Source organism: Streptomyces sp. NPDC007983, from assembly GCF_042958345.1.
In the GTDB taxonomy this organism is placed as follows: Bacteria; Actinomycetota; Actinomycetes; order Streptomycetales; family Streptomycetaceae; genus Streptomyces.
Genome location: NZ_JBIBJI010000004.1, coordinates 665,232 through 720,007, shown reverse-complemented (window position 1 = coordinate 720,007; position 54,776 = coordinate 665,232). Strand labels below are relative to the sequence as shown.

The 54,776-nt window shown below is 71.6% G+C and carries 56 protein-coding genes (1 of these 56 only partly in view); 23 read left to right on the top strand and 33 right to left on the bottom strand.

Annotated features, from left to right (window positions below):
- A protein-coding gene (locus ACFZCY_RS16800) for an AAA family ATPase (RefSeq protein WP_391173532.1) crosses the window boundary here: on the top strand, positions 1-3,246 show its 3' portion. Its footprint begins 468 nt before the window's first position; only the last 3,246 of its 3,714 coding nucleotides appear in the window; its start codon lies off the left edge, out of view; its stop codon occupies positions 3,244-3,246.
- An 8-nt stretch (positions 3,247-3,254) separates the two neighbouring features.
- Here ACFZCY_RS16800 and ACFZCY_RS16795 read toward each other — a convergent pair whose 3' ends face one another.
- The 6 genes from ACFZCY_RS16795 to ACFZCY_RS16770 form a co-directional block, all read right to left on the bottom strand.
- On the bottom strand, positions 3,255-3,782 hold the full coding sequence (locus ACFZCY_RS16795; RefSeq protein WP_391173528.1) for a GNAT family N-acetyltransferase: 528 nt from the start codon (positions 3,780-3,782) through the stop codon (positions 3,255-3,257).
- 199 nt (positions 3,783-3,981) lie between these two features.
- Positions 3,982-5,664, bottom strand: a complete 1,683-nt coding sequence (locus tag ACFZCY_RS16790; RefSeq protein WP_391173525.1) for a DUF885 family protein — start codon at positions 5,662-5,664, stop codon at positions 3,982-3,984.
- 78 nt (positions 5,665-5,742) lie between these two features.
- Complete coding sequence (locus tag ACFZCY_RS16785; RefSeq protein ID WP_391173524.1) at positions 5,743-7,023, bottom strand: GNAT family N-acetyltransferase; 1,281 nt, start codon at positions 7,021-7,023, stop codon at positions 5,743-5,745.
- Positions 7,024-7,138: 115 nt separating this feature from the next.
- Entirely contained in the window at positions 7,139-7,672 is a 534-nt protein-coding gene (locus ACFZCY_RS16780; protein ID WP_391173521.1) for a DUF1990 family protein, read from the bottom strand.
- Positions 7,673-7,732: 60 nt separating this feature from the next.
- Complete coding sequence (locus tag ACFZCY_RS16775) at positions 7,733-9,319, bottom strand: alkaline phosphatase D family protein (protein ID WP_391173518.1); 1,587 nt, start codon at positions 9,317-9,319, stop codon at positions 7,733-7,735.
- 132 nt (positions 9,320-9,451) lie between these two features.
- Positions 9,452-10,198, bottom strand: a complete 747-nt coding sequence (locus tag ACFZCY_RS16770) for an SDR family oxidoreductase (RefSeq protein ID WP_391173515.1) — start codon at positions 10,196-10,198, stop codon at positions 9,452-9,454.
- Positions 10,199-10,359: 161 nt separating this feature from the next.
- Between ACFZCY_RS16770 and ACFZCY_RS16765 the strand changes: the two genes are divergently transcribed.
- Positions 10,360-11,103, top strand: coding sequence for a GntR family transcriptional regulator (locus ACFZCY_RS16765; RefSeq protein WP_391173512.1), 744 nt, complete (start codon positions 10,360-10,362; stop codon positions 11,101-11,103).
- A 42-nt stretch (positions 11,104-11,145) separates the two neighbouring features.
- Here the strand turns inward: ACFZCY_RS16765 and ACFZCY_RS16760 are convergent, their stop codons facing one another.
- The 3 genes from ACFZCY_RS16760 to ACFZCY_RS16750 all read right to left on the bottom strand — a co-directional run bounded on the left by ACFZCY_RS16760 (position 11,146) and on the right by ACFZCY_RS16750 (position 14,271).
- Entirely contained in the window at positions 11,146-12,336 is a 1,191-nt protein-coding gene (locus ACFZCY_RS16760) for an ROK family protein (protein ID WP_391173508.1), read from the bottom strand.
- A 68-nt stretch (positions 12,337-12,404) separates the two neighbouring features.
- Complete coding sequence (locus tag ACFZCY_RS16755; protein WP_391173505.1) at positions 12,405-13,058, bottom strand: response regulator; 654 nt, start codon at positions 13,056-13,058, stop codon at positions 12,405-12,407.
- Positions 13,059-13,062: 4 nt separating this feature from the next.
- Positions 13,063-14,271, bottom strand: a complete 1,209-nt coding sequence (locus tag ACFZCY_RS16750; RefSeq protein WP_391173501.1) for a histidine kinase — start codon at positions 14,269-14,271, stop codon at positions 13,063-13,065.
- 208 nt (positions 14,272-14,479) lie between these two features.
- Here ACFZCY_RS16750 and ACFZCY_RS16745 point away from each other — a divergent pair, with 208 nt between their 5' ends.
- Positions 14,480-15,619: an abortive phage infection protein gene (locus ACFZCY_RS16745; protein WP_391173498.1), complete on the top strand. Its 1,140-nt coding sequence runs from the start codon at positions 14,480-14,482 to the stop codon at positions 15,617-15,619.
- Positions 15,620-15,713: 94 nt separating this feature from the next.
- A complete protein-coding gene (locus tag ACFZCY_RS16740) occupies positions 15,714-16,166 on the top strand; it encodes a hypothetical protein (RefSeq protein WP_391173495.1) in 453 nt (150 codons plus the stop codon).
- Here the strand turns inward: ACFZCY_RS16740 and mug are convergent.
- Positions 16,163-16,717: a G/U mismatch-specific DNA glycosylase gene (mug, locus tag ACFZCY_RS16735; protein ID WP_391173493.1), complete on the bottom strand. Its 555-nt coding sequence runs from the start codon at positions 16,715-16,717 to the stop codon at positions 16,163-16,165. The genes ACFZCY_RS16740 and mug overlap by 4 nt on opposite strands.
- An 8-nt stretch (positions 16,718-16,725) precedes the next feature.
- Positions 16,726-18,159: an adenylosuccinate lyase gene (gene purB / locus ACFZCY_RS16730; protein WP_391173490.1), complete on the bottom strand. Its 1,434-nt coding sequence runs from the start codon at positions 18,157-18,159 to the stop codon at positions 16,726-16,728.
- Positions 18,160-18,312: 153 nt separating this feature from the next.
- Between purB and ACFZCY_RS16725 the strand changes: the two genes are divergently transcribed.
- From ACFZCY_RS16725 to ACFZCY_RS16710, 4 genes are all read left to right on the top strand, one after another.
- Positions 18,313-19,857, top strand: coding sequence for a recombinase family protein (locus ACFZCY_RS16725; RefSeq protein ID WP_391173486.1), 1,545 nt, complete (start codon positions 18,313-18,315; stop codon positions 19,855-19,857).
- Between the two features lie 311 nt (positions 19,858-20,168).
- Positions 20,169-20,375, top strand: coding sequence for a hypothetical protein (locus tag ACFZCY_RS16720; protein WP_391173484.1), 207 nt, complete (start codon positions 20,169-20,171; stop codon positions 20,373-20,375).
- 391 nt (positions 20,376-20,766) lie between these two features.
- Complete coding sequence (locus ACFZCY_RS16715; protein ID WP_391173481.1) at positions 20,767-22,068, top strand: AAA family ATPase; 1,302 nt, start codon at positions 20,767-20,769, stop codon at positions 22,066-22,068.
- A gap of 972 nt (positions 22,069-23,040) precedes the next feature.
- Positions 23,041-24,303: a phage major capsid protein gene (locus ACFZCY_RS16710; protein WP_391173478.1), complete on the top strand. Its 1,263-nt coding sequence runs from the start codon at positions 23,041-23,043 to the stop codon at positions 24,301-24,303.
- A gap of 82 nt (positions 24,304-24,385) precedes the next feature.
- On the opposite strand, the gene ACFZCY_RS16705 is transcribed toward ACFZCY_RS16710, so the two are convergent.
- A complete protein-coding gene (locus ACFZCY_RS16705; protein WP_391173475.1) occupies positions 24,386-25,114 on the bottom strand; it encodes a DUF5919 domain-containing protein in 729 nt (242 codons plus the stop codon).
- A gap of 1,109 nt (positions 25,115-26,223) precedes the next feature.
- Positions 26,224-27,135, bottom strand: a complete 912-nt coding sequence (locus ACFZCY_RS16700; RefSeq protein ID WP_391173472.1) for a GDSL-type esterase/lipase family protein — start codon at positions 27,133-27,135, stop codon at positions 26,224-26,226.
- 66 nt (positions 27,136-27,201) lie between these two features.
- On the opposite strand from ACFZCY_RS16700, the gene ACFZCY_RS16695 reads away from it, so the two are divergent.
- Entirely contained in the window at positions 27,202-27,414 is a 213-nt protein-coding gene (locus ACFZCY_RS16695) for a hypothetical protein (RefSeq protein ID WP_391173469.1), read from the top strand.
- 148 nt (positions 27,415-27,562) lie between these two features.
- Positions 27,563-27,784, top strand: coding sequence for a hypothetical protein (locus tag ACFZCY_RS16690; protein WP_039936516.1), 222 nt, complete (start codon positions 27,563-27,565; stop codon positions 27,782-27,784).
- 44 nt (positions 27,785-27,828) lie between these two features.
- On the opposite strand, the gene ACFZCY_RS16685 is transcribed toward ACFZCY_RS16690, so the two are convergent.
- From ACFZCY_RS16685 to ACFZCY_RS16665, 5 genes are all read right to left on the bottom strand, one after another.
- Positions 27,829-28,833: a CNNM domain-containing protein gene (locus ACFZCY_RS16685; RefSeq protein WP_391173466.1), complete on the bottom strand. Its 1,005-nt coding sequence runs from the start codon at positions 28,831-28,833 to the stop codon at positions 27,829-27,831.
- Positions 28,830-30,179, bottom strand: coding sequence for a CNNM domain-containing protein (locus tag ACFZCY_RS16680; protein ID WP_391173463.1), 1,350 nt, complete (start codon positions 30,177-30,179; stop codon positions 28,830-28,832). Before ACFZCY_RS16680 ends, ACFZCY_RS16685 begins: the two co-directional genes overlap by 4 nt.
- A gap of 96 nt (positions 30,180-30,275) precedes the next feature.
- On the bottom strand, positions 30,276-30,704 hold the full coding sequence (locus ACFZCY_RS16675) for a GNAT family N-acetyltransferase (RefSeq protein ID WP_391173460.1): 429 nt from the start codon (positions 30,702-30,704) through the stop codon (positions 30,276-30,278).
- A gap of 43 nt (positions 30,705-30,747) precedes the next feature.
- Positions 30,748-31,653: a TIGR03621 family F420-dependent LLM class oxidoreductase gene (locus ACFZCY_RS16670; protein ID WP_391173458.1), complete on the bottom strand. Its 906-nt coding sequence runs from the start codon at positions 31,651-31,653 to the stop codon at positions 30,748-30,750.
- 82 nt (positions 31,654-31,735) lie between these two features.
- A complete protein-coding gene (locus ACFZCY_RS16665; RefSeq protein ID WP_391173455.1) occupies positions 31,736-32,554 on the bottom strand; it encodes an ATP-binding cassette domain-containing protein in 819 nt (272 codons plus the stop codon).
- Positions 32,555-32,655: 101 nt separating this feature from the next.
- Here ACFZCY_RS16665 and ACFZCY_RS16660 point away from each other — a divergent pair, with 101 nt between their 5' ends.
- Together ACFZCY_RS16660 and ACFZCY_RS16655 are read left to right on the top strand one after the other, a co-directional pair.
- The gene (locus ACFZCY_RS16660; protein ID WP_055551448.1) at positions 32,656-32,889 is read left to right on the top strand and encodes an antitoxin; all 234 of its coding nucleotides are present in this window, start codon (positions 32,656-32,658) and stop codon (positions 32,887-32,889) included.
- On the top strand, positions 32,886-33,257 hold the full coding sequence (locus ACFZCY_RS16655; protein ID WP_055551449.1) for a hypothetical protein: 372 nt from the start codon (positions 32,886-32,888) through the stop codon (positions 33,255-33,257). The genes ACFZCY_RS16660 and ACFZCY_RS16655 overlap by 4 nt, the downstream gene beginning before the upstream one ends.
- Before the next feature lie 19 nt (positions 33,258-33,276).
- Here the strand turns inward: ACFZCY_RS16655 and ACFZCY_RS16650 are convergent, their stop codons facing one another.
- The 4 genes from ACFZCY_RS16650 to bioB all read right to left on the bottom strand — a co-directional run bounded on the left by ACFZCY_RS16650 (position 33,277) and on the right by bioB (position 37,312).
- Positions 33,277-33,948, bottom strand: a complete 672-nt coding sequence (locus ACFZCY_RS16650; protein ID WP_391173449.1) for a methyltransferase domain-containing protein — start codon at positions 33,946-33,948, stop codon at positions 33,277-33,279.
- A gap of 70 nt (positions 33,949-34,018) precedes the next feature.
- A complete protein-coding gene (bioD, locus tag ACFZCY_RS16645; RefSeq protein WP_391173445.1) occupies positions 34,019-34,738 on the bottom strand; it encodes a dethiobiotin synthase in 720 nt (239 codons plus the stop codon).
- 53 nt (positions 34,739-34,791) lie between these two features.
- Positions 34,792-36,105 carry an adenosylmethionine--8-amino-7-oxononanoate transaminase gene (locus ACFZCY_RS16640; RefSeq protein ID WP_391173443.1) on the bottom strand — a complete coding sequence of 438 codons (1,314 nt, stop codon included), beginning with the start codon at positions 36,103-36,105 and terminating at the stop codon, positions 34,792-34,794.
- A complete protein-coding gene (gene bioB / locus ACFZCY_RS16635; RefSeq protein WP_391173440.1) occupies positions 36,098-37,312 on the bottom strand; it encodes a biotin synthase BioB in 1,215 nt (404 codons plus the stop codon). Before bioB ends, ACFZCY_RS16640 begins: the two co-directional genes overlap by 8 nt.
- A gap of 191 nt (positions 37,313-37,503) precedes the next feature.
- On the opposite strand from bioB, the gene ACFZCY_RS16630 reads away from it, so the two are divergent.
- A complete protein-coding gene (locus ACFZCY_RS16630; RefSeq protein ID WP_391173437.1) occupies positions 37,504-38,688 on the top strand; it encodes an aminotransferase class I/II-fold pyridoxal phosphate-dependent enzyme in 1,185 nt (394 codons plus the stop codon).
- A 47-nt stretch (positions 38,689-38,735) separates the two neighbouring features.
- Here ACFZCY_RS16630 and ACFZCY_RS16625 read toward each other — a convergent pair whose 3' ends face one another.
- The gene (locus ACFZCY_RS16625; protein WP_391173434.1) at positions 38,736-38,969 is read right to left on the bottom strand and encodes a DUF397 domain-containing protein; all 234 of its coding nucleotides are present in this window, start codon (positions 38,967-38,969) and stop codon (positions 38,736-38,738) included.
- Between the two features lie 10 nt (positions 38,970-38,979).
- Positions 38,980-39,849, bottom strand: coding sequence for a Scr1 family TA system antitoxin-like transcriptional regulator (locus ACFZCY_RS16620; RefSeq protein WP_391173431.1), 870 nt, complete (start codon positions 39,847-39,849; stop codon positions 38,980-38,982).
- 265 nt (positions 39,850-40,114) lie between these two features.
- Between ACFZCY_RS16620 and ACFZCY_RS16615 the strand changes: the two genes are divergently transcribed.
- A complete protein-coding gene (locus ACFZCY_RS16615) occupies positions 40,115-40,543 on the top strand; it encodes an ATP-binding protein (protein ID WP_391173428.1) in 429 nt (142 codons plus the stop codon).
- On the opposite strand, the gene ACFZCY_RS16610 is transcribed toward ACFZCY_RS16615, so the two are convergent.
- From ACFZCY_RS16610 to ACFZCY_RS16585, 6 genes are all read right to left on the bottom strand, one after another.
- A complete protein-coding gene (locus ACFZCY_RS16610) occupies positions 40,540-41,055 on the bottom strand; it encodes a DUF6328 family protein (protein WP_391173425.1) in 516 nt (171 codons plus the stop codon). The two genes, ACFZCY_RS16615 and ACFZCY_RS16610, sit on opposite strands and share 4 nt — an antisense overlap.
- 24 nt (positions 41,056-41,079) lie before the next feature.
- On the bottom strand, positions 41,080-42,285 hold the full coding sequence (locus ACFZCY_RS16605) for a hypothetical protein (protein ID WP_391173423.1): 1,206 nt from the start codon (positions 42,283-42,285) through the stop codon (positions 41,080-41,082).
- Positions 42,286-42,355: 70 nt separating this feature from the next.
- A complete protein-coding gene (locus ACFZCY_RS16600) occupies positions 42,356-42,748 on the bottom strand; it encodes a VOC family protein (protein WP_391173421.1) in 393 nt (130 codons plus the stop codon).
- 89 nt (positions 42,749-42,837) lie between these two features.
- Positions 42,838-43,311 (bottom strand): NlpC/P60 family protein, encoded by a 474-nt coding sequence (locus ACFZCY_RS16595; RefSeq protein WP_391173419.1) that lies wholly within the window; start codon positions 43,309-43,311, stop codon positions 42,838-42,840.
- Positions 43,312-43,557: 246 nt separating this feature from the next.
- Positions 43,558-43,866, bottom strand: a complete 309-nt coding sequence (locus ACFZCY_RS16590; RefSeq protein WP_391173416.1) for a hypothetical protein — start codon at positions 43,864-43,866, stop codon at positions 43,558-43,560.
- A 7-nt stretch (positions 43,867-43,873) separates the two neighbouring features.
- Complete coding sequence (locus tag ACFZCY_RS16585) at positions 43,874-44,509, bottom strand: ATP-dependent Clp protease proteolytic subunit (protein ID WP_391173413.1); 636 nt, start codon at positions 44,507-44,509, stop codon at positions 43,874-43,876.
- A 79-nt stretch (positions 44,510-44,588) separates the two neighbouring features.
- On the opposite strand from ACFZCY_RS16585, the gene ACFZCY_RS16580 reads away from it, so the two are divergent.
- Entirely contained in the window at positions 44,589-44,891 is a 303-nt protein-coding gene (locus ACFZCY_RS16580; RefSeq protein ID WP_361488496.1) for a type II toxin-antitoxin system Phd/YefM family antitoxin, read from the top strand.
- Between the two features lie 21 nt (positions 44,892-44,912).
- Here ACFZCY_RS16580 and ACFZCY_RS16575 read toward each other — a convergent pair whose 3' ends face one another.
- Entirely contained in the window at positions 44,913-45,866 is a 954-nt protein-coding gene (locus tag ACFZCY_RS16575) for a M20/M25/M40 family metallo-hydrolase (RefSeq protein ID WP_391173411.1), read from the bottom strand.
- A 182-nt stretch (positions 45,867-46,048) separates the two neighbouring features.
- Here ACFZCY_RS16575 and ACFZCY_RS16570 point away from each other — a divergent pair, with 182 nt between their 5' ends.
- From ACFZCY_RS16570 to ACFZCY_RS16545, 6 genes are read left to right on the top strand one after another with little or no spacing between them, the layout of a single operon-like run.
- Positions 46,049-46,351: an urease subunit gamma gene (locus ACFZCY_RS16570; protein WP_361488491.1), complete on the top strand. Its 303-nt coding sequence runs from the start codon at positions 46,049-46,051 to the stop codon at positions 46,349-46,351.
- Positions 46,352-46,366: 15 nt separating this feature from the next.
- Positions 46,367-46,672, top strand: a complete 306-nt coding sequence (locus ACFZCY_RS16565) for an urease subunit beta (protein WP_391173406.1) — start codon at positions 46,367-46,369, stop codon at positions 46,670-46,672.
- A complete protein-coding gene (locus tag ACFZCY_RS16560; protein WP_391173404.1) occupies positions 46,669-48,390 on the top strand; it encodes an urease subunit alpha in 1,722 nt (573 codons plus the stop codon). Before ACFZCY_RS16565 ends, ACFZCY_RS16560 begins: the two co-directional genes overlap by 4 nt.
- 5 nt (positions 48,391-48,395) lie before the next feature.
- Positions 48,396-49,106 (top strand): urease accessory UreF family protein, encoded by a 711-nt coding sequence (locus ACFZCY_RS16555; protein ID WP_391173402.1) that lies wholly within the window; start codon positions 48,396-48,398, stop codon positions 49,104-49,106.
- A 20-nt stretch (positions 49,107-49,126) separates the two neighbouring features.
- The gene (ureG, locus tag ACFZCY_RS16550) at positions 49,127-49,831 is read left to right on the top strand and encodes an urease accessory protein UreG (RefSeq protein WP_391173398.1); all 705 of its coding nucleotides are present in this window, start codon (positions 49,127-49,129) and stop codon (positions 49,829-49,831) included.
- Positions 49,832-49,875: 44 nt separating this feature from the next.
- Positions 49,876-50,706, top strand: coding sequence for an urease accessory protein UreD (locus ACFZCY_RS16545; protein ID WP_391173688.1), 831 nt, complete (start codon positions 49,876-49,878; stop codon positions 50,704-50,706).
- Here ACFZCY_RS16545 and ACFZCY_RS16540 read toward each other — a convergent pair.
- Both ACFZCY_RS16540 and ACFZCY_RS16535 read right to left on the bottom strand, forming a co-directional pair.
- Positions 50,663-51,685: an alcohol dehydrogenase catalytic domain-containing protein gene (locus tag ACFZCY_RS16540; protein WP_391173395.1), complete on the bottom strand. Its 1,023-nt coding sequence runs from the start codon at positions 51,683-51,685 to the stop codon at positions 50,663-50,665. The genes ACFZCY_RS16545 and ACFZCY_RS16540 overlap by 44 nt on opposite strands.
- On the bottom strand, positions 51,678-52,148 hold the full coding sequence (locus tag ACFZCY_RS16535) for a tautomerase family protein (protein ID WP_391173392.1): 471 nt from the start codon (positions 52,146-52,148) through the stop codon (positions 51,678-51,680). The genes ACFZCY_RS16540 and ACFZCY_RS16535 overlap by 8 nt, the downstream gene beginning before the upstream one ends.
- A gap of 111 nt (positions 52,149-52,259) precedes the next feature.
- Between ACFZCY_RS16535 and ACFZCY_RS16530 the strand changes: the two genes are divergently transcribed.
- The gene (locus ACFZCY_RS16530; protein WP_391173389.1) at positions 52,260-52,844 is read left to right on the top strand and encodes a TetR family transcriptional regulator C-terminal domain-containing protein; all 585 of its coding nucleotides are present in this window, start codon (positions 52,260-52,262) and stop codon (positions 52,842-52,844) included.
- Between the two features lie 179 nt (positions 52,845-53,023).
- Positions 53,024-54,613, top strand: a complete 1,590-nt coding sequence (locus tag ACFZCY_RS16525; RefSeq protein WP_391173685.1) for an alpha/beta fold hydrolase — start codon at positions 53,024-53,026, stop codon at positions 54,611-54,613.
- Positions 54,614-54,776: the final 163 nt, after the last annotated feature.

The following is a 54,776-nucleotide window of genomic DNA, read 5'->3' as shown; positions in this document are numbered from 1 at the left end:
GTGCTGTTGCCGCAGGGCGACTTCGCCCGCTTCCTCCGCGCCGACGAACCGGCCCGGGCCAAGCTGCTGGGCAGACTCTTCGACACCAGCCGCTTCGCCGCCGTCGAAGAGCGGCTCGCCGAGCTGCGGCGGGCCGCCGAGAAGCGCGTCATCGGCGGCGACGAACGGCTCCTCGCGCTCGCCCACCGCATGGCCCAGGCCGCGGGCCGCTCCGCCGAACTGGACGCACACCCGCTGCCGGAGACCGCCGCCGGGGCGCCGGGCCTCGCCGACGCCGTCCTGGAGTGGGCCGCTGTCGCCCGCGCGGGCGCGCGCGAACGGCGCGACATCACGGCGTCCGCGCTGCGCCGCGCCGAAGCCGTGCACGAGGCCGCCCGCCGGGCGGCCGACGCGGAGAGCGAGCGCGCCGAACTCCAGCGCCGCCACGCCGAGGCACGGCGCCGCGCGGACGACCTGGAGCTGCACCGGGCCGAACGCGAGCGCCTGCACGCCCTGTTGGAGCGCGCCCGCGCCGCCGACGCCGTGGCACCCGCCCTGGACCTCCGCACCGCCGCCGCCCACGCCCACCACCGAGCCACCGCCACCGAACGCCAGGCCCGCACCCACCTGGCCGCCGACCCGGCGTCGGACGCCCTGGCCCACGTCCCGGCCCCGCGGCCGCGTGGCACCGATGAGGCCGACGAGCCCGCCGCGGGTGGCGTGCCGCCCGCGCGCGGTGCCGCGTTGTCCGGTGACGCCATGGCCGACGAGCGGGCCGGGCGAGGAGCCGAGGGGGCGGTGCCGCCCGCGCGCGGGGCCGGCGCGGAGGGTCGTACGGCGGTTGCCGGGGAGGGCCCGGCCGGGGGGCTCGGTTCGCCTGCGGACTCTGCCGTGCGGGAGCAGCGCAGCGAGCCGGAGGGCGGTGCCGTTGGCGCGGCTCGTTCGGGTGGGGTGCCGCCTGCGCGCGGTGCCGGGTCGTCGGGCGCGGCCGGCGCGGAGGGCCGTACGGCGGGTGCCGGGGAAGGCCAGGGTTCGGCTGCGGGTGCCGCCGGGCAGGAGCAGCGCGGTGGGCCGGAGGCCGGGGCCGTGGACACGGCTGGGGCGAGTGGCGTGCCGCACGCGCGCGGCGCGGCTCCGTCTGGTGACACCGCGCACCCCGAGCCGCTCGCCGCGGACCGATCGTCGGTCGGGTCCGCCGTGCGCGGGGTCGACGCCGGGCAGCCGGGGGCCGGGGGCGCCGCGGCGGGCGGTGGCGTGCCGCGTGCGCGCGGGGGCCTTGCGGCTGGAGCGTCGCAGGAGGGCGACCGCGGGACGTGCGGCGACGCGGGGCCGCTGGCCGAGGCGGGGGCCGAGCGGTTGGCGCGGGTGGAACGGTGGGTGCGGGGGGAACTGGGGGCGTTGGCGGCGGCTCGGCGGGGGGAGGCCCGGGCCCGGGCCGTGGCGGCGGAGATCGCGGAGCTGGACCGTGAGGCACGGGCCGATGACGAGGCCGTCGAGGAGGCCGCCGAATGGCTCGCGGGCTGGGAGTCGACGCGGCTCGCGCACCAGGCGCGCATCGAGGCCGCGCAGGAGGCCGCCACCCGGGCCGAGCAGCTCGGTGCGCGCATCGAGCCCGCCGAGCGGCGGCTCGAGGCGGCCCGCGAGCGCGACCGGCTCGCCGCGCTGGCGGAGCGGGGGCGGGAGGAGCTGTTGCGGTGCCGGGAGCGGGCGGCCGGTGCCCAGGAGAGCTGGCTGGACCTCAAGGACCGGCGGCTGCGCGGGATCGCCGCCGAGCTGGCGGCCGGGCTGCGCCCGGGGGAGCCGTGCGCGGTGTGCGGGGGCTGTGAGCACCCGAGCCCGGCGCGCCCGGGGGCGGGGCATGTGGACCGTACGGCGGAGGAGGCCGCGCTGGAGGAGTACCAGCGGGCCGAGGCGGGCCGCGAGGAGGCCGAGAGCCGGTCGCAGCGGCTGAAGGAGGCGCTGGCGGGCGCGGAGGCCGGGGCGGACGGCGGCGCGGTGGAGGCGCTGGACCGCGCCCTGGCCGAGCTGCGCACCGCGTACGCCGAGGCCCGCGCCGCGGCCGCGGACGGGCTCGACGCCCGAGCGGCCCTCGACCGGGCCGAGGGCGAGCACGCCCGGCGGCTGGCCCAGCGGCAGGAGGCCGAGCGGCGCTCGGCGGCCCGTACGTCGCACCGCGAGGCGCTGGCCCGGGAGCGGGCCGCGCTGCTGGCCGAGCTGGAGGAGGCCCGCGGCGGGGACGCCTCGGTGGCCGAGCGCGTGGCGCGGCTGGAGCGGCAGGCCGGGCTGCTGGCGCGGACGGCCGAGGCGGTGCGCGACGCCGAGGCCGCCGCACGGCGGCTGAAGGAGGCCGACGCGCACCTCGCCGACGCCGCTTACCGCGCGGGCTTCGACACGCCGGAGGCGGCGGCCGACGCCGTGCTGTCCGCGGACCGGCGGCGCGAGGCGCAGCGCCGCCTGGAGGGGTGGCGGACGGAGGAGGCGGCCGTCGCGGCGGAGCTGGCCGACGCGCGGCTCGCCGCCTCGGCGCAGGAGCCGCCCGCCGACCTCGCCGCGGCCCGGGCCGCCGCGGACGCGGCCACCCGTGCCCTGCGCGACGCCTCGGCGGCCGACGCGGCGGCCCGCACCCGCTGCCAGGACCTGGACGGGCTCTCCGCGCAAGGCCTCGAGGACGCGCGCCGGCTCGCCCCGCTGCGCGAGGAGTACGACCGCGTCGCCCGCCTCGCCACGCTCGCCGCCGGCACCTCGGCCGACAACGAGCGGCGGATGCGGCTGGAGGCGTATGTGCTGGCCGCGCGGCTGGAGCAGGTCGCGGCCGCGGCCAGTGCGCGGCTGGGGCACATGTCCTCCGGGCGCTACACCCTGGTGCACTCCGACGCGAGGGCGGGTGGCCGCGGCCGCTCCGGGCTCGGGCTGCACGTCATCGACGCCTGGACCGGCCGCGAGCGCGACACCGCGACCCTCTCCGGCGGCGAGACGTTCTTCGCCTCGCTCGCCCTCGCGCTCGGGCTCGCCGATGTCGTCACGGACGAGGCGGGCGGGGTCCGGCTCGACACCCTCTTCATCGACGAGGGGTTCGGCAGCCTGGACGAACAGACCCTGGACGAGGTGCTGGACGTCCTGGACTCGCTGCGCGAACGGGACCGTACGGTCGGCATCGTCAGCCATGTCGCGGATCTGCGGCAGCGGATCCCGGCGCGGCTGGAGGTGGTGAAGGGGCGCGAGGGTTCGGCGCTGCGCCACCGCACCGCGACCGCCGCGCTGGGGTGAGACCGGGGTCAGGGCCTCGCGGTGTGCTGGTAGACGTACAGGTCGCCGCGGTCCGCCGTGCGCGTGAAGTCCGCGCGGAGCAGCACCCGCTGGGAGGGGATGTTCCACGGCTCGGTGGTCGCGATGACGGTGTGGACCTCCGGCCGCTCCACGGTCCACTCCATCAGCAGCCGCAGCGCACCGGTGGCCCAGCCCGCGCCGCGCGCCGAGTGGGACAGGTCGTAGCCGACCTCCACCTCGCCCTCGCCGGGGGCGGGCGCGCCGTGGAAGCCGATGCTGCCGAGGGCGACGCCGTCCTCGGCGCGCAGGATCGCGTAGGTGCCCCAGGGGGAGCGGTGGTACCCCGCCGCCGCGGCGCGCGCGGTCATTCCGGCGGCGCCGATCGACGCGTCGCCGGGGACGCCGTCGATCCAGTCCAGATCGCCGGGCTTGCCGTCGGCGACCACGGCCGCGTCGCCGGGTGTGTGCTCGCGCAGCGTCACCCGGTCGTTCCGCAGCACGAACCGGCCGTTCTCGTGCGTCTTCTGGTACGCCACGTAGGGCCCTTCCTCACCGGGACGCGGCGCGGATTCGCGCGGCCCAGCGTGAGACTGTACTCGGCCGGGGCGGCACACAGGTGTCGTTACGGGGGTGTCCGCGAAGTCCCGCCGGGCCCCGGCCGGGCCGGCTCGTCCGGCGATCAGGGGCGGGGTGGCCGGGACACAACGCCGTCCCGGCCACCCCCGGCTCGTCACCTCAGAGCGCGGACAGCTCCGCCACCAGGTCGTCCAGCCCGAGCGACCCCTGCGACAGCGCCGCCATGTGCCACTTCTTGGCGTCGAAGGCGTCGCCGTGCGCCTTGCGGGCCGCCTCCCGCCCGGTCAGCCAGGCCCGCTCGCCCAGCTTGTAGCCGATGGCCTGGCCCGGCATGCCCAGGTAGCGCACCAGCTCGCTGTCGAGGAAGTCCGCGGGGCGGCCGCAGTGCAGCCCGAAGAACTCCCGCGCCAGCTCCGGCGTCCAGCGCTCACCGGGGTGGAACGGCGAGTGGCCGGGGATCTCCAGCTCCAGGTGCATGCCGATGTCGACGATCACCCGCAGCGCCCGCATCATCTGCGCGTCGAGGTAGCCCAGCCGCCGCTCCGGGTCGGTCAGATAGCCCAGCTCGTCCATCAGCCGTTCCGCGTACAGCGCCCAGCCCTCGGCGTTGGCGCTGACCATGCCGACCGTGGCCTGGTAGCGGGAGAGCCGGTCGGCGACGTGCGCCCACTGGGCGAGCTGCAGATGGTGGCCGGGGACACCCTCGTGGTACCAGGTCGAGACCAGGTCGTAGACGGGGAAGCGGGTCTCGCCCATGGTGGGCAGCCAGGTGCGGCCGGGGCGGGAGAAGTCCACCGACGGCTGGGTGTAGTACGGTGCGGCCGCGCTCCCCGGCGGGGCGATCATCGACTCGACCCGCTTGACCCGCTCGGCCAGGTCGAAGTGGGTGCCGTCCAGCTGCTCGATGGCCTCGTCCATCAGCTCCTGCAGCCAGACCCGGGTCTCCTCGACGCCCTCGATGTGCACGCCGTGCTCATCGAGGTGGCGCAGCGCCTCCCACGGGGTGGCACCGGGCAGGATCTTCTCCGCCTCGGCGCGCATCTCGGCGTGGATACGGTGGTATTCGGCCCAGCCGTACGCGTACGCCTCGTCCAGGTCCAGGTCGGTGCCGTTCCACATCCGCGACCAGCGCTGGTAGCGCTCGCGCCCCACCACCTCGGGGGCGCCCTCGATGCCCGGGCCGTATACGTCGCGCAGCCAGTCGCGCAGGGCGGCCAGCGCCCCGGTGGCCGCGGCCGCGGCCTCGTCCAGCTCGGCGCGCAGCGCGTCCGGCCCCTCGGCGGTGAAGTCGGCGAACCAGCCGCGGTCGGTGCCGATCCACTCCTCCAGCTGGCCGAGAACCGTGGCCACCTGCCGGGGCCCGGCGGGCAGCTCGCGCCGCAGCCCCTCGGCGAGCGAGGCGCGGTAGCCCTCCAGCGCGCCGGGGACGGCGCGCAGCCGGGCCGCGATCGCCGACCAGTCCTCCTCGGTGGCGGTCGGCATCACGGTGAAGACGCTGCGGACCGAGTGCAGCGGGGAGTGCAGATTGCTGACCGCGCGCAGCGACTCATGGGCCTCGTGCACGGCCAGCTCGGCGGTCAGCCGCTCCCGCAGCAGCCGCCCGCAGCGCCGCTCGGCGTCGCTGTCCGCACCGGGCCGCGCCTCGGCCTCGGTCAGCCGGTCCAGGGTGGTGCGCGCCAGCTCGGCGGCGGCCTCGGCGCCCGCGGGGGAGAAGTCGGGCAGATGGCGTGCGCTCTCGGGAACGCCCAGGTAGGTGCCGGTGATCGGGTCGAGTGCGATGAGGTCGTCGACGTAGGCGTCGGCGACCTGCCGGGGCAGCGGAGCGTTCTTGGAATCGGACATGGGGCCATCCTCGTACGCCCGGGGGCGCGGCGTCATCCGCGCAGGGGTGCTCCGCGCCCGCGTGGCCCCCGGCGCCACTCAGCGGCCGCCCCGCGGGGCCGGGGCGGGCACCTGCGACACGGGGGCGAGCTGGGCGGTGATCACGAGCGTGCCCTGCTCGATCTGGTAGTCCAGCGGCAGCCCGAGCGCGCGCATCGCCGCGACCATGCCGGTGTTGGCCGACTGGGTGACCGCGTAGACGCATGCGCCGCCCGTCTCGGCGGCCATCGCGACCAGCCGCCGCAGCAGCTCCCCGCCGATGCCGCGGCCCTGCCATGCGTCCTCGACGATCAGCGCGACCTCGGTCTCGTCCCCGTCCCACAGCAGATGGCCGAGGGCGACCAGCCGGCCGGAGGCGGTGTACGCGGCGAGGGTGCGGCCGAAGCGCGGGCTGAGCAGATGGTCCAGATAGCGGTCGGCGTCGCCGACCGGGCCGTGGTAGCGCAGCCCGAGCGTGGTGGCCGAGCACCGCTGATGCATCGCGCGGGCCGCGTCCAGGTCCCGGGTGTCGGCCCGGCGCACGGTGACCTCGTTGCCCTCGGGCAGCGTCAGCACATCGCGGCGGTGCGGCAGCCGAGGGCCGAGCCGGGCGTCCAGCTCGACCAGCGCGCGGGCGCGCGCGAACTCGGTCGGGGTGAACGGCAGATGCGGCCGCTCGATGACGAGCGCCCCGCCGGACGGGTCCCGCAGCCGCATCACGGTCTCCTCCAGCACCCCTTCGACCGGCGGCGCGTCCGCCGGCGGGCGGCCCCCGAGCGAGGTGGCCGGAAGCGAGTGGAGGGTGCAGCGGCCGAGCAACTGGCGCAGCGCGAGCGGCAGTTCGGCGCCGTCCAGGGCGGTACGGGTCGCCAGCGTCAGCACCCGGGTCGGGCCGTCCACCAGATCGTGGGCGTCGGCGCGCTCTATCCAGGTGTCGCTGCCGCCGCCCGCGGCGATCGCGCGCTTCAGCTCGTCGGCCGGTACGACGGCGGGGGCGCGCAGCAGGAACTCGTCCACGGTGCCCTCGGCCAGCGGATGGGTCTGCAGCGACAGGATGTCGACCCGGTGACCGGCCAACGCCCCGCACAGCGCGGCCAGGGTGCCCGGTTCGTCCCGTACGGTCGTCCGGATCCGCCACAGCGTGGTGGCGGTGTCTTCCTGCGGGGAGTTCTCCGGGGCGCCCGCGGCCTCGGCCGCGCCGGTCCGTGACGGGTCCGCGGGCTCCGGTGAGAATTCCGCCACCGGCGGGGCGTGGCCGTGTAGTCGGCGCCACCAGACGGGCAGCCGCCAGCGGTCACGGGGCCGGGTGGGGTGGTGGTCGTGTGTCGCTCGAGGAGTCATGGAAAACAGCCTCGCGCAAGGGTGTTGCGTGATCACAAACGCTCTGTGACCTATGGGTTAAGTGTGCATCTGCTCGGAGAAGCTCGTTTTGTCCGAGATTAAATGGGTGAGGGATTCACCTGTCCCGGCTCCCGGCAGCCAGCCGCCGCAGCACCCGACCGCAGCGCCGCGCGTACGCCCGCTGGAAGAACGGCACCAGCGGCGCCACCGCCCGGGTCAACCTTACCGCCGGGCGGCTGAACGCCGTGACCGTCAGCCACACCGAGCCGTCCGGCTCCAGGCTCACCACGAACGACTCCTCGCCGCGCTCCGGATGGCCCGGCAGCGTCCCGTACCCGAAGCCGGCCGCCGTCGCGTCCGCCACCGTCCACACCACCTCGCACGGCGCGCGCAGCCGCAGCGGCCCGGCCCCCAGCCCCACCACGACCGTCCGCCCCTCGGCGGCGGGCCCTCCGGCGCGGATCGTGACCCCGACCGCCCGGTGCATCCGCCAGTCCAGCACCGCGCGACCCGCGGCCTCGAACACCTCCGGGCCCGCCCCGATCCGGGTCCGCACCCGCAGATGGTGGTATCCGGCGGGCAGCGGCCGGTGCCGGGTGGCGCCCACCTCCGGGTAGGTGAGGCGGGAGGGCGGAACACGGGAGGCCATGGGCGCAACGGTACGCGCCCCCGGGGCTCCTCCGGGGACGCGAACCGCACACGTGGGGGCCTACTGCCCGACCAGCCCCGGGCGGAGCGCCTTGGTGTACAGCACCGCCCCGCCGACCTCCAGCAGCCGGACCGTCAGCTCGCCGCTGTCGCCGTCGATCTCCACCTCGCCGTAGAACTGGTAGCCCTCGGCGGGCGAGACGTTCGCCCGGTCCGGCGCCTTGACGAACGGCTGCTCCGGGCCGAACGTGCCGTCCAGCTTCACCGCCGGGAAGGAACCCGCGTTCAGCGGGCCGGTGACGAACTCCCAGAACGGCGCGAAGTCCTTGAACGCCGCCCGCGACGGGTCGTAATGCTGCGCCGAGGTGTAGTGGACGTCCGCCGTCAGCCACACCGTGCCGGTGATCTTCTGGTGCTTGATGTGCCGCAGCAGCTCCGCCAGCTGCAGCTCACGGCCGAGCGGGGCGCCCGGGTCGCCCTGCGCGACCGCCTCGAAGTCACTGGCGCCGTCCGGGACCACGAGACCGAGCGGCATGTCGCAGGCGATCACCTTCCACACCGCGCGCGACCGCGACAGCTCCCGCTTGAGCCACCGCAGCTGCTCGGCGCCCAGAATGCCCTGGGTGTCCTCCGGCTGGCGGCCGGGCGAGTTGGCGTCGCGGTACGTACGGCAGTCCAGCACGAAGACGTCCAGCAGCGGGCCGTGGTGCTGCACCCGGTACACCCGGCCGCTCGCGTCCGGCCGCAGCGTGCTGATCGGGAAGTACTCGGCGAACGCCTGCCGGGCGTGGGACGCCAGCACGTTCACGTTCTTCTCGGTGTAGCGGTCGTCGGCCAGGATCTCGCCCGGGTACCAGTTGTTCAGCACCTCGTGGTCGTCCCACTGGGTGATGGTCGGCACCTCGGCGTGGAACCGGCGCAGATTGGCGTCCAGCAGGTTGTAGCGGAAGTTGCCGCGGTACTCGTCCAGGGTCTCGGCGACCTTGGACTTCTCCGGCGTCATGATGTTCCGCCAGGTGGAGCCGTCGGGCAGCTTGACGGTCTCGGTCAGCGGGCCGTCGGCGTAGATGTTGTCGCCGCTGCACAGGAAGAAGTCCGGCCCGCGGCGGCGCATCTCCTCGAAGACGCGATAGCCGCCGCGGTCCGGGTCGATGCCCCAGCCCTGCCCCGCCAGGTCGCCCGACCAGACGAACCGCACTCCCTTGCGGCGCTCCGGCACCGTACGGAACGTGCCGTACACCGGCTCACCGGTGCGGCGCGGGTCCTCCGGATCGGCGAGCAGCACCCGGTAGTGCACCTGGCTGCCGGACGGCAGACCGTGCAGCGCGGTGCGGCCGGTGAAGTCCGTGCCCGGCCCGAGCAGCGGCCCCTGCCAGCGGTGCGGGCGTGCGAAGGACTCGGTCGCGGAGGTCTCCACGATCATCCGCGCCGGGCGGTCGGAGCGCACCCACACCAGCCCCGAGGACGTGGTCACATCCCCCGTCTGCACGCCCCACCGGGCGCTCGGGCGGCCCGACAGCGCCTGTGCGGGCGCCGCCGCCGATGCCACCCCCGACGCCGCGGCGGGCAGTGCCAGCGCCGCGGACGCGGCCGCCGACCCCTGCAGTACCGTACGCCGCCCGATTGCTCTGCCGGATTCCCGCGCCATGGTGGAGCCTCCCGTTGCTCGTAGAACAGCTGTGCCGGTCTGTTGCTATCGGTGCGAGATGCCTCATTCCCGAACGCACAGTGAACAGCAGCCTTTTCCGAGACCCGGTCCGGTTACACCTCTACGGCGCCACTACAGCCCGCCCGCCACCCGCAGCACGGCTCCCGTCGTGTACGACGCCTCCGGGGAGAGCAGCCACGCCACCGCGCCCGCGATCTCCTCCGGCTCGCCCGGCCGTCCCATCGGCACTCGCTCGGGGTTGCGCCACGGCCGCTCCGGGTCGCCCATCCGCGCGTGGATGTCGGTCAGCGTCATGCCCGGCTGGACCGAGTTGACCCGGATCCCCTCCGCGGCCAGTTCCTTCGACAGGCCCACCGTCATCGCGTCCACGGCCGCCTTGCTGGCCGCGTAGTGCACGTACTCCCCGGGGCTGCCGGTCGTCGCGGCGCCCGAGGAGACGTTGACGATGGCGCCGCCCCGGCCGCCGTGCCGGGTGGACATCTCGCGCGCCGCGCGCCGCGCGCACAGCAGGGCGCCGGTCGTGTTGACGTCCACGACCCGCCGCATCACCTCGGGCGACGTCTCCGTGAAGCGGCCCAACGGCCCGGTGATCCCGGCGTTGTTGACCAGCCCGGTGATCGGGCCCAGCTCTTCCCGGGCCGTGTCGAACATCGCCTCGACCTGCTCCACGACGCTGGTATCGGCCCGCACGACGGTGGCCCGCACCCCCTCCGCGCGCACCAGCTCCGCACACCGCTCGGCGGCGTCCCGCGCCTGCTCGTAGCCGATGGCGACGTGGTGCCCGGCGCGCGCGAGCCGCACCGCCACCGCCGCCCCGATGCCACGACTGCCGCCCGTCACCACGGTGACCTGGTCCATTGCCTCAGCTCCCGCCCCTTGTCGCACCAATGGAATGATCATCGACGATAGCTGATCGTGCATTGGTCTTGACCAAGTGTGCGCCCCGCCCTATGGTCGCCTTCATACTGCAACAATGTTTAATAAATAAGGGCGCATAAAGAAGACTGGGGGAGATCAGGGTGGGGACCACGCAGCTCGACTCGGTGCCGGAACCGAAGTACTGGCACCTGAAGACCGTGCTCAGCGACGCGCTCGACTCGGAGTTCGCGGTCGGGGAGATCCTGCCCAACGAGCGTGAGCTGGCCGCCCGCTTCGGCGTCGCCCGCGCCACCCTCCGGCAGGCCCTCGAACAGCTGGAGCTGGAGGGCAGGCTGCAGCGTCGCCGCGGTGTCGGCACCACCGTCGCGCCGCCGCGCGTCGGCGTGGCCGTCGCGGACTACACCCACACCTGGAGCGAGGCGGGCGACGACGCCTGGGCCTGCGTCGACAGCGTCGAGGCAGTGCCGCCCGCGGCCGTCGTGCGGCTGCTCGACACCGACCCCGCCGCCCCCGTGCACCAGGTGCGGCGCACCCGGGTGAGCCAGGGCCAGCCGCTCGCCGCCGAGCTGCTGTACGTACCGGCCGCGTCCGTCCCCGGCCTCGCCGCCATCGACACCCCCAGCGGGCTGGCCCGCGCCCGCGCCGTGCTGCGCGAGCTGAGCCGACTGCGTCTGGAGGGGCGGGAGCAGTCGGTGGAGCTGGGGTCGGCCCGCGCGGACGACGCCAAGGAGCTGGACCGGCTGCCCGGCGCCCCCGTGCTCGTGGTGACCACCCGCTATGTGGCGGACCAGCGCACCGCGGCGGTCGCCGTGGCCACCTACCGCGCCGACACCTGCCGCCTCACCTTCGGCGACCCGAGCGGCGTCGAGCTGCTGGCGGGCTGACCCGGCACCGGGCCGACTTGGCAGACCGATCCGGCCGGCTGATCAGCGAGCGGCGCGGCGAGCGGTGACCGTGCTGTCCACGGCGAACAGCTCCGCCTCCACATGGTCCAGGGCCAGCCGCACCGCGCCCGTCGTCACCGCGGCCTCGCCCAGCAGCGACTGGGCGACCTGCGGCGGGCGCAGACAATAGCGGGCCAGTTCGTCGCGGAGCGGGTCCAGCATGCCCTCCAGCCCCGCGGCCCAGCCGCCCACCACGACCACCTCGGGGTCGAGCGCCAGCACCAGGGCCGCCGTGTCGTGCACCAGCCGCCGGATGAAGCGGTCCACGGCCGCGCGTGCCCGGGCGTCGCCGTCCCGGGCGAGCGCGAAGACCCGTACGACCTGCGCCTCGTCCAGGGGGTTCAGCGGTTCGCCGGTGGTGGAGAGCACCTCTTCCGGGCTGGCCTCGCGGCCCAGCAGATGCAGCGCGCCGATCTCCCCGGCCGCGCCGCCGTAGCCGCGGTGCAGCCGCCCGCCGATCAGCGATCCGGCGCCCGGGCTCAGCCCGGCCAGGACGAAGACGACATCGTCCGAACCGGCCGCGGCGCCCCTCCAGTGCTCGGCCACGGCCGCCGTGTTCGCGTCGTTCTCCACCAGCACCGGGCACTGGAAGGAGTCCCGCAGCCGCTCCCCGAGGGGCAGGCCCGTCCAGCCCGGCAGCGCGGTGCACAGATGGACGGTGCCGTCGGCCTCCACGATGCCGGGGCTGCCCACCCCGACCGCCCGCAGCGAGTGGCGTTCGACCCCGGCCTCCCGGAGCAGATCCGCGGCGGCGGCCCGTACCCGCTCCAGCCGCATCTCCGCCGGGGCCTTCTCGGACACCTCGCGCACCGCCGAGCCGAGCGCATGCCCGTCCAGGTCCGACAGCAGGGCGGCGACCCGGTGGGCCCCTATCTCCAGGCCCAGCAGATGTCCGGCCTCGGCGCGGAAGCGGAAGCGGCGCGCCGGGCGGCCCTGGCGGCGGACCCCGCCCTCCTCGGCGGGCACCTCCGCCGCGAGCCCGCTGTCGAGCAGCCCGTCGACCACGCCCTCGACGGTGGGCCGCGACAGGCCGGTGGCCAGGGTGAGGTCGGTGAGGGACGCGGAAGGGGCGTCCGGTGGCGCGGACGCGGTCGCGGCGCGCAGCGCCTGCAGCACCACGGCGGAGTTGATGCGCCGCAGCAGGGACGGGTCCCCGCCGGTCAGCCGCCCCACGTCGGACCCCCTCCCAGTGCGTGTGTGCCGGATCGTATCTGCTGGGCTCGTCCACGGCACCCGTGCGGTCAGGTCCGCGGGCGGGCGTCGTGGGTGAGGAGGGCCAGCTGGACGCGGTTGTCCAGGCCCAATGTGGCCAGGGCGCCGGAGAGATGGGCCTTGACCGTGCCGGCGGACAGGTGCAGGCGGACGCCGATCTCGGTGTTGGACAAGCCTTCGGCAACCGCCTCGGCCACCTCGCGCTCCCGTGGGGTGAGCAACGCGAGGCGCTGCCGGGCGTGTTCGGACCGGTCGTCCGGTCCCGTCGCCGCGTGCTGGATCAGGGCCCGCGCGGCGGACGGCGACAGGGCGGGCTCACCGCGGGCGGCCCGCCGTACCGCCTCCACGATCTCCTCGGGCGCGGCGTGTTTGACGAGGTACCCGGCGGCGCCCGCGCGCATCGCCTCGAGCACCAGCCGGTGTTCGTCGAAGGTGGTCAGCACGATCACCCGCGGGGACGGGGCGCCGCGGTGTGCGAGGGCCCGGGTGGCGGCGAGGCCGTCCATGACCGGCATCCGGATGTCCATGAGGACCACGTCGGGCCCGTGTTCGCGGACGGCGGCGGCCACCTGGGCGCCGTCGGCCGCCTCCCCGACGACCTCCATGCCGTCCGCACCGCGCAGCATCATCTTCAGCCCGGTCCGCACCAGGGGGTCGTCGTCGGCCAGCAGCACTCGGATCATGACGTCACCTCGCGGGCCACGGTAGCCGGGCGCGCAGCGTGAACGTGCCGTCGGCGGCGGTGTGGTCGAGAGTGCCGCCGTCGAGCCGTACGCGTTCGGCGAGCCCGGTGAGACCGGTGCCGGTGCCCGGGATCGCGTCGCGGGCGCCCGGGGCGGCGGGCAGCGCGTTGCGGACCTCCACCGTGAGACCGTCGCCCGGACCTCCGGCCAGCGTCAGGCCGACGGGGGCGCCGGGCGCGTGCTTGCGGGCGTTGGTCAGGCCCTCCTGGGCCACCCGGTAGACGGTCCGGTGCAGTTGCGACCGCAAGGCCCGGACGGTGTCGGCGGCCAACTCGGTGCGGAAGTCCACCGGTTGGCCCGTGGCACGGGCGTCCGCGACGAGACCGTCGATGTCCTCGATCCGTGGCAGCAGCGACACCGGCTCGCCGCCGTCCTCCGCGTGCAGCAGGCGCAGTACCTCCTGCAGTTCCTCCACGGCCTCGTGCGCGTTGCCCCGGATCACCTCGGCGCTCTCGGCGACCTCGGCGCCGTCGAGCGCGGGTCCGGCGCCCGCCTCCGCCTGCCGGGTGCGGTAGGCGAGCGCGCCCGCGTGCACGGAGAGCAGCGAGAGGCGGTGCGCCAGTACGTCGTGCATCTCCCGGGCGATGGCCTGGCGTTCGGCGCGGCGGGCGTCGGCGAGCCGGCGCTCGTGTTCGGCCCGGGCCCGCGCGGCGTCCGCGCGCAGCCGTGCGACGAGCAGCCGCCGGGACCGCAGGGCATGGCCGCAGGCGAAGGGGGCCAGGAGGTAGGCCAGCGAGAACGCGGCGTCGAACCACAGGTCGCCGGCCGTCCCCGACAGCAGCAGGCCGGAGGGCGCCATGAACAGCGCGTACGCACCGAGCATCGTCAGCGCCTGCCGCCGGCGGAGCCGGAGCGCGGCGTTGGCGACGATCACCGCGCCCGCGGGCAGGGCGCTGGTCGCCAGCGCCACCGCGGGCAGCCCGATCAGGGCCACCACGAGCGGGTGGCGGCGCCGCCACCACAGCGCGGCGCAGGCCACGAGCCCGAGCAGCGGGTCCGCTTCCACCGCCCACCCCGGCAGATCACCCTGCTCCTTCACCACACCGACGACGACCATGCCGAGGAGCACGGCCGCGCAGCAGAGCGCCGCGTCCACCACCCGGTCACGCCAGGCGCGCCCGGCCGGGAGGGCGAGGTCGAGGCCGTTGGTCATGACGGGAGAGTAAGCGGGCCACCGGGAGCCGCACATCGGCCCATCGGCCGGACCGCCTCGGCCATCCGGCAGAGGCGGCGGGTGCCGGACCGGCCCGTCCGGCGACGCCGGCAGGCCTTCCGGCCACCCCGTGGTGGACCATCGGCGCATGGTGCGGGCACCGGCGGCCCGGCAGGCTGCTTCCATCCGGACGGACGGGAGAGATGACATGGACGCAGCCCAGATCAGCAGGGTGAGGTTTCTGCGGCTCGCGGGGGCCGTCGCCGTCGGCACGGCACTGCCCGCCGGGCACGCCGCCGCGGCCGGGCGCCGCCCGGCCCCTGAACGGCCGGCGCGGGACGCGGGGCCGGGCGGGGTGCGCCATCGCGGCGTCGTCTACGAGGTGGGGGAGGGCGAAACGCCCGCCACGGCGTGGAACCCGGAACGCACCCGGGCCGATCTGCGGGCCATCCGCCACGAACTCCACGCCGACACGGTGAAGATCACCGGCGACGGCGTCGAACGCCTCACCCGCACCGCGGCCGAGGCGGCCGAGAGGGGCTTGCACGTATGGCTCGAGCCGACCCTCGGCGACGCACCCGCCCGGGACATCCTCGACCACCTCGCCGAGACCGGACGGTTCGCCGAACGGCTGCGCCGCCAGGGAGTCCGCGTACACCTCAACGTGGGGTGCGAGTTCCTGCTGTTCGTCCCCGGCATCGTGCCCGGCGCCACCGCGGCCGAACGCATCGACAACCTGCTCAAGGGCAACTACGACCCGGTCACGACGGCCCGCCGGCTGCGCCGCTTCACCGCGCGGGCCGCCGCCGTCGGCCGCTCGGTCTTCCACGGGCCCCTGTCGTACGGGGCCGCGCAGGACGAGGACGTGGACTGGGACCTGTTCGACCTGGTGTGCGTCGACTACTACGGCTGGTTTCCGCACCGCTCCGGACACGTCCGCGAACTGCGCAAGTACCAGCAGCACGGCAAGCCGCTGGCGATCACCGAGTTCGGCTCCTGCACCTTCGAGGGCGCACCGCGCCTGGGCGGTATGGCCTGGGACGTCGTCGACTACACCACGACACCACCGCGGGTGAGGAAGGGTCTGGTGCGCAGCGAGCGCACCCAGGCCGCCTATCTGACCGGCGTGCTCGACGTGTTCGAGTCGATGAACCTGTACGCGGCCATGGCCTACACCTTCGTCACGCCCGACGCACCCCACCGCCGCGAGCGGCGACTCGACCTGGACATGGCCGGCTACAGCCTGGTGAAGGTGATCCGGGACCGTCCGGCGGATCCGGACTCGCCCTGGCACTGGGAGCCCAAGGAGTCGTTCACCGCCCTGGCCCGCGCCTACGCCCGCCGGTGACCGAACCCCTGAGATCCCGGCCCGCGAACCCGGCGGGCGCGGCCGGGTGCCTGACGGGTATCCAGATGTCCGACCCTGGTTGTTCACTGACACCATGACCAGTACAGCGGACCACTTGGCCGCGATCGAGGACCTGCGCACCCGGGACTTCCCCGCGCAGCGCCGCGGCGGTCCGGGGTGCCATGTCGCCGACCTCCGGGTGAGCGAGGACTTCTGGGACGCGGACCTGACCCGGGTCGAGGAGGTGCTGGAGGAGTTCGAGGCCGAGCTGACCGTCCTCGTCCAGGTGCTGACGTTACGGTGGGGCGCCCCCGAGGTCCTCGACCTCAGCGACGCCCTGGAGCGCTCGGCGATGGGCGAGCCGGTCCCGCCGCCCCTGGACACGCTGTGCGGTTACGTACCGCAGCTGCACATCTGGCGTGTGGAGGGGCGCTGGATCGGGCTGGGCGTGGGTCAGGGCGACCGCGAACTGCCGTTCCAGCTGGTGGTGGCGATAGGGGAGGAGGCGGTAGGGGAGGAGGCGACACGGGAGGAGGACACGCCCTAGGCGTCCGCCGGCCCTTCCTCGTAGGCGGCGGCGCGCAGCCGGGCGAACTCCTTCGCCATCGCCGCCGCCGTCCAGTGCGCGTTGAGCCCGCTGGGGTTGGGCAGGGCCCAGACGCGGGTGTCGCCCATGGTCCGTTCCTGCGGGCCGATCTTCGCCCGCCTGTCGCCGAACGCGACCCGGTAGGCGGTGACCCCCGCCACCGCGAGCCAGCGCGGCCGCAGGCGGCGGACCTTCTCCTCCAGGACCCGGCCGCCCTCCCGGTATTCCTCGTCGGTCAGCTCGTCGGCACGCGCGCTGGCGCGGGCGACCACATTGGTGATGCCCAGCCCGTACGACGGCAGCTCACCCTGCTCGGAGGGGTGCAGCCGCCTCGGGGTGAACCCCGAGGCGTGCAGGACGGGCCAGAAGCGGTTGCCGGGGCGGGCGAAGTGGTGGCCGGTGGCGGCGGTCATCAGCCCGGGGTTGATGCCGCAGAAGAGGACCCGCAGACCGTCCCCGACCACATCGGGCACGATGCGGTCGCGGGCGGCCTCCAGCTCTTCGGGGGTCACGGGCGGCGTCAGAGGATCGAGCCCGGCGCGTACGCGGCGGCCTCGGGATGCTGCTTGACGATCTCCTCGATCCGGCCGACCACCGTGCCGACCTGGTCGGCGGCGGCGCCCGTGAAGGACAGCTTGTCGGCCATCAGCGCCTCCAGCCCCGCCAGGTCCAGCGGAATCCGCTCGTCGGCGGCGAGGGAGTCGAGCAGTTCGTTGCGCTCGGCGCCCTGCTCGCGCATCGCGAGGGCGGCGGCGACCGCGTGCTCCTTGATCGCCTCATGGGCGATCTCGCGGCCCACCCCGGCCCGAACGGCGCCCATCAGCACCTTGGTGGTGGCGAGGAAGGGCAGGTAGCGGTCCAGCTCGCGGGCGACGACGGCGGGGAAGGCGCCGAACTCGTCGAGCACGGTCAGGAAGGTCTCCAGCAGCCCGTCGAAGGCGAAGAACGCGTCTGGCAGCGCGACCCGGCGCACCACCGAGCAGGACACGTCGCCCTCGTTCCACTGGTCGCCCGCCAGCTCGCCGGTCATCGAGGCGTAGCCGCGCAGGATCACGGCGAGGCCGTTGACGCGCTCGCAGGAGCGGGTGTTCATCTTGTGCGGCATAGCGGACGAGCCGACCTGGCCCGGCTTGAAGCCCTCGGTCACCAGCTCGTGCCCGGCCATCAGCCGGATCGTCTTGGCCAGCGAGGACGGGGCCGCGGCCAGCTGCACCAGGGCGGTGACGACCTCGTAGTCCAGCGAGCGCGGGTAGACCTGGCCGACCGAGGTGAACGCCTGCGCGAAGCCCAGGTGACCGGCGATCCGCCGCTCCAGCTCGGCCAGCTTCCGCGCGTCGCCGCCCAGCAGGTCCAGCATGTCCTGCGCGGTGCCGACCGGGCCCTTGATGCCGCGCAGCGGGTAGCGCCCCAGCAGCTCCTCCAGCCGCCCGTGGGCGACCAGCAGCTCGTCCGCCGCGGTCGCGAAGCGCTTGCCGAGCGTGGTGGCCTGCGCGGCGACGTTGTGCGAGCGGCCCGCCATCACCAGCTCGGCGTGGTCGGCGGCCAGCTTGCCGAGCCGGGCCAGCACGGCGACCGTGCGGTCCCGCACCAGCTCCAGGGAGAGCCGGATCTGCAGCTGCTCGACGTTCTCGGTCAGATCGCGGGAGGTCATGCCCTTGTGGACGTGCTCATGACCGGCGAGGGCGTTGAACTCCTCGATACGGGCCTTCACATCGTGCCGGGTGACCTTCTCGCGCTCGGCGATCGAGGCGAGGTCGACGTCCTCCAGGACCCGCTCGTAGTCGGCGAGGGCGGCGTCCGGCACCTCGATGCCCAGGTCCTTCTGGGCACGCAGCACGGCGAGCCACAGCCGCCGCTCCAGCGTCACCTTGTACTCGGGGGACCACAGGACGGCCAGCTCCGCGGAGGCGTAGCGGCCGGCCAGGACGTTCGGAATGCGCGGCTTACCAGTCACGTGGACAGAGTCTACTGGCCGTATCCCCAGGCCAGACCGGTGCCCACCGGTCCGGTCCGGTCAGCCCTCGTACGGCAGCAGTTCGGCGCGCTTCGGCGCCCGGCCGTCGCCGGACGGGTTCACACGGTTGTGAGTCGCGAGCACACTGCGGGCATGGCGACCCAGACGGAACGCAACGGCGCACTGATCACCAACCCGACGTCTCCGGTCCTGTCCGACGCGCGCGAATACCGGCGCCTCTCTGACGACAGGGGCGGCAACTCAATTCAAGAGCAGGCAGACGGAAACAAGGAAGCGGCAGACGAACAGAGCTGGAATCTCGGTGTGCCGTATGTGGACGCGGACCGTTCGGCATCTTCCTTCGCAACGAGGAAGCGTGACGACTTCGAACGGCTCACCTCCGATTTGGAGACAGGGAAGTTTGGGGCCCGGATTCTCATGCTGTGGGAATCCTCGCGAGGCAGCCGCAAGGTAAGTGAATGGGCTCGCCTTATCGACCTGTGTAGGGCCGTGCACGTCATGATTTGGGTCACCACCCATGGGCGCCTGTACGACATGGAGAAGTGGAGCGACAGAAAGGTATTGCTGGGCGAGGCAATCGAGAACGAGGGCGAGAGTGAGCGGATTTCGGTCCGTGGCCGACGTACCGCAGCAGCGCAGGCTAAGTTGGGTCGCCCTCATGGTCTGGCGCCTTACGGGCTGATGCCTACCTATGACCCGAAGACCGGAAAACTGGACAACTGGGTTGAGGATGAAGAAATTTCGATCGTTCCCAAGGAACTGTTCCGTCTTTTGGAAAAGGGCTACAGTGTCGCAGCGATTGAGCGCCTATTCCTCAAGCGTGGATATGTGAATGGGCCGCGCCCCTATGTCAAGTACAAGGAAGGGAAGGAGCCGAAGGAAAGGCCCTTCACGCGGCACAACCTGCGGAACATGGCGACTCGCCATGCTTACGCAGGGATTCGCGCCCACACGGACCCCGCGAGCGGCAAAACCGAGGAAATTCAAGGGACCTGGGATTGGATCGTCAGCCCAGAGCGGTTCTATAACGTCCAGCGCATCATCAACGCCCCTGGTCGTAATCCGGCGGCAAGTCGTGAACCGAAATACGAACTTACCATGACGCTGAAGTGTGACCCGTGTGGCGGGCCGCTTACGGTGACGCGGGCGCACCTGAAATCGCACCGAGAATCCTACACTTGTAGGAAGAGTCACGTCTTCATAGAAAAGGCAGATGTTGACGCGATCGTCATTCCCGCGATGCTCGGATACCTTGCGCGTCCGGACGTCTACGAGATGCTTACTGCCAAAAAAGAGGACGATGAAAAGGTTCGGAAGGTGCGTACTGATCTGGCCCAGGCGCGCACCAACAAAGAGGAGATGGAAAAGGCTACGCCTGAAACGCTTAGTGAAGCGCGCCTTCTGGCTAGGTCTATTGAGGCGCTGGCCGACAAAATTGCGGATCTGGAGGAGCAGGAGCGCGCGCTCACCCTTCCGCCTGTGCTTGCCTCTCTCCTCGGCGCTGCCGAGAGCGTAGAGGAAGCATGGAAGAAGGCGCCCATCGGCGCGCGCCGTGAAATTGCAAAGATCGTCCTCACGCCCCAACTGTTCGGGGAGCCTCGCATTCTCCGTGCACCGCGAAACGTATTCGACCCTGTACCGGTATCTGAGCGCATCGTCTGGCGACGCGCGTCCTAGACGGCTCTCTGCGGTCCCATAGACGGGCGCCCCTACTCTGCCGTGAGTGGGGGCGCTCTCGTGCGTCCAGGGGGCATGGAGAGGCTGGAATATTTCGGTGCAGCGGTGGCGCCGGATGTCGCGAGACGTGCCCGTGGGAACGCTCCGTTACCTCGTAACGCTCCGTAGAGATTCCCTGGTTTTCGTGTGAACTGGGCCACATCCTGGCGTGTTATCGGCGAACAGCTTCCGGGTAAGCTGACGTTGGGCGCAGTTGATAAAGCGCGCGGACTCATCTCCTAGTCCCGGTGGGACATATCCCGGAGTCCCCAATGCCCATCTCTCCCGAGACGGCGAAACTTCGGGCCCGCATTGCGGGCAAGAAGCGGCATAATCCTGACGCCGACGTGGTCGATGATCAGCGCGAATTGAAGACGCGCACGTTGGAAGCACATATTCAGCGGTTGATCTCGACTGCGCCCGTTCCCACGCCCGAGCAAATCGAGCGTCTGCGTACCCTCCTGTGTATCAGCGATTAATTCCGTGAACGCTTGACGGTCGACTATGTAATCCGGGTGAACCTTGAAATCTCAATAGAGCGCGAGTGTTGAGTCAAGAAAGATGTCGATCATTTGGAAGTGAGCAAATGTCAAAGAAGCGGAAGAAAAAGCACGGCCAGGGCGCCACTCGGTCAACACCGCCGAAGGTGGTCCGCGACTTTGCTGAAAAATACCAATGCTCGCACTGTAGCTCTCGCGTTGAGGGGATATTCCGTGACTCACGCGGGGTGCAACATCTGCATATCACCCACGATGCGACATGCCCCGTATTGTGCGGGACCGTCACTGACATGCACGACGCCATAAGGGCAGCAAACGCGACCGGACGCGTTGCGCGGGTAATGCCAGGCGACCCGGACGGGGGCACGGCTTGAGTGACGTTGGTACATCCCAGTTTGAAATAAACGTCCGACTCGCAATGTCTTGGCTGCTCGGTGCGGAGTCCATTGCCCTGGAATCTCTCAGCGAAGAAGCGCAGAAGATAGTCACGGCCATTTCCGAACGCGTGCCTGTGCCCGGGTTGGACGATAAGACGCAGGCGCTTATAGATGCACAAAGGCGCGAGGCTGCCGAACTGCAAGACGCGCAAAAGATAGCCAGCTATGAGCGCGCCAAGAAGCGGGCTAAAGAAATTCTGCGGAAAGAGAGCGGCGGGCAGGTGTATGCCTGGGCTCCGGTAGATATAGCCGCAGCATGGGAAACGGCAGAGAACGAGGAACAGGCCGACGTTGGCCGCCTTTCCGGTGACATGCCTATAGGGATCTTTTATCGCGGAAAAATCAACGGTGTGCACGCCGAATCCGAAGCGGGTAAGTCGTGGCTTGCTTGCTTGATAGTCGTCCAGGAAATCCGGGCAAGCAGATACGTCGCTTATATCGACTTCGAGGACGATGCAGCGTCTATCGTGCGCCGTCTAAAACTTCTCGGCGCGAGTCGGCGAGAAGTGGTCACGTTCTTTCAGTACCACAGTCCTACCGGACCGCTTACCGAAGACGATGAACAAGAGTTCCAACGGCTCATTTCCCTTAAGGGCACGCTCGTGGTACTCGACGGCATGACGGAAGCGATGGCCATGGAGGGTTTGAAAGGGAATGACGCTGAGGATGTCGCATCGTGGCACGCGAAGATGACAAAGCCTTTCGCTGCCGCAGGTTGGGCGGTGGTAGTTCTCGACCATGTGCCGCACGACGGAAAACGTGCCATCGGATCACAGCACAAAAAGTCAGCACTCACTGGCGTCTCATACCTTCTTGAGCCGGTAAGGCCCATCGGTAAGGGGGTGGCCGGAAAGAGCAGGCTCAAAGTCGAAAAGGACCGTGGGGCGTGGGTCCGCAGCCATGCTATTCCGGGGCCTACGCCGCAGCACTTCGCAGATCTCGTTATCAACTTTGAGGGGACATTCCTGCCGACTGCTGACCTCTGGCTGGCCGTCCAGGCAGACAACAAGGGGTACAAGGCGGAACCGCCAGAGCGGGTGCGAAATGACATCCTCGCATTCCTCGCGGTAAGCCCCGGTGCGAGTAAAAGTGCCATACGCCGAGCGGTGAAGGGTGCGAATGATGACAAAGACTGGGCGCTTGAATGGCTTATAGATCACGGCCAGGTGAGCATCGAGCAGGTCGGCCAGGCTAAGAGACACCACCCTGCCGACCCTGCCGGAACCCTGCCTTAGCCCTGCCGTCGGCAGGGTCGTACCTTCCTTCCTGACCCTGCCTCCCTGCCTGCCCCCTATAGGCAGGCAGGGGCAGGGCAGGGAGCGAGGCGAGAAAGACTGAAAGCAAGACAGCAAGATCACGGCAGGGTCTGCCATCGGACAGGAAGCAGATCACAAAGGAAGGGCCCTTATAGCACTGGACGAAAGAAAGTGATCGAGCGAAGATGAATGCACGCCCCGTATGCCCTCATTGAGGCCGGAGCACTCAGGTCCCGCGCCTTCCTCGGCCGGGGCCTTTCTCATGCCCCACGCTGAGCGCTTCCCAGGCACGCAGGTACCCGGGCGCCACTGGACGCAGGAACGGCCCACAGGCGCCCCCTGGGCGCTCTCGCCAGACAGCCGCCCCGACAGGGCAGGAGGCAGCCATGTGCCGCGCAGACGGATGTAGCGCGCCCCCGTACGCCCGGGGCTTGTGCCGCTCCTGCTACCGGCGCGAGCGCGGCGAACGACTCGGCCCCTGCCTGGTCGCAGCCTGCGGCAAACCGCAGCATTCGCGCGGGTTGTGTCTCGCTCACTACTTCCGCATGTGGCGACGCGAGCGCGCGAGCGCGTGACCTGCGAGCGCTCCCGTTTTTGACAGGCGGCCTTCCCAGCCCCACGCCCAACTTTCTAAAAATTGTGCGGGGGCGATTCCCCGCCGTTGATCTTGGGTCCGGCGACGGTCGGCCCAAGCGCGTGCGGCTATACGCAGCGCGGGTTTCCGTTCTGATTTAGCTGCTCGCGTGAACCGCTGGACAGGGCGACACCCATCCGGCACGACAACTGAATAGCGCAGAGGCGAAAGCCGTAGTGCCTTCGGACACGCTGCGGCTTTCGCGTCTCGCACAGGGACAGCGCGCCACGCATCCCTCTAACTGAATCCCGAAGATCCCAGGCAGGGCGAAACCCACCTGACACCAATCGCGAACTAAGGAATCAGGTGGTATAGCCATGTCCTCTGAACTTGTAAGGCATGTGAAGGAGAACCGTACGGCTGCGTGGAATGAGGCGAAGCGCATAGCGGACCGTGCGGCAGACGAAAACCGGTCCTTTACGGCAGAAGAAGACAGCCGGTGGCGAAAGCTGCTGGCTGATCTCGAACTCTTCGATGAGCGCATTGCCCAGCTTGAGGACGACGAACGGAGCGCTGAGAAGGCGAGCACTATTCTGTCCGGCTACGGCAACGCGCGGCGCTATCAGCTTGATAACGAGCTGGCCGACTCGTTCCGCAGCATGCTCCTTGAGCGCAACCCGCGTCCGATTGATGTCCGCTGGAAAAATGCGCGCTCTGCCTATCAGCCCGGACTGGAGCGCCGTGGTCTCGTCACCACGTCACCCGCAAACATGGCGCCGGTGTCTTTCTATGGCCGACTCGTTGAGCACATGGTGGAATCCTCGGCAGTTCTCCGGGCGGGCGCGACGCTGCTTACCACGACGTCGGGCGAAACTCTGCGCGTGCCCCGCACGTCCGCTCTCTCTACGGCATCCATCGTCTCTGAGGGCGGAACGATAGCGGCGTCGGACCCGGCGCTTTCCAGCGTTTCACTCGGTGCATTCAAGTACGCCTTTCTCGTTCAGGTCTCCTCTGAGCTTGTGCAAGATTCCGGGGTAGACCTGGAGGGGTATTTGGCGCGTGAGGCTGGGCAGGCTATCGGGCTGGGGCTCGGTGCGCACCTCGTAAACGGCACAGGGTCGGGACAGCCGCGCGGCGTGATACTGGACGCCACGACAGGCGCCACGGGGCCGACTGGTACCGCTTCTAGCTTCGGTGCCCAAGGAACAGCGGGGCAGGGAACAGATCTGATTTACGACCTGTTCGGGTCGCTTGCGGAACCGTACGTGATGCAGCCTGCGGCCGGTTGGCTGCTGCGCAATGCGACACTCACGGCTATTCGCAAGCTAAAGGCCACCACGGGCGAAACAGCCGGAACCGAATTCGTCACCGACGGTCCAGCCGGCGCCTCCGGATCAATGATCGGAAAGCCAGCCTTCATCGATCCATTCGTTCCCGCCATGGGCGCGGGCGCAAAATATGTGCTGTTCGGTGACTGGTCGCGCTACTTTGTGCGCATGGTCAACGGAATTCGTTTCGAGCGGTCCGACGACTACGCATTTAACTCGGACCTTGTGACCTTCCGTGCGATCCTCCGGGCGGACGCCGCCCTTGTCGACAACACAGGCGCCATCAAGTGGTTTGCGCACTCTGCGGCATAAAATAAAGGGCTCCGGTACCTCTCACTTCGATGAGATGGTGCCGGAGCCCTTTTCTGCGTTGTGGCTACCGCGCGGCGGGTGCCTATTCTACCGGTACGCCCCTGGACCACAATTCCTCTGCGTGTTCGGCGAACCGGTCAAACATGCCGCTGTCGCCATGCTTGCGCAAGTGCAGAAGGGGGGAGTCATGGCCGACCATGCGTGCGAGATGCGGAGTAACCAACGCTTGATTGTCGAACCGAAAAACGGATAGTGAGACGTGGTTAGCGGCATCGGCTGCTGCCGAGAACCGTGCCTCTATCCCTTCAACTGTTCCCAGCTTCGCGAGGTTTTCCAGCGTGACGCGGATGCGCGTGGAAACTGTAAGCGATACATCTTCGATCTGTTCGCGCTGACGCGTTACTTCGCAGTCAGGATTGCCTAGCAGGAACCTGACTCGGCACCCGTTTTCTGCTTTACGTTGCAGTGTGGTTGCGAACGTTGGTTGTTCCAGCCAGAGGAAATAGTTTGTGTAACCGGCGAAGAAGAGTTCATCCGAAGACTCTGTGATGAGGTCGCGCCACACTGTCGATGGGCATGCCGAGCGATACGGGTAAGAGTGGATAATTTCCCGGTCGGCACCCGTTTTCACGCGGTCTTTGATTGCCTTCGGCCAGATCATTTCTTGACTCACTCCCAACGCCATGCAGGCGTCCTCACGGTTCTGCGCGTGTGGAATCAGGGCTGCGTCCGCGATCCAACGTTCGACCGTCTTTCCGGAGACCCCGACGCGTGATGCAAGTTGCCGTGCCGACAGTTTGGCGTCAGCCATAGCTGATCGTAAGGCAGTGTTCAAGGTCTCCCCCTCGGACGTTTGGGCGTTCTTCAACGCTACCGCCCGAACGTCCCAACTGTCCCTAGACATGGGCGGATACGTCTTTGAGGGGTTGGCAGGCTGCCTAGACGCAAGGCCCCCGGCGACCGCGCGAACGGCCCCGGGGTATGGCCGATCTGAATGGAGCAGACCGACATGCAATGCCTATCACGACTACCCGAACGGGTGAGAGAGACCCTGTTCGGGCGACACACCCCCGGCAAGCACAGCCGCGCCTATGTGGCGCCCTCTGTGCCTGCTGCGCCTGTTTCCGCACCGGCGTCTGAGCCGATGGCGCTTGATGGACACGCACTCGCCATGGTGCGCCCCTACCTTGTGGCGCATGAGCGGAGGCAGGAACGGACGCGACGCCCGCAGCGCACACGCTCTCTTGTGCTGGCGACTGTGGGCGTCGACTTTCTGCCGGAGGTGCCTCGATGAGCGACCGGGAACCGGCGCGGCTGCTGCCATGGCATTCAGAAGGCGGGAAGCGGTGTTTCCTTGCCCCTGGCAGTGAGGGCGGACTTATCTGGCAGCTCGCTGACCAGATGGAAGCCGTTCAGCTCACGACAGGTGCCGAGGTGCTGAATCATGCGCGGAAGATCCTGAGCGACCCCAAGGCTTCCGCGACCGAGTTGCGTAACGTCGGCGCGCGGCTGTCCGAGTGCCTTAGCGACGCTCTACGGGTCGCTGAGAGCAGGGGAGCCCGGTTGCCCATGACGGACTGTGAGAGCGGCGTAGAGGTGTCCTCATGGCCCGCCCGGTGATGCGCTTCGTGCCGCACACTATCCGGCACGTGTCGGACGGCGGAGTCACGTTCGAAGCGTTCTGCGCCACGTCCGGCTGTGGTGAGACGTCTGGCCCGCAGGAAGAGCAGGAAGAGGCGCAGCAGTGGTGTCTACGCCACACCGGCCGGACTGGTCATGATCTCTTCCGCCGAGTCGTGACGGACCATGCACGTGTGACACGGGACGAATAAGCGCCCGGCACCGGTACCCCCGACAGGGAACGGGCCGCGCCCCCGGCAGCCTCACTCAACGGCTGGCGGGGGCGCTCTCGTGTGCCCGTCACTCTTGCGAGTCGTTACAGAGGACGCACCGCTCAGTGGGGCCAACTGCCTTATGACTGTGGGGAGTTGACTTCGGTGGTCCCTCAGCCCAGAGGTCGGCCCATGTCCAGTAGCAATCTATTTGTCCGCAATGATCCGCACAGATGGGCTTGTCCCAGTACGGGACTAACATTGGCGTAACGTTGTCGCCGGAGGAACGGCCCGTCAGCCGCCGGGCGATCCACGGCCCGAGGTGCTCGCGGGCGAACCGGGCGTCGGAGGTGCGGCGGGCCAGCCAGCCGGGGCGGAGCGCGGGCGGCAGCGGCGCGTCCCAGTCCTCCTCCGGCTCGTGGCCCAGCGCCTGCCAGACGGCCTCGGCGACCCGGCGGTGCCCCTCGGCGTTCAGATGGAGGCGGTCGTCCGCCCACATCCGGGGGTCGCCGACCGCCTCGGAGGCGTACAGGTCCACGACGAGCGCGTCATGCCGCACGGCCAGCTCGTCCACGAAGGAGAACAGCCGCTCCATCCGCGGCAGGAACCGCTCGAACACCGGGCCGCGCCGCCCGGGGCTGCGCATCAGCACCAGCTGCTTGCAGCTGGGCGCGAGCCGCTCGACGGCCTCCTCCAGCAGCCCGCACACCCGTCCGACGTCGCATTTCGGCCGCAGGACGTCGTTCCCCCCGCCGACCAGCGTCACCAGGTCCGCGCCCATCGCGGCCGCCCGGCCCGTCTGCTCGTCCACGATCTGGCCGATCAGCTTCCCGCGCACCGCGAGATTGGCGTACCGGAATCCTGGGGTACGGGCCGCCAGCCGGGCGGCGAGCAGATCCGCCCAGCCGCGGTAGCCGCCGTCCGGGAGGGCGTCGGACATGCCCTCGGTGAAGGAGTCGCCGACCGCGACAAAGCTTGTATAGGTGGTGTTCGTCTGCATGGCTCGGACGATCTTATCCGGTGCACGCGGGCTGCGCGGAGGCGGAGGCGCGCGCATCATGAGCCAATGGCGATGACCCACATCTATTTCGAGGGCGGTGCCCGGAACGGGACGACGGCGAGCTGGAACCTCGAACCCGGGGCGGACATCTACGACGACAACATCTTCCGGCCGCCCGAGCTGTACCGGCGCACGGACCGCACGAAGGTGATCGGGCACGTCGAATACGCCGTCTTCCGCTACGACCCGGCAGGCGCACGGCCCGGCCGCCGGCCCTGAGCGCCCCGCGCGCGGATGGCCGGGAATCCGCGGCGGGGGCGGCGCGCGGAGGCAAACGGGTCGCTCGGTTGGGCGGAGCGGGGTTCCGTACGGCGCGGAGTAGGGCAGTCTGGTCCGCGTGGATGCCTTTGAATGCGACCGTACGACGATGGCGATCGTCGCCGCCGCCCTCGCCGACGACGGTGAGGGCGCGGCGGCCCTGCTGGAGCCGCTGGAGACGCGCGATGTGTGCCGGGTCGCCGTCCGGCTCGCCGCGATGGCCGCCGACGCGCTGCTGGCCGTGGCCGAGGAGGGCGGCGGCGGACGGGAGGAGGCGCTGGCGCACTGGCAGGCGTGCATCATCGCCCATGAGTCCAGACGGGACCAGTGACGGACCGGCCAGCCGCCCCCCGTCACCGCACGCTCGCCGTAACGTCACGCCACCAGCAGGCGCAGCACGTCCTCCATCGTGACCAGCCCCTCCAGCCGCCCCTCCGCGTCGATGACGGGCGCGAGATGGGTGCCGCTGTCGCGCATCGCGGTCAGCACGTCGTCCAGCGGCGTCTGGGACCGCACCCGGGCGACCGGCCGCAGCTGATCGGGGCGGAACGGAACGTCGCGCGGATGGGCGTCCAGCGCGTCCTTCACATGCAGATAGCCCAGGATCCGCCCGGATCCGTCGATCACGGGGAAGCGGGAGAAGCCGGTTTCGGCCGACCTTCGCTCCAGTTCCTCGGGGGTGACCCCGATCCGCGCCGAGACCACCCGGTCCATGGGCAGAACCACGTCCCGCACCGGCCGCCGCCCCAGCTCCAGCGCGTCCCGCAGCCGCTCGGCACCGCGGTCGTCCAGCAGCCCGGCCTCACTGGAGTCCGCGACCATGCGCGCCAGTTCGTCATCCGAGAAGGTGGCCGCCACCTGGCCCTGGGGCTCGACCCGCATCAGCTTCAGCAGACCGTTGGCGAACGCGTTGACCGCGAAGATGACCGGGCGCAGCGCCCGTGCCAGCCCCACCAGCGGCGGCCCGAGCAGCAGCGCGGTGCGCACCGGCTCGGCCAGCGCCACGTTCTTCGGCACCATCTCGCCGACCAGCATGTGCAGATAGGTCGCCAGGCCCAGCGCGATCACGAACGAGATGGGATGGACCAGCCCGAGCGATAGCCCGGCCGCGTGGAACAGCGGCTCCAGCAGATGCGCGATGGCCGGTTCCGCGACGGCGCCCAGCACCAGCGTGCACAGCGTGATGCCGAGCTGGGCGGCGGCCAGCAGCGCGGAGACGTGTTCGAGCCCCCACAGCACGGCCCGCGCCCGGCGGTCGCCCCGCTCGGCGTACGGCTCGATCTGGCTGCGCCGCACCGAGATCAGGGCGAACTCGGCGCCCACGAAGAAGGCGTTCGCGACCAGCGTCAGCAGGCCGATCAGCAGCTGGACGGCGGTCATGGGCCCCTCCCGCCGTGGTCCTGGCTCCGGCCGTGGCCGCGGGGGAGCGGGGCGTGCAGCCGTACGCGGGCGGCGCGGTGGCCCGCCGCGTTCACCACCTCCATCCGCCAGCCCTCCGTCCGGACCGTGTCGCCCACGACCGGGATACGGCCCAGCTCGGCCGCGATCAGCCCGGCCAGCGTCTCGTACGGACCCGGGGGCACCCGCAGCCCGATCTCCTCCAGCTGATCGACCCGGGCGGCGCCGTCCGCGTCGTACACCGCCCGGCCCTCCGCGTCCTCGCCGGCCGGGGCCAGATCGGCGGTCTCGTGCGGATCGTGCTCGTCGCGCACCTCGCCGACCACCTCCTCGACGATGTCCTCCAGGGTGACGACCCCGGCCGTGCCGCCGTACTCGTCGATGACCACGGCCATGCTGCGGTTGGCCGAGAGCCGGTCCAGCAGCCGGTCCACGGTGAGCGACTCGGGGACCAGCAGCGCCTCGTGCATCAGCTCGGACACGGGATGGCGCGGCCGCGCCTCGGCGGGGACGGTGAGCACGTCCTTGATGTGGACGACGCCCGCCACCGCGTCCAGGCTGTCGCGGTGGACGGGGAAGCGGGACAGCCCGGTGGCGCGGGTCGCGTTGGCGACGTCCTCGGCGGTGGCCCGTACGTCCAGCGCGATCACCTGCACCCGGGGCGTCATCACGTTCTGCGCGGTCAGCTCGCTCAGATTGAGGGTGCGGACGAACAGCTCCGCGGTGTCCTCCTCCAGCGCGCCCTCCTTCGCCGAGTGCCGGGCGAGCGCGATCAGCTCCTGCGGGCTGCGCGTCGAGGCCAGCTCCTCGGCGGGCTCCAGGCCCATCCGGCGCACCATGTGGTTGGCGGTGTTGTTGAGGTGGGCGATGAGCGGGCGGAAGGCCGCGCTGAAGACGCGCTGCGGGGTGGCGACGGCCCGGGCGACCGGCAGCGGGCGGGAGATCGCCCAGTTCTTGGGGACCAGCTCGCCGACCACCATCATCACCACCGTCGACAAGGCGGTGCCGATGACCAGGGCCACCGAGTGGACGGCGGAGCGGGGCACCCCGATCGCGGTGAGCGGCCCGCCCAGCAGCACCGCGATGGACGGTTCGGCGAGCATGCCCACGACCAGGTTGGTGACGGTGATGCCCAGCTGGGCGCCCGAGAGCTGGTACGTCAGGCCGCGCACGGCCTTCAGGGCGCTCTCCGCACCGCGCTCGCCGCGCTCCACGGCCCGCTCCAGCTCGCCGCGCTCGACCGTGGTCAGCGAGAACTCCGCCGCCACGAATCCGCCGCAGGCGAGCGCCAGCAGGAGCGCCATGGCCAGGAGGAGGACTTCGGTCATCGGTTCACCTCCGTCCCATGATCCGGCAGGGCCCGGAGGAGCGCGCGACGGGAGACGCCGCGCACTCTCATCGTAAAGGCACGGCAAACCGCCGGGTCAGGCGCGGACGAGCGGCTTCACCCAGCGGCTCCACTGCGGCTCCCGGGCGTAACCGGCCGCGCTCCACGCGTGGTGGGCGAGCGCGTTCGCGTCGAGCACCATGGCGTCCCCGCGCCGCCCGCCCAGCGCCGCGAACCGCTCCTCGGCCGCCGCGAGCAGCGCCGTCGCCACGCCCCGGCGGCGGTGGGCGGGGTGGACCGCGAGCCGGTACAGATGGCAGCGCCAGCCGTCGAAGCCCGCTATGACGGTCCCGGCGAGCGCCCCGTCCCGCTCGGCCAGCAGCAGCGACTCCGGGTCCCGGGCGATCAGCCGGGCCACCCCGGCCCGGTCGTCGCTGATGCTGGTGCCCTCGGCGGCCTCGCGCCAGAAGCCGAGCACGGTGTCGACGTCCGAGGGCCCGGCGGCCCGTATTCGAAGATCATCCATGCCCGCATCCCACCACCGGGCGGCACCTGGCGTCGACCGGGTTTCAGCTGCCGCGCAGCTCCTCGATCACCGGTGCGAAGGTCTCCATGTGGTGCTCCAGCACGGTGAAGTACGAGAATCCGAAGCGCTCGCGGTGGGCCCGCAGCTGGTCCGCGATGTCCTTGGGGCCGCCCAGCAGCAGCGCGGGGTGTTCCAGCAGCTGGTCCTCGGTGGCGTCGGGGGCGTATGGCTGCAGCTCGCGGGCCTTGGCGCGGCGGTCGCCGGTGGTGTCGACCATCTGGATCAGATAGTTCAGCTCGGGCGGCTCCGGCCGGGCCTCGGCATCGGCTTCGGCGGCGAAGCGGCGGAAGGCCGCCACCCGCTCGTCCAGCGCATCCGGGGTGATCATCTTCATCGGGCTGGGCGCTCCCTCCGGAGCCTGGACCGCGCCCGTGAAGGCCGCGATCTCCGCGTGACGGGCGGCCACCCGCAGCAGCCGGTCGCCGTTGCCGCCCAGCAGCAGCGGCGGGCGCGGCGTCTGCGCGGGCCGCGGCTGCTGCTCGGGATCGGTCAGCAGCTGCGCCAGCTCACGGACGGTGTGCTCGAGGTGGTCCACCCGCTCGCGCGGCGACCCGAACGGCAGCCCGGCGCTGTCGTGCTCGGCCTTCACATACCCCGCCCCCAGGCCCAGCTCGAGCCGTCCCCCGGTGAGCGCGTCACAGGTGGCGACCTCGCGGGCCAGCAGGGCCGGGTTCCAGAAGCCGAGGTTGAGGACGAAGGTGCCCAGCCGTGGCCGCTCGGTGGCCTCGGCGGCGGCCACCAGGGCCGCGAACGGCGCGGGCATGCCCAGATGGTCGGGGACGAGCAGCACGTCGTAGCCCAGATGCTCGGCGCGGCGGCACTTCTCCCGCCACGCCGGGGCCGATTCGAGCGCGAGGAGATTGACTCCGAAACGGAACGGCCTTGCCATGAGCCCTCCTTGATCGGGGATGTCCCGAACCTATCGGAGAAGCGGCTCTCCTGGGGGCCGCCTTGTGCTCTCGGCAGAGCGCTCAGTAGCCCGCGTCGGCCACCGGGCCGTCGGCCGCCGCGATGTGCGCCCGGGTGAAGATCTGCATGCGGCCCAGCACCGAGTCGGCAGTGGGGCGCTCCATCCGGTCCACGATCCGGCCGTCGTCGAGGAAGAGCACCAGGTCGGAGTGGGCGGCGGCGCTCGGGTCATGGGTCACCATGACCACCGTCTGGCCCAGGTCGTCCACCGCCTCGCGCAGGAAGGTCAGCACCTCCAGGCCCGCCCGCGAGTCCAGGTTGCCGGTCGGCTCGTCCGCGAAGATCAGCTCGGGGCGGGAGGCCAGCGCCCGCGCGCAGGCCACCCGCTGCTGCTGGCCGCCGGACAGCTGGGCGGGCCGGTGTTTCAGCCGGTCCCGGAGCCCGAGGGTGTCGATGACCCGCTCCAGCCACTCCGGGTCGGGCTTCTGGCCCGCGATGTCCATCGGCAGGGTGATGTTCTCGGCCGCGTTCAGGGTGGGCAGCAGATTGAACGACTGGAACATGAAACCGATCCGGTCGCGGCGCAGCTGGGTCAGCTGCCGGTCGTTGAGCCCGGTGATCTCGGTGTCGCCCAGCCAGACCTGGCCCGAGGAGACCGTGTCCAGCCCCGCCAGGCAGTGCATCAGCGTGGACTTGCCGGAACCGGACGGCCCCATGACCGCGGTGAACCTGCCCCGCTCGATCTCCACGTCCACCGCGTCCAGGGCGATCACGGCGGTCTCGCCGGTGCCGTACGCCTTGGTCAGGCCGCGGGCCCGGGCCGCCGCGCGAGCGCCGCCCTCCGCGTCCCCGTCTGTTCTCGTCGCCGCCGGTGTGGACACAAACGCCTCCCGTGTCGGAACGGTTTGCCCTCGATGGTAGGGACCGTCCCGGCTTTCGCGCGCGGTTGGCGCTGCTAGCAAATATGCGCTAGCTTGAGAGCGTGGCCAAAACACAGCTGAACGTCCGGGTCGACGAAACCACCGCCGAGGTGGCGCGGGAGCGTGCACTGCAGCGGGGCGTGAGCGTCAACCGCTACATCGAAGAGCTGGTGCGCAAGGACGCGGGCGAGGTGGGGCATACGTTCGTGGAGGCTGCCGCCGACTTCATGAAGCAGTACCAGTCCGTCTTCGACGAGGAGTTCGGCCGGGAGCTCGGAGGCGAAGCGCGCCGTTGACCGTGCGTATCGATCTCGCCTGGCTTCTGATGATCGCCGAACACAACACTCCGGGGGACCCGCGCGTCACCGACTACGGTGCGCTGGTGGCCGCCGTGAGCCGCCACGAGGCGGAGATATTCGGCACCCCGATCTACACCGACCCGCAGGAGCGGGCCGCCGCGCTGTTGCAGCTGCTGCTCCTGGTACCGGCCCTGGAGCGCTCGAACGCGCTGTTCGCGTCGGCCGTCGCGTACGCGTACCTGGTGGCGAGCGGGCTGAAGGTGGCCATCTCGCCGGAGCGCGTGCGGGATCTGGCCCGCCTGGTGCACGACGGTGCCGTGGATGTGCACGCGATCGCGGACGAGCTGCGCCGCTGGAGCGTCTAGGAGATACCCCTGACGAGCGCTACGCCGCCGGGCGCCGCACCACGCCCAGCGTGCAGGGCGACGTGGGCAGCGGAAGCCCCCGTTCGGGGAGCCGCAGGGACCGGTGGGTGACGGGCTCGAAGCCCACCCGCGCCATCTCGACCCGCACCTCGCGTCCCGTATGGCAGCCGCCGAACATCCGCGGCCACACCGTGCGGTCCAGCACCCCCTGCGTCATCGCCAGCGCCCGCCCCTCGGCCCGCCCGTGCTCCAGGAACCGCAGCTCACCGCCCGGCCGCAGCACCCGCATCAGTTCGGCCAGGGTGCGCTGGACGTCCCGTACGGAACACAGCACCAGACACGCCACCGCCGCGTCGAACGCCTCGCTCTTGACCGGCAGCGCCTCCGCGACCCCGGGCACCACATCCACCGGAACCTCGGCCCGGTGGCCCGCCCGCACCGCCAGCCGGCGCAGATGACGCTCGGGCTCGATGGCGACGACCTCGCAGACGGCGCTCGGGTAGTGCGCGAAGTTCAGGCCGTTGCCGGCGCCGATCTCGATGACCCGGCCGGACAGCCCGGCCAGCAGCTCACTACGGAGTTCGGCGACCCCGGCCCGTTCGTCGGCCAAGGGGCTGACCTTGGCGTAGAAGCGGGCGAAGAGCGGATGGTGGACGGTTTCGCACGGGGGCCGGGGACGGCGTACGGGCATGAGTGACACCCCTTTTCCAGCGGGACGGCTGTGTACCGGTACTGGGAGTCTGCCCATGCCGCCCCCACCGTCAAGCCGTGCAGTGCTCCATCATGAACTGCTCCGCGTCCCAGCCGCCGTCGAGCCGCGGGGCCAGCCACCCCGGGGCCGCCGCGCGGAAGTCGGCGGGCGGAAGGGCCCCGGCCCGCTCGGGTACGGCGCCCAGCAGCGGGGCGCCCGCCGCCTTCGGCAGGTCGGTCCGGTTGCAGCGGGAGGCGAGATCGGCGTCGGCGGGCCAGCTGCCGATGACGACGCCGGGGAAGCGCAGGCCCCGGGAGCGCAGCGCCTCGGCCGTGAGGGCCGTGGCGTTGAGCGTGCCGAGGCCCGCGTGCGCGACGACCAGGACGGGCGCGTCGAGCAGCCGGGCCGCGTCGGCGAGCGTCGCGCCGGTCTCGTCGAACCGTACGAGCAGGCCGCCCGCGCCCTCGACGAGCACCAGATCGTGCTCGGCGGCCAGCTTCTCCGCCGCCTCCGCGATCTCGTGCGGCCGCACCGCGGGGCGCCCGGAGCGGCGCGCCGCGGTGTCGGGCGCCAGCGGCTCGGGGTAGCGGGCGAGTTCGCGCAGGGTCACGTCACCGGCGAGCCGGGCCACCTCGGCGGCATCGCCCGGCTCGTTCGGACCGACGCCGGTCTGCGCGGGTTTGAGGACGGCGACCGACCGGCCGCGCGCCAGCGCCGTCGCCGCGACGGCCGCCGTGGTGACGGTCTTGCCGACCTCCGTGCCGGTGCCGGTCACGACCAGTACTGACATCTGTTGCTTCGTGCCTTTCGCTGTTGTCTCGCTGTTGTCCGGCTGCTGCCCCGTCAGCCCGCCGCGGCCGCCGCCCGTACCGCCGTGCAGATCCGGGCCAGATCGTCGTCGCCGGTGATGTAGGGCGGCATGGTGTAGAGCAGATCGCGGAACGGCCGCAGCCATACGCCCTCGCGCACCGCTGCCCGCGACGCCGCCGCCATGCCCGCGTCGTCGAGCGGGTGGTCGAGCTGGACGACGCCGATCGCGCCGAGCACCCGTACGTCCCGTACGCCGGGCAGCTCGGCCGCGGGCGCCAGCCCGTCCCGCAGCCCCGTCTCGATCCGCTTGATCTCCTGCCGCCAGTCGTAGGACAGCAGCAGGTCGATCGAGGCGCCCGCGACGGCGGCGGCCAGCGGATTGCCCATGAACGTCGGGCCGTGGGCGAGCACCGGAAGCTCGCCGCGCGAGATGCCCTCCGCCACCCGCGAGGTGCACAAGGTGGCGGCCAGGGTCAGATAACCGCCGGTCAGCGCCTTGCCCACGCACATCACATCGGGGCTGACCCCGGCGTGCCCGGCCGCGAAGAGCGTGCCGGTGCGCCCGAAGCCGGTGGCGATCTCGTCGAACACCAGCAGGACGTCGTGCTCGTCGCACGCCTCGCGCAGCGTCCGCAGCAGGGCGGGCGAGTGGAAGCGCATGCCGCCCGCGCCCTGCACCACCGGTTCCACGATCACCGCGGCCAGCTCGTCCGCGTGGCGGGCCACCAGCTCGCGCACATGTGCCTCGTACGCCGGGTCCGGCTCGGCGTCGAAGCCGGGCGGCGGCGCGTCCGCGAAGACCTGCTCCGGCAGGACGCCCGACCACAGCCGGTGCATGCCGCCCTCCGGGTCGCACACCGCCATCGGCTGCCAGGTGTCGCCGTGGTAGCCGCCGCGCCAGGTCAGCAGCCGCTGCTTGGCGGGGCGGCCGAGCGAGCGCCAGTACTGGAGGCACATCTTGACCGCGACCTCGACCGACACCGAGCCCGAGTCGGCGAGGAAGACGTGCTGCAGCGGTTCCGGTGTGATCTCCACGAGCCGGGTGGCCAGCCGCACGGCGGGCTCATGGGTGAGCCCGCCGAACATCACATGGCTCATCCGGTCGAGCTGACCGCGCGCCGCGTCGTTGAGCACCGGGTGGTTGTAGCCGTGGATGGCGGACCACCACGACGACATCCCGTCCACCAGTTCCCGTACGCCCTCCACCGGCTCGGCGAGCCGCAGCCGGACCCCGGCCGCGGACTCCACGACGAGCGGGTCCGTGCGGCCGGGCATCGGGCCGTACGGATGCCAGACGTGCTGCCGGTCCAGCGCCAGCAGCGCGTCGGGCGTCAGCGGCTCAGGCATTGGGCGGCAGTTCCGTCCCCGCGCCCCGGCGGCGCACCGCGACCAGGTCCGCGTGCGACTCCCCGGCCGCGACCGCGACGGGCTCCACGACAGGCTCGGCGGAGGTGTCGGCAGCGGTGCCGGGCACGTCCCCGCACGGGCCGCAGCCGCCGCCCTCCGCACCGTGCGAACCGCAGCCGCCTGCCGCCGCCGCGGCTACGTCGGCGCGGTGCGCGGGCAGCGTCCGGGTGTCCGTGCCCTCCACCTCGAAGCCCGCGTCGGCGATCATCGCCAGGTCGTCCTTGCCCGACTGGCCCTCGGTGGTCAGATAGTCGCCGAGGAAGATCGAGTTCGCCAGGTGCAGGGCCAGCGGCTGGAGGGAACGCAGATGGATCTCGCGCCCGCCCGCGAGCCGCACCTCCACGTCCGGGCATACGAACCGCACCATGGCGAGGATGCGCAGACAGCGCTGCGGGGTGAGGTTCCAGTCCCCGGCCAGTGGGGTGCCCTCGATCGGGATGAGGAAGTTGACCGGCACCGAGTCCGGGTTCAGCTCGCGCAGCGAGAAGACCACGTCGACCAGGTCCTCGTCGCGCTCGCCCATGCCTGCGATCAGCCCGGAGCATGCCGACATGCCCGCGGACCGGGCCTGCCGCACGGTGGAGACCCGGTCGGCGTAGGTGTGGGTGGTGGTGATGTCGCCGTACGTGGCCTCGGAGGTGTTGAGGTTGTGGTTGTACGCGTCGGCGCCCGCCTCCCGCAGCCGCTGCGCCTGCCCGTCGGACAGCAGCCCGAGACAGGCGCAGATCTCGACGTCCTCGTTCTGCTCCTTGATCGCGGCGATGGTCTGCGAGACCCGGTCCACGTCCCGGTCCGTCGGCCCGCGCCCGCTGGCGACCAGGCAGACCCGCTTGGCGCCGCCCGCGACCCCGGCCTCCGCCGCAGCCGCCGCCTGGTCCGGCTTGAGCCAGGTGTACTTGAGGATCTCGGACTTCGAGCCGAGCCGCTGCGAGCAGTACGAGCAGTCCTCGGGGCACAGCCCGGACTTGAGGTTCACCAGGTAGTTGAGCTTCACCCGCCGCCCGAACCAGCGACGGCGCACCTTGCCCGCGGCGGCCACCACGTCGAGCACGTCGTCGTCGGAAGTCGCCAATACCGCGAGAGCCTCTGCGCGGGTCGGCGACTCGCCCCGCAGCCCCTTTTCCACCAGCGTGTTCAGCAGGTCCATGGCGGAGATCCTGTCTTACCCCACCGCTCCTGGCCAAGGAGGGACCGTACAAGACGCGGCGTTCGGGGTGTGTGTATTGCCACACCCTGACCACGCATGGGCACGACTACCTTCTATCCGGACCCCACAGTCGGTGCCCGGTACCCGCCCGGCCGCGCCCGGCCCAGGCCCGAACGAAGACGAGGAAGCCGATGCCCAAGGACCGCCAGGACGACCCGTTCGCGATCGACCCGTTCTCGTGGATCGACGCCGACCGGGAGCAGCGCGGCCGCGCCGGGCTGCATCGCGTGCTCGGCCCCCGGCCCGCCGAGTCCCCGCTGCTGGACCTCGCCAGCAACGACTACCTGGGCCTGGCCCGGCACCCCGAGGTGACGGCCGCGGCGGCGGAGGCGGCACGCCGCTGGGGTGCGGGCTCGACCGGCTCCCGGCTGGTCACCGGGTCCACCGAGCTGCACGCGACGCTGGAGGCGGAGCTGGCCGCGTTCTGCGGCTTCGAGGCGGCGCTGGTGTTCTCCTCCGGGTACGCCGCCAACCTGGCCGCGGTCTCGGCGCTGAGCGGCCGGGGCGCGCTCATCGTCTCCGACGCGGGCAACCACGCCTCGCTCATCGACGGCTGCCGGCTCTCCCGCGCCGAGGTCGCCGTCGCCCCGCACGCCGACCCCGACGCCGCGGCCAAGGTCCTCGACGGGGCCCGCAGGGAGGACCCGGGGCGCCGCGCGCTCGTCGTCTCCGACTCGGTCTTCTCGGTGGACGGCGACGTGGCACCGCTGACCGGGCTCGCCGCCGCCTGCCGGGCGCACGGCGCGGCGCTGGTGGTGGACGACGCGCACGGCCTGGGCGTGGTGGGCGACGGCGGGCGCGGCGCCCCGTACGCCGCCGGGCTCGCGGGCGCGCCGGACGTGGTGGTCACGGCCACCCTGTCGAAGTCGCTGGGCAGTCAGGGCGGGGTGGTGCTGGGGCCCGCCCGGGTGATCGGGCATCTGGTGAACACCGCTCGTACGTTCATCTTCGACACCGGCCTCAACCCGGCCGCCGTGGGCGCCGCCCTGGCGAGTCTGCGGCTGCTGTGCCGGGAGCCGGAGCGCGCCGCCCGGGCCCGTACGGTCGCGGCGCGGCTGCACGCACGGCTGACCGCCGCCGGGCTCACCGCGGCGCGGCCCGACGCCTCGGTGGTGTCGGTGCGCGCGCCCTCCCCCGAGCAGGCGGTGCGCTGGGCCGCGGACTGCCGTGCGGCCGGTCTGGTGGTGGGCTGCTTCCGTCCCCCGTCCGTACCCGACGGCATCTCCCGGGTACGGCTCACCGCTCGCGCGGATCTGACGGATCAGCAGGTGGAGCAGGCGGCCGACGTGATCGTGGGGACCGCACCGGCCGCCTGACGGATCGATCTGACGGATCGGTGTCCGGCGGTGTGGAGCCCTCCCGGCTACGGCCGGGAGGCCTCCCCGGAACCGGGGTCACCGAGATCGCCGCGGCACAGGTCCTCGACGAACGAGGTCCAGGCCGACGGAGGGAACAGCAGGGCGGGACCCGCGGTGTTCTTCGAGTCCCGCACGGCGAGCAGACCCGGACTCAGCCGGGCCGTTTCGACGCAGTTGTTCATTCCGACGCTGTAGCTGCTGCGCAGCCAGGCAGCGGACTTGACGGACAGATCGGACATGGTGCCCCTCTCAGGCGCCGCCCCCGATTTTCTTGATGAACGTCAATGATTCCTCTGGTGCCAGGGCGTTGGTCCGCAGCACATCGAATGCGCTGCTGTACGCCCGGAGGTCTTCTTTCCGCTCCAGATAGAGGCTACTCGTCAAATGGTCGAGAACTACTACGTCGAGGTCAGTAATGTGCGTAAAAGAGAAGATAATGAAAGGACCTGTAATACCAATGGGCATTCCGGCGGAAAACGGCAATACCTGCAACCGCACCTGCGGTAATTCGGCCAACTCGGCCAATTGTCGTAGCTGAGCCCGCATCACCCCGGCGTCGCCCACTCCGCGCCGTAACACCGCCTCGTCGAGCACCGCGTGCAGCCGCAGCGGCCGATCCTCGCGCAGCACCGACTGGCGCGCGATCCGCACCTCGACCAGCGTGTCCAGCTGGTCCTCCGGTAGCTCCGGCAGCGCCGCCCGGGTCACCGTCCGCGCGTAGTCCGCGGTCTGCAGCAGCCCCGGCACCACCGTGGTCTCCAGCGTGTACGCCGCCGACGCCTCCGCCTCCAGGCTGATGAAGTCCCGGTAGGCGGGCGGCAGCAGATCCCGGTACGCGTACCACCAACCGCGCCGCGACCCCTCCGGATCCGAGGCGCCCCCGCCGCACAGCGCCTCCAGCAGGGCCCGCAGCTGTGGGTCGGTGACCCCGTAGACATCAAGCAGCCGGGCCACATCGGCGGGCTTCGCCCCGCTGCGCCCGGTCTCGATCCGGCTCACCTTCGACTGGTGCCAGCTCAGTCGCCGCGCGGCTTCGCCGCTGGTGAGCCCCGCCAGATCGCGCTGGCGGCGCAGCTCCGCGCCGAGCTTGCGGCGGCGTACCGCCGGGCCGTACCGCATGGGATCTCCCTCCCGCCTGTCCCGCACTTGTCCCGCCCTGTCGTGACCATGGCCCAGTCTGCCCGGCAAATCCGGTCTTCCGTAGCAGAGTTCACCGCTTCGGGCGACAGATATATGCATAACTCGGTGGATCGCCCCCGTCACGGAGGGCATCGGTGGCAGTCTGACGGTCGGAGCCGCCGGGGCCGCCCCACCCGGACCCCAAGGCTGCGCGGCGCCCCCGAACGCGTCCGCAGCCGTGCCCCGGCGGGAAAGGGACAGCCGTATGGCAGACCATCAGGAAGCATCCGTCACTCTGCCGAGCGCGCCGGCCTCGGTCCCCGCGGCCCGCGCCTATGTGGCGAACGTGCTGGCCGAATGGGGACTCGGGGAAGGCGAGGAGGCCGCGGACACCGTGCGCCTCATCGTCTCCGAGCTCGCCACCAACGCCGTACAGCACACCCTGGGCCAGTCGCCCACCTTCACCGTGGACATAAAGCTCGACCACGAGGGGAGGCTGGAAATCGGCGTCACGGACAGTTATCCGCGCCGCCCCCAGCGGCTGTCCGCCGACACCTACCAGGACAACGGACGGGGCCTGGTCATCATCGGCTGCCTGGCCGCCGAATCGGGCGGCGAGGTGTTCGTCACGCCCACCGCGGAAGGCGGCAAGACGGTATGGATCGCTCTGCCGTGGACCGTGCCGGTCCGCTAGGACTTGTCGTTGTGCGGCACGGCCGGCGGGTGGTGGGACATCCGGTGGCGGATCCAGCGCGGGAGGACGCCCCACAGCCCGCAGCACACCGTGAACGTGCCCACCGCCGCGGCGATGCCCGGGCCGCGGCCCAGCACCACGTCCACCACGAGCAGCACCGACCCGGTGAACGCCATCGTCAGCACGCACAGACCGGCCGAGGCCAGCTTCCCGGAGACGTCCACGACCCGTCGCTTGGCGCCCCTCCGGAACAGCGCCCGGTGCAGCGCCGCCGGGGCGGTGAACAGGGCCGCCGCCACGACCGCGAGCAGCAGCGTGGCGACGTACGTGCCGCGCTGCACCTCGTCCAGCGTTCCGAAGCGATTGGTGAAGGCCAGGGTCAGCAGGAAGGCGAAGAGGATCTGCACCCCCGTCTGGGTGACCCGCAGCTCCTGCAGCAGCTCGGCGAAGTTCCGGTCGTCACGCTCCAGCGCGGTTTCGCGACGGACGGTTCTCGGGGCGTCGTTCTTCATACCGCTGCGGGTTACCGGAAGCGCTCACAATACGCGCTCCACCTGCCCCGTAGCCGCCCGCGCCTCGGCCAGCTCCAGGATGCGCGCGTACGTACGGCCCGCGTCCGGGCTGATCAGATAGTGGGGCATGTCGCCGCGCTCGATCACCCCGTACGGACTGGTGCCCATCAGATACGAGGAGTACAGGATCAGCCCGTTCGACCGGCGCGGATCGACGGCCAGCGCCGAGAAGCCGGGGAACTCGTCCGTCTGGTACACCCGCAGGCCGTCCGCCACCGCCCCGTACCGCTCCTTGAACCGGCCGAACCGCTCCAGCGAATCCTTGATCTTCCGGGTCATGTCCTCCTGGTACTGCCGCGACAGGGTGGCCGCCGCGTCCGAGGCCGGATCCAGCAGATAGCAGCGGTACACCCCGCCCCGGCGCAGCAGCCCCAGCACCGCGTCGCGGTAGCGGGCCGGGCGCTCGGTGGTGACCAGCCGGGACGAGGAGGTGCGCAGCGCGGTGCCCATGTCGAGCACCTCCGCGGACGCCGCGTCCAGCATGCGCGCCTTCTCCGCCGAGCTGGGCCGCTCGGGATAGGCGTGCACCGGCGTGCCGCCCGCCAGCCCCCGGCCCGCCAGCCACGCCTTGGCCGCCTCGCCCGGGCCGCCGTCGCCCGCCATCAGATAGACGTCCTTGCCCTCATGGCTGCCGACGTGCGCGAACAGCTCCGCATACCGGCCCGCGGTGCGGTACACGTCCTCCGAGACCGCCAGACAGTCCGGCGGCGTCGCCTTCTCCAGATGCGCGGCCAGATTGATGTCGGGGGAGTGGATGGTGCCGGTCCGGCCCTCGCCGGTGTGCCGTATCGCCCCTTTGTGCACCGCCATCCGCACATGCAGCTCGCCGTCCACCCCCGCCTGTGCGAACTCGTCCCGCAGATGCCGCAGATCGAGGGTGAGAAACGTCCGGGCCGCCTCCAGCGCGACATCGCGGGCCACGCTCTCGCTGTCGTCGTGGATCGCGAAGAACCCGCCGTCCCCGCGCCAGTTCCACAGATCGCTGCGGGCACAGCGGTGCTGCGCGGAGACCTGGCCGATCCGCGCCCGCATCCGCTCCCGCAGCAGATCGAAGCCGTGCGCGGCCCGGTCCCTGGGATTCGAGCGGACGATCGTCGAATAGCCCGAGGTGTCGACGAAGACGAGATACACCTGGTCGTACGTCCGGTCCGCCTGGAACTGATCGCTCACCGTAGCTCCCCCTCCCGGTGCCGGTCTCCCCCGATCGGCACCGGCCCACGCTAACGCCTCACACGGGCGGTCACACCAGACCGCGCTCGACCGCGCCGCGCTCCACACAGAACTCGTTGCCCTCGGGATCGGCCATCACCACCCACCCCATCCCGTCCTCCGTGCGCCGGTCGTCGACGATCCGGGCGCCGAGCCCGAGCAGCCGCTCCACCTCCTCGTCCCGGGTGCCCGAGGGCGGCTGGATGTCGAGGTGGATCCGGTTCTTGACGGTCTTGTCGTCCGGCACCCGCTGGAACAGCAGACCGGACACGCCGGGCCGGCCCGGGACGATCAGCACCTCGTCGTCGTCCGGCGCGTCCTCGTCCGTCATGACGTAGCCGGTCAGCCGCGACCAGAACTGCGCCAGGGCGTACGGATCGTGCGCGTCGAAGGTGATGTTCCGGACCGGATTGAGATACGTCATACGGGGATCCTCCGCAGGTGACGGGTGATCAGGGCCGCCCTGATCACCCGTCAACCTATGGCAGGGCCCCGGCATCCGGCCGGTATTTTTCAGCGCACCTGCCCGTACCAGACCTTCCCGGTCCAGATCCGCTCCAGCCGCACCACCGTGCCCGCCTTCGGCGCGTGCCAGATCCGGCCGCTGCCCGCGTAGAGGCCGACGTGGTAGACGCTGCCTCCCGCATGGAAGAAGACCAGGTCACCGTGTTCGCGAGTGGACGCCTTGATGTGGCGGGTGCGGTTGTACTGGGCGGCCGCGGTGCGCGGCAGCCGCTTCCCGGCCCGCTTGTACGCGTACTGGGTGAGTCCCGAGCAGTCGAAGCGGTTCGGTCCCGCCGCCCCGTACGCGTACGGCGCGCCCTTCTTCGAGGCCGCGATCCGCAGCGCCTCGGCCGCCACGGTCGCCGCGTCGGCCTGCTGTGGCAGGGCGGGCGCCGCCACGGTGCCGCCGACGGTGACGGCGGTGAGGGCCGAGAGGGCACCGGCCCGGGAGACCATTCTGGGGATCCGTATGTGCGCGGTCATCTCGCACACCACCCTTCGGTGACCGGGTTCGGTCGTCCCAGGGATGGTCGCCTGCGGCGGTCGCCGGTTCCGAGTCGAGCGGGCGGAGTGTGAGGGTGGTCACGGCTCCGCCGTTCGGGTGATCGGGGCGGGTCGTGGCCCGGGTCCTGGCCTGCGGGGACGGCGGAATCGGCGCCGTCGGCCGCAACCCGGCGGCGGCCTCGCGCCAGGATCCGGACTGCGCCGTTCGGGTGACGCCGCGGGGGCTCAGCGCGGCGAGACGGACGGCAGCGTCACCCGCTCCGAGCGCCGCTCCCCGTCCAGCACCCGCAGCGCCCGGGACAGCGTCGCGGTGTGCAGTTGGCTCTCGCCCCGGTCGTGCATCAGCGCCAGCGCGTCCCGCAGCGCGATGGCCTTGCCGACCAGCGCCTGCGCGGCGCGCAGCCCGCTGTAGGTGTCATGGCCGCGGGCCGGGTTGATCCGGCCGAGCAGATCGACCGCCTCCAGATAGCCGTCGACGAGGTCTCCCTCGGCGCGGGTCAGCGCGGGCAGCGGGGGCAGTTCCGGCGGAAGCATGGCGCGATCACCTCGCCCCGGGCAGCGAACCGGCACGCTTACGGCTCTCGGTGACCCCGTCCACCAGCCCGTACGCCACCGCGGCCGCGGCGTCGAAGATCGTGTCGCGGTCGACGTCGGCGCGGATCCGCTCGGCGCTCTGCCCGGTGTGCCGCGCCAGCATCTCCTCCAGCAGCGCCTGGGTCCGCAGCAGCTCACCGGCCTGGATCTCCAGGTCCGAGGTGGTGCCCTGGACGGGCTCGCTGAACGCCGTCTGGTGGATGAGCACCCGCGCGCCCGGCAGCGCCAGCCGCTTGCCCGGCGCCCCGGCGGCGAGCAGCACGGCGGCGGCGGACGCGGCCTGGCCCAGGCAGATGGTCTCGATGTCACAGCTGACGAAGTGCATCGTGTCGTAGATCGCCGTCATCGCGCCGAACGAGCCGCCCGGGGAGTTGATGTAGAGCGAGACGTCCTGGTCGGGGCCGGCGTATTCGAGGTGGATGAGCTGCGCGATCACATCGTTGGCCGCGGTGTCGTCGATGGGCGTGCCGAGGAAGACGATGCGCTCGGAGAGCAGCTTGGAGTAGGGGTCCATGGTGCGCACGCCGGTGCTCGTGCGCTCCGTGAACTCGGGCAGGACATAGCGCGCGGCCGGTCGTTCCATCGCGGTCACCTCTCGAAGGTCGTGGGGCCCTTGGCTCCGTAAAAAATGTACAGGATGTACGTCCCGTACGATGGGGAGCATGGCGTACGAGATTCCGGTGACGCAAGCCCGGGCGGAGCTGGCGGAGCTGATCAACCGCGTGGTCTACGGCGGTGAGCGGGTGGTCCTCACCCGGCACGGAAAGCCGCTGGTGGCCCTGGTGTCCTCGGATGACCTGCAACGACTCGACGCGGTCGAGGCGGAGGCGGCGGAGGAGCAGGTGATCAGTACGGTGTCGGCGATGCGCCCGACCTCGTCCGCTCCCGGCGAACGGCGGCGCTTCGGTATCGCGGCAGAACACCGCGGCCCGGACGCCGGGGATCGGCGTCCGGGCCGCGGGTGACGACGGCTGGGCAGTGAGAGGCTAGGAGCTGAGCTCCCAGACCGCGTGGGCGATGGCGTCGCTGTTGCGGTCCAGTGCGGTGTCGTCGACGTTGGACGTCTTGTCGCACGCGGAGTGGTAGCACGGGTCGAACGGCTCGCCCGCCTCGCCGCCCCACTTGTCCGCCTGCGCCTGGCTCTTGGTGGCCTCGGCGCCGGTGAACAGCCCGCCGACGCGCACCCCGGCGTCCTTGAACGGGGCGTGGTCCGAGCGGCCGTCGCCCTCGGTCTCCTTCTCGGTCGCGATGTCCTTGGCCGCGTACCAGTCCTTGAAGACCTTCTCCAGCTCCGGATCGTCGTCGTAGACGAAGTACCCGGGGTTGGGGGAGCCGAGCATGTCGAAGTTCAGATACGAGTCGATCTTGGACTTCTCGTCGGACTTCAGGCTGTCGACATAGTGCGTGGAGCCGACCATGCCGTCCTCCTCGTCGCCCCACCAGGCGAACCGCAGATGCTTGGTGGGCTCGAGGTCGGCCTTGGCGACGGCGAGCGCGACCTCCAGGATCGCGGCGGAGCCCGATCCGTTGTCGTTGATACCGGGCCCGGCCTCGACCGAGTCCAGGTGCGACCCGGCCATGAGCACCTGGTCGGCGCTGCCGCCCGGCCAGTCGGCGACGAGGTTGTAGCCCTTGGTGCCGCCCGAGGTGAACTCCTGGACGGACGTTGTGAAGCCCGCCGCGTCCAGCTTGCCCTTGAGGTAGTCCACGGATGCCTGGTAGCCGGGCCGGCCGTGGGCGCGGTTGCCGCCGTTCTCGTCGGCGATCGACTGCAGCTTTCCGAGGTCGGCCTTGACGGCCGCCACGTCGATGTCGGGGGCGGCGGCGCGGGGCGCCACGGCCGCCCCGGCTCCCGGCGCCCCGCCCAGCAGGGTGGCGGCGACGGCGGCACAGGTTCCGGCCGCGAGCGCGCCGCGGCGGATCAGCACTATTCGATTCACAGAAGGCTCCGTACAGATGTGGGGGGTTGGAGCGAAACGGATGGATCATGTGACGCGGACATGAGGATCAGCGGTTTGCCATGTAGGCGTCAAGAGCGATTCTTTGCCGACGCGTTAACCACGCCGCAACACCACCCAACTAACCTGCGATAACCCGTGAGCGAGGATGAGGTGGGGAAAACGTGCGCTTGACGCCGCACGAGCAGGAACGGCTGCTCATCCATGTGGCCGCCGAAGTGGCTGAAAAGCGTCGGGCACGGGGGGTGTCGCTCAACCACCCCGAGGCCGTCGCGCTGATCACCGTGCACATCCTGGAGGGCGCCCGGGACGGCCGTACCGTCGCCGAGCTGATGGCCTCCGGCCGTACGGTGCTCACCCGCGACGAGGTCATGGAGGGCGTCCCCGAGATGATCCACGACGTCCAGGTCGAGGCCACCTTCCCGGACGGCACCAAGCTCGTCACCGTCCACCAGCCGATCGTCTGACGGGAGCGGCGTTCCATGATCCCCGGAGAGATCCTCTACGCGGACGAGCCGGTACGGCTCAACGAGGGGCTGCCGGTCATCCGGCTCACCGTGCTCAACGCGGCCGACCGGCCGGTCCAGGTCGGCTCCCACTACCACTTCGCCGAGGCCAACCCCGGCCTTGCGTTCGACCGCGCCGCGGCCCGCGGCCACCGGCTCCACATCGCGGCCGGCACCGCCGTGCGCTTCGAACCGGGCATCCCGGTCGAGGTGGACCTGGTGCCGCTGGCGGGCGCGCGGGTCGTCCCCGGGCTGCGCGGCGAGACGGGAGGCGCGCTGTGACGGAGCTGAGCCGCGCCGCCTACACGGATCTGTTCGGGCCGACCGCCGGGGATCGTATACGGCTCGCCGACACCGACCTCGTGATCGAGATCGAGGAGGACCGCTGCGGCGGCCCCGGCCGCTCCGGCGACGAGGCGGTCTTCGGCGGCGGCAAGGTGATCCGCGAATCCATGGGCCAGTCCCGCGCCTCCCGCGCCGAGGGCGCCCCCGACACCGTGATCACCGGTGCCGTGGTGCTCGACCACTGGGGCGTGATCAAGGCCGACGTCGGGCTGCGCGACGGCCGTATCACCGGGATCGGCAAGGCCGGGAACCCCGACACCATGGACGGCGTCCACCCCGATCTCGTCATCGGGCCCGAGACCGAGGTCATCGCGGGCAACGGCAGGATCCTCACCGCGGGCGCCATCGACGCCCATGTCCACTTCATCTCCCCGACCCTGATCGACCAGGCGCTGTCCTCGGGCATCACCACCCTCGTCGGCGGCGGCACCGGACCCGCCGAGGGCACCAAGGCGACCACCATCACCCCCGGCCCCTGGCACCTTGCCCGGATGTTCGAGGCGCTGGAGGCGTACCCCGTCAACATCGGGCTGCTCGGCAAGGGCAACACCGTCTCGCGTGAGGGCATGTGGTCCCAACTGCGCGGCGGCGCCCTCGGTTTCAAGATCCACGAGGACTGGGGGGCCACCCCCGCCGCGATCGACGCCTGTCTCGGCGTCTGTGAGGAGAGCGGCGCCCAGCTCGCCATCCACACCGACACCCTCAACGAAGCCGGGTTCGTCGCCGACACCCTCGCCGCGATCGCCGGACGCTCGATCCACGCGTACCACACCGAGGGTGCGGGCGGCGGTCACGCGCCCGACATCATCACCGTGGTCTCCCAGCCGAACGTGCTGCCCAGCTCGACCAATCCGACCCGGCCGCACACCGTCAACACGGTCGAGGAACACCTCGACATGCTGATGGTCTGCCACCACCTCAACCCGGCCGTCCCCGAGGACCTGGCCTTCGCCGAATCCCGCATCCGGCCCGGCACCATCGCCGCCGAGGACATCCTGCACGACCTCGGCGCGATCTCGATCATCTCCTCCGACTCCCAGGCCATGGGCCGGATCGGCGAAGTCGTCCTGCGCACCTGGCAGACCGCGCACGTCATGAAGCGGCGCCGGGGCGCCCTGCCGGGGGACGGGCGCGCGGACAACCACCGGGCACGTCGCTATGTCGCCAAATACACCATCAACCCGGCCGTGGCGCAGGGCCTCGACGGCGAGATCGGCTCGGTGGAGTCCGGAAAGCTCGCCGACCTGGTGCTGTGGGAGCCCGCCTTCTTCGGCGTCAAGCCGCATCTGGTGCTCAAGGGCGGGCAGATCGCGTACGCGCAGATGGGCGACGCCAACGCCTCCATCCCCACGCCGCAGCCGGTGCTGCCCCGGCCCATGTTCGGCGCGGTGGGGCAGGCCCCGGCCGCCAACTCCCTCAACTTCGTCACGCGGGCCGCGCTGGACGACGGTCTGGCCGACCGGCTCGGCCTCGGGAAGCGGTTCGTGCCGATCCGGGGGACCCGCGGGGTGACCAAGGCGGACATGCGGGAGAACGACGCCATGCCGCGGGTGGAGGTCGACCCCGACACCTTCACGGTGACCATCGACGGCGACCCCGTCGAACCCGCCCCGGCCGCCGAACTCCCCATGGCCCAGCGGTACTTCCTCTTCTGACCACGATGACCATGGACGACACCGCCGCCACACCGCCGAAGGCCACGGTCGCCGCGCTGCTCATCCTCGCCGACGGGCGCTTCCCCGCCGGGGGCCACGCCCACTCCGGCGGGGTCGAGGCCGCCGTCACGGCGGGCCGGGTGCGCGACGCGGCCACCCTGGAGGCGTTCTGCCGCGGGCGGCTGCACACCGCCGGGCTGACCGCGGCCGCGCTCGCCGCCGCGGCCGCCGCCGGGATGGACCCGCTCGCGCTCGACGAGGCCGCCGACGCCCGGACCCCCGCCCCCGCGCTGCGCACCACCGCACGGCGCCTCGGCCGCCAGCTGATGCGCGCCGCCCGCGCCACCTGGCCCTCGCCCGAACTCGACGCCCTCGCCGCCGCCCGCCCGCGCGGCGCCCACCAGCCCGTCGTACAGGGCCTGGCCGCGCGCGCCGCCGGGCTCGACCCCACGGCCGCCGCGTACGCCGCCGCGTACGAGTCGGCCGGGGGACCGGCGTCCGCCGCCGTACGGCTGCTCGGCCTCGACCCGTTCGACGCCACCACCGTCCTCGCCCGCCTCGCCCCCGAGATCGACCGGATCGCCGCCCGGGCCGCCGAGGCGGCCCACCGGGCCCTGGACGAGGGCCCCGGCGCGCTGCCCGCCGCCGCGGCGCCGCTGCTCGACATCGCGGCCGAGCACCACGCCACCTGGCCCGTACGCCTCTTCGCCTCATAAACCGCCACCCCGGAGCCGCCATGCACCTCGATCACCCCGAGACCTACCCCCGGCGCCACACCCACGGCGCCACCCACGCCGCCGACCAACGCCGCCCCGACGGCACCCGCCGGGCGCTGCGCGTCGGCCTCGGCGGACCGGTCGGTTCAGGCAAGACCGCGACGGTCGCCGCGCTGTGCCGGGCGCTGCGCGAGGAGCTGGCGATCGCCGTGGTCACCAACGACATCTACACCCGCGAGGACGCCGAGTTCCTGCTGCGCAACGCGGTGCTGCCCGCGGAGCGCATCACCGCCGTCGAGACCGGCGCCTGCCCGCACACCGCGATCCGTGACGACATCTCGGCCAACCTCGAAGCGGTCGAGGACCTGGAGGAGAGCGTCGGCCCCCTCGATCTGGTCCTGGTCGAGTCCGGCGGCGACAACCTCACCGCGACCTTCTCCAAGGGCCTGGTCGACGCGCAGGTGTTCGTCATCGACGTCGCCGGCGGCGACGACATCCCGCGCAAGGGCGGCCCCGGCGTGACGACGGCCGACCTGCTCGTCGTCAACAAGACCGACCTCGCCCCGTACGTCGGATCCGACCTGGAGCGCATGGCGCGCGACGCCAAGGAGCAGCGCGGCGAGCTGCCCGTCGCGTTCACCTCCCTGGTCGCGCCGGACGGCGTCCGGCCGATCGCCGACTGGGTCCGGGAGCGGCTGACCGCCTGGACGGCGGCCCCGGCGTGACCGGAACCGGCGGCCCCGGAGCAACGGGTACCGGCGGCCCCGGCGTGACGGCCACCAGCGGCGCGACAGAGGCGCACGGCACCGGCGTACGCGCCACCGCCCGCCTCGTCGCGGCCGCGGACGGCCGCGGCGGCACCGCGCTGCCCGTGCTGGCCGGGGACGGGCCGCTCGCCCTGCGGCGGACCCGGGCGACCGGCGAGGGCGAGGCGTGCGTCACCGTGGTCGGGGCGATGAGCGCCCCGCTCGGCGGCGACCGCATCGCGCTGACCGCGACCGTCGGGCCCGGCGCCCGGCTCCGCGTCGGCTCGTCGGCCGCGACGCTCGCGCTGCCCGGCCGCCACGCCGAGCCCGCCGACTACGCGATCCGGCTGACCGTCGCCGACGGCGCCACCCTGCACTGGCTGCCCGAACCCCTGATCTCCGCCCACGGCAGCGATCTGCGCATGACCACCATCGTCGAACTCGCCCCCACCGCCCGTCTGGTGCTGCGCGAGGAACAGATCCTCGGCCGCTCCGGCGAGCCCCCGGGCGGGCTGACCAGCCGGCTCACCGTGCACCGCGCCGGGCGCCCGCTGCTGGACCAGGAGCTGTCGTACGGCCCCGGCGCGCCCGGCTGGGACGGCGGCGCGGTGCTCGGCGGACGCCGGGCGGCCGGTCAGCTCCTCGTCGTCGACCCGGCGTTCGACAGCGATCCCGTGCCGCCCCGCCTGCTCGCCGACACGGCCGTCATCACCCCGCTCGCCGGGCCCGCCGCCCTGGTCAGCGCGGTGGCCACGGACGGCCTGCGGCTGCGCCGGACGCTGGACGAGGCGATGGCGTCCATGCCCGCCCTCAGCGAGCGCCCGGCGGAATATCGCGTACGAACACCGGCTTGAGCCGCTTCTCCGGCAGCGCGTCCGGCAGCTGCTCCCAGTCCAGGACATGGGAGACGACGCGTTCGGGCGCCACCTTTCCGGAGCCCGCGAGTTCGAGGGCGTCGGGCAGGTGGTCGCGTACGTTGTCCCGGGCGACGCGCAGGGTGACGCCGGTGAGGTACATGTCGAGCAGCGGCAGTTCGCCGGGCCGGAAGTGGTTGCCCGCGCTCTCGCAGACGCCCTCGGGGGCGAGCGAGGTGAGCGCGAGGGTGAGCTGGTCGACGCGGCCGGTGGCCTCGACGGCGATGTCGAAGCCGTGCCGGATCGGCTCGATCGCCTCGGCGGTACGGGCGCCGTAGCTCTCCGCGAGCTTCCGGTGCTCGGCGTCCGGGTCGACGTACAGGACGTCCGAGGCGCCGAGCGCGCGGGCGATGTCGCACAGGTACAGGCCGATGCTGCCCCGGGCGACGACCAGCACCCGCGCTCCGGGGCGGGCCGCCAGATGCGGCGCGACCAGGCGCCGCGCGAGGGACCAGTTGTCGCTGGCCGAGGCCATGGCGATGGGGTCGAGCCCCGGCGGCAGCGGCACCAGCATGGCGTCCGCGTACGGCACGCGGACCAGGTCGGAGAAGAGCCCGCCCCAGCTGCCGCCGATCGGCGCGCCGTACATCGCCATGTGCGGCACGGTCGTGCAGTGGGCGGTCAGCCCGGCGCGGCAGTGGTCGCAGTCGCCGCAGTTGATGGACCAGGGCACGACGACCAGGTCGCCGGGGGCGGCCCCGGTCACCGCGTCGCCGGCGTCCACGACGCGGGCCACGCACTCGTGGCCGAGGGGGAACGGCGGATCGATGAAGCCATGCCCGGCGAGGATCGCGGAGTCCACGTCGCAGGGGGTGGCGGCCACCGGTGCGACGATCGCGTCCCGGCCGGACTCCAGCCGGGGGTCGGGCGCCTCGCGCCATTCGACGGTGTGCCGTGCGACGTACGTCAGTTCACGCATCGGCCCGCTCCCCCTGGCCCTGCTTCCCCTCGCCCGGCTCCTCCGTGCCCTGCCGGGCGAGGGCGACCAGGTCGGCGTACCGGATGACCGACCCGCCGGCGCCCCACGTGCCGTCCGGCTGCTCGTGGATCAGCACCCATACCCGTAGCGCCTCGTCCGGGGAGAGCCCGGCGGCCTTCAGCACGGCCTTGGTCACGTCCTCGATCAGACCCGCCTTGCGGCGCTCGGACAGGGCGCCCTGGGGCACGGTGACGTCGACCAGGAAGCGCGGCGCGTCGTCCTCCGCGGTGGTCTGGCCCCCTTCGGGCAGCTCGATCAGATAGCTCCACGCCTGGGCGCGGAAGAGGGCCGTGTCGGGCACGCCCTCCCAGTGCATCAGCAGGGTGGCGAGATCGCGCTGAATGCCCGCGCGGCCCTCCTCGCTCAGGGCACCGGTCGGGGCGGTCAGCCGGATCATCGGCATGGCTGTTCCTCGGCTTTCGTCGTCCAGCGATGTCACGTGGTCTATGACAGTTGTTATAACGCGAGGTCACGCTAGACTATGACGAGCGTTATAGCCAGAGGGGGAGTGAACATGGCCAACGGCGGCCCGCAGACCCGGCAGCGGATCGTGACCGGAGCGGCCGACATGATCAGTCGGCGCGGTCTGAACGCCACGAGCATCCGCGAGATGGCCAAGCACGCCGAGGCGCCGCTCGGCTCCACGTACCACTACTTCCCCGAGGGCAAGCAGCAATTGGCCACCGAGGCCGTCCGGTACGCGGGGGAGAGCGTCGCCCGCATCCTCCGCAAGGAGCTTCAGGTGGGCCCGGCCGCGGGGCTCCGGGCGTTCCTCGCCCTGTGGCGCGGGATCGTCATCGACACCGGCTTCCGGGCCGGGTGCCCGGTCCTCGCCGTCTCCATCGAGGAGCCCCCGCCCGACGAGACCCCGCCGGCCCTCGCGGCCGCCGCGGAGGTCTTCGACGACTGGGAGAACCTGCTCGCCGCCTCCCTGCGGGAGCACGGCGCCGCGCCCGGGCAGGCGGAGCAGCTCGCGACGCTCGTCGTCGCGGCCGTCGAGGGAACCGTGGCCATGTGCCGCGCCAAGCGCAGCATTCAGCCGCTGGACCGCACCGCCGAGCAGCTCCAGGCCCTCATCGCCGGGGCCGTCGGGAGCTGACGGGCCGTACGTGAAGGTGACGTGTTGATAAAGAAACGGCGGTTTGCCCTGTACTCAGGAGTAAGTGAGGCGCGAGGATCCTCCTGACACTCTGTGATCATCGCCGCACTGGCGGCGCAACAAAACAGGGGGATTACTACGTGAGACGCACAGCAGTACTCGGCGTGGCCGGCGGCGTGATGACCGGCGCGCTGATAACCGGTGCGCTGGCCGCTCCCACGGCGGGGGCATCGGAGCCCACGCGGACGCCGGGGGGCGCCGCGGAGGCCCGTGGGACGGCGATCGCCGCGGCCCGGGCCGCGAAGGCGGGCATCGACTGGACGGACTGTCCGGCCGACTGGAACCTGGCCAAGCCCATCCAGTGCGGCTATGTCACCGTTCCGCTGGACTACGCCAAGCCGGACGGCCGCACCATCAAGATCGCGGTGGACCGCATCGGCAACACCGGGACCGCCTCCGAGCGGCAGGGTTCGCTGATCTACAACCCGGGCGGACCGGGCGGCTCCGGGCTGAAGTTCCCGACCCGGGTCACCAACAAGAACCCGCTGTGGACGAAGACGGCGAAGGCGTACGACTTCGTGGGCTTCGACCCGCGCGGGGTGGGCCACTCGGCCCCCATCTCCTGCGTCGACCCGCAGGAGTTCGTCAAGGCGCCCAAGATGGACCCGGTGCCCGACAGCGAGGCGGACAAGCGGGCGCAGCGCAAGCTCGCCGCGGAGTACGCCGCCGGGTGCCAGGAGCGCAGCGGCCGGATGCTGCCGCACATGACGACGCCCAACACCGCCCGCGACATCGACGTCCTCCGCGCCGCGCTCGGCGACAAGAAGCTCAACTACCTGGGCGTGTCCTACGGGACGTACATCGGCGGCGTCTACGCGACGCTCTTCCCGGACCATGTGCGCCGTCTGATCGTGGACTCGGTCGTGAACCCGTCGCGGGAGAAGATCTGGTACCAGGCCAACCTGGACCAGGACGTCGCGTTCGAAATGCGCTGGGACGACTGGAAGGCGTGGGTGGCCAAGAACGACGCGGCCTACCACATCGGCGACACCCCGGGAGAGGTCCAGGCGCAGTGGGAGAAGCTGCGCGCGACCGCCAAGAAGAACCCGATCGGCGGGGTCGTCGGCCCGGCCGAGCTGCTCGGCTTCTTCCAGAGCGCCCCGTACTACGACTCGTCGTGGGCCACGGTCGCCCAGGTGTGGAGCGACTACCTGGCCGGTGACGAGAAGGCGCTCGTCGAGGCCGCGGGCCCGGACATGTCCGACACCGCGGGCAACATCGCCTCGGAGAACAGCAACGCGGTGTACACCGCCGTGGAGTGTGCCGACGCCAAGTGGCCGGCCAGCTGGCGGAAGTGGGACCGGGACAACACCCGGCTGCACCGCGACTACCCGTTCCTGACCTGGTCCAACGCCTGGATGAACCTGCCGTGCGCCACCTGGCCGTCCAAGCAGCAGAACCCGCTGGAGGTCGGTGCGGGCAAGGGTCTGCCGAAGACGCTCGTCGTGCAGAGCACCCGTGACGCCGCGACCCCGTACGAGGGCGGCGTCGAGCTGCACAAGCGCCTCAAGGGCTCGCGTCTGATCACGGAGAAGGACGCCGGTTCGCACGGTGTCACCGGGCTGGTCAACCCCTGCATCAACGACCGGGTGGACGCCTACCTGCTCAAGGGCACGGTGGACGCCACGGACGTGACGTGCGCTCCGCACGCCACGCCGAAGCCCGCGAAGACCGGCACGGCCGCGAAGGCCGCCGGGGCCGTCGAGTAACGGTCGATCGGGCCCGCTTCCGTACGAGTCGGCGCGTACGGAAGCGAGCCGGGGGGGGGGGGCCCCCCCCCCGGGGGGGGGCCCCCCCGGGGGGGGGGGGGGGCGGGCCGGGGGGAAGACCCCCCCCCCCCCCCGGCGGCGCCCCCAAAGGTGGAGATTGGGG

Bases quoted from the DNA above. Each gene is read 5' to 3' on its own strand.
- ACFZCY_RS16720 (WP_391173484.1), top strand. From the start codon at position 20,169: ATGCCCATCTCTCCCGAGACGGCGAAACTTCGGGCCCGCATTGCGGGC.
- ACFZCY_RS16670 (WP_391173458.1), bottom strand. From the start codon at position 31,653: ATGGCAAGGCCGTTCCGTTTCGGAGTCAATCTCCTCGCGCTCGAATCG.
- ACFZCY_RS16565 (WP_391173406.1), top strand. From the start codon at position 46,367: ATGATCCCCGGAGAGATCCTCTACGCGGACGAGCCGGTACGGCTCAAC.
- ACFZCY_RS16750 (WP_391173501.1), bottom strand. From the start codon at position 14,271: ATGACCAACGGCCTCGACCTCGCCCTCCCGGCCGGGCGCGCCTGGCGT.
- ACFZCY_RS16740 (WP_391173495.1), top strand. From the start codon at position 15,714: ATGACCAGTACAGCGGACCACTTGGCCGCGATCGAGGACCTGCGCACC.
- ACFZCY_RS16525 (WP_391173685.1), top strand. From the start codon at position 53,024: ATGACCGGCGCGCTGATAACCGGTGCGCTGGCCGCTCCCACGGCGGGG.
- ACFZCY_RS16630 (WP_391173437.1), top strand. From the start codon at position 37,504: ATGCCCAAGGACCGCCAGGACGACCCGTTCGCGATCGACCCGTTCTCG.
- ACFZCY_RS16640 (WP_391173443.1), bottom strand. From the start codon at position 36,105: ATGCCTGAGCCGCTGACGCCCGACGCGCTGCTGGCGCTGGACCGGCAG.
- ACFZCY_RS16745 (WP_391173498.1), top strand. From the start codon at position 14,480: ATGGACGCAGCCCAGATCAGCAGGGTGAGGTTTCTGCGGCTCGCGGGG.
- ACFZCY_RS16700 (WP_391173472.1), bottom strand. From the start codon at position 27,135: ATGCAGACGAACACCACCTATACAAGCTTTGTCGCGGTCGGCGACTCC.
- ACFZCY_RS16685 (WP_391173466.1), bottom strand. From the start codon at position 28,833: ATGACCGCCGTCCAGCTGCTGATCGGCCTGCTGACGCTGGTCGCGAAC.
- ACFZCY_RS16590 (WP_391173416.1), bottom strand. From the start codon at position 43,866: ATGCTTCCGCCGGAACTGCCCCCGCTGCCCGCGCTGACCCGCGCCGAG.
- ACFZCY_RS16580 (WP_361488496.1), top strand. From the start codon at position 44,589: ATGGCGTACGAGATTCCGGTGACGCAAGCCCGGGCGGAGCTGGCGGAG.
- ACFZCY_RS16650 (WP_391173449.1), bottom strand. From the start codon at position 33,948: ATGCCCGTACGCCGTCCCCGGCCCCCGTGCGAAACCGTCCACCATCCG.
- ACFZCY_RS16540 (WP_391173395.1), bottom strand. From the start codon at position 51,685: ATGCGTGAACTGACGTACGTCGCACGGCACACCGTCGAATGGCGCGAG.
- ACFZCY_RS16535 (WP_391173392.1), bottom strand. From the start codon at position 52,148: ATGCCGATGATCCGGCTGACCGCCCCGACCGGTGCCCTGAGCGAGGAG.
- bioB (WP_391173440.1), bottom strand. From the start codon at position 37,312: ATGGACCTGCTGAACACGCTGGTGGAAAAGGGGCTGCGGGGCGAGTCG.
- ACFZCY_RS16555 (WP_391173402.1), top strand. From the start codon at position 48,396: ATGACCATGGACGACACCGCCGCCACACCGCCGAAGGCCACGGTCGCC.
- ACFZCY_RS16770 (WP_391173515.1), bottom strand. From the start codon at position 10,198: ATGGACCAGGTCACCGTGGTGACGGGCGGCAGTCGTGGCATCGGGGCG.
- ACFZCY_RS16680 (WP_391173463.1), bottom strand. From the start codon at position 30,179: ATGACCGAAGTCCTCCTCCTGGCCATGGCGCTCCTGCTGGCGCTCGCC.
- ACFZCY_RS16695 (WP_391173469.1), top strand. From the start codon at position 27,202: ATGGCGATGACCCACATCTATTTCGAGGGCGGTGCCCGGAACGGGACG.
- ACFZCY_RS16595 (WP_391173419.1), bottom strand. From the start codon at position 43,311: ATGACCGCGCACATACGGATCCCCAGAATGGTCTCCCGGGCCGGTGCC.
- ACFZCY_RS16610 (WP_391173425.1), bottom strand. From the start codon at position 41,055: ATGAAGAACGACGCCCCGAGAACCGTCCGTCGCGAAACCGCGCTGGAG.
- bioD (WP_391173445.1), bottom strand. From the start codon at position 34,738: ATGTCAGTACTGGTCGTGACCGGCACCGGCACGGAGGTCGGCAAGACC.
- ACFZCY_RS16600 (WP_391173421.1), bottom strand. From the start codon at position 42,748: ATGACGTATCTCAATCCGGTCCGGAACATCACCTTCGACGCGCACGAT.
- ACFZCY_RS16585 (WP_391173413.1), bottom strand. From the start codon at position 44,509: ATGGAACGACCGGCCGCGCGCTATGTCCTGCCCGAGTTCACGGAGCGC.
- ACFZCY_RS16530 (WP_391173389.1), top strand. From the start codon at position 52,260: ATGGCCAACGGCGGCCCGCAGACCCGGCAGCGGATCGTGACCGGAGCG.
- ACFZCY_RS16780 (WP_391173521.1), bottom strand. From the start codon at position 7,672: ATGGCCTCCCGTGTTCCGCCCTCCCGCCTCACCTACCCGGAGGTGGGC.
- ACFZCY_RS16615 (WP_391173428.1), top strand. From the start codon at position 40,115: ATGGCAGACCATCAGGAAGCATCCGTCACTCTGCCGAGCGCGCCGGCC.
- ACFZCY_RS16620 (WP_391173431.1), bottom strand. From the start codon at position 39,849: ATGCGGTACGGCCCGGCGGTACGCCGCCGCAAGCTCGGCGCGGAGCTG.
- ACFZCY_RS16690 (WP_039936516.1), top strand. From the start codon at position 27,563: ATGGCGATCGTCGCCGCCGCCCTCGCCGACGACGGTGAGGGCGCGGCG.
- ACFZCY_RS16705 (WP_391173475.1), bottom strand. From the start codon at position 25,114: ATGGCTGACGCCAAACTGTCGGCACGGCAACTTGCATCACGCGTCGGG.
- ACFZCY_RS16755 (WP_391173505.1), bottom strand. From the start codon at position 13,058: ATGATCCGAGTGCTGCTGGCCGACGACGACCCCCTGGTGCGGACCGGG.
- ACFZCY_RS16675 (WP_391173460.1), bottom strand. From the start codon at position 30,704: ATGGATGATCTTCGAATACGGGCCGCCGGGCCCTCGGACGTCGACACC.
- ACFZCY_RS16625 (WP_391173434.1), bottom strand. From the start codon at position 38,969: ATGTCCGATCTGTCCGTCAAGTCCGCTGCCTGGCTGCGCAGCAGCTAC.
- ureG (WP_391173398.1), top strand. From the start codon at position 49,127: ATGCACCTCGATCACCCCGAGACCTACCCCCGGCGCCACACCCACGGC.
- ACFZCY_RS16775 (WP_391173518.1), bottom strand. From the start codon at position 9,319: ATGGCGCGGGAATCCGGCAGAGCAATCGGGCGGCGTACGGTACTGCAG.
- ACFZCY_RS16785 (WP_391173524.1), bottom strand. From the start codon at position 7,023: ATGACTCCTCGAGCGACACACGACCACCACCCCACCCGGCCCCGTGAC.
- ACFZCY_RS16710 (WP_391173478.1), top strand. From the start codon at position 23,041: ATGTCCTCTGAACTTGTAAGGCATGTGAAGGAGAACCGTACGGCTGCG.
- ACFZCY_RS16725 (WP_391173486.1), top strand. From the start codon at position 18,313: ATGGCGACCCAGACGGAACGCAACGGCGCACTGATCACCAACCCGACG.
- ACFZCY_RS16790 (WP_391173525.1), bottom strand. From the start codon at position 5,664: ATGTCCGATTCCAAGAACGCTCCGCTGCCCCGGCAGGTCGCCGACGCC.